Annotated in this window: 55 protein-coding genes; 29 read left to right on the top strand and 26 right to left on the bottom strand. The window is 54.4% G+C overall.

The window, feature by feature from the left end; translation table 11 throughout:
• Positions 1–63: 63 nt before the first annotated feature.
• Positions 64–345, bottom strand: coding sequence for a Cox family DNA-binding protein (locus H650_RS14590; protein WP_020455932.1), 282 nt, complete (start codon positions 343–345; stop codon positions 64–66).
• Positions 346–454: 109 nt separating this feature from the next.
• Here H650_RS14590 and H650_RS14585 point away from each other — a divergent pair, with 109 nt between their 5' ends.
• Positions 455–775, top strand: coding sequence for a helix-turn-helix domain-containing protein (locus tag H650_RS14585; protein ID WP_020455931.1), 321 nt, complete (start codon positions 455–457; stop codon positions 773–775).
• A 69-nt stretch (positions 776–844) separates the two neighbouring features.
• A complete protein-coding gene (locus H650_RS14580; protein WP_020455930.1) occupies positions 845–1825 on the top strand; it encodes a phage integrase in 981 nt (326 codons plus the stop codon).
• Positions 1826–2001: 176 nt separating this feature from the next.
• Here H650_RS14580 and cpxP read toward each other — a convergent pair whose 3' ends face one another.
• A complete protein-coding gene (gene cpxP, locus H650_RS14575; protein ID WP_020455929.1) occupies positions 2002–2505 on the bottom strand; it encodes a cell-envelope stress modulator CpxP in 504 nt (167 codons plus the stop codon).
• Between the two features lie 151 nt (positions 2506–2656).
• On the opposite strand from cpxP, the gene cpxR reads away from it, so the two are divergent.
• Together cpxR and cpxA are read left to right on the top strand one after the other, a co-directional pair.
• Positions 2657–3355, top strand: a complete 699-nt coding sequence (gene cpxR / locus H650_RS14570) for an envelope stress response regulator transcription factor CpxR (RefSeq protein WP_044489537.1) — start codon at positions 2657–2659, stop codon at positions 3353–3355.
• Positions 3352–4725, top strand: a complete 1374-nt coding sequence (gene cpxA / locus H650_RS14565; protein WP_020455927.1) for an envelope stress sensor histidine kinase CpxA — start codon at positions 3352–3354, stop codon at positions 4723–4725. The genes cpxR and cpxA overlap by 4 nt, the downstream gene beginning before the upstream one ends.
• A gap of 34 nt (positions 4726–4759) precedes the next feature.
• On the opposite strand, the gene yiiM is transcribed toward cpxA, so the two are convergent.
• Complete coding sequence (yiiM, locus tag H650_RS14560) at positions 4760–5434, bottom strand: 6-hydroxyaminopurine reductase (RefSeq protein WP_020455926.1); 675 nt, start codon at positions 5432–5434, stop codon at positions 4760–4762.
• Positions 5435–5595: 161 nt separating this feature from the next.
• On the opposite strand from yiiM, the gene H650_RS14555 reads away from it, so the two are divergent.
• Positions 5596–6489, top strand: coding sequence for a dihydrodipicolinate synthase family protein (locus tag H650_RS14555; RefSeq protein ID WP_020455925.1), 894 nt, complete (start codon positions 5596–5598; stop codon positions 6487–6489).
• Positions 6490–6525: 36 nt separating this feature from the next.
• Here H650_RS14555 and kdgT read toward each other — a convergent pair whose 3' ends face one another.
• On the bottom strand, positions 6526–7509 hold the full coding sequence (gene kdgT, locus H650_RS14550; protein WP_020455924.1) for a 2-keto-3-deoxygluconate transporter: 984 nt from the start codon (positions 7507–7509) through the stop codon (positions 6526–6528).
• A gap of 257 nt (positions 7510–7766) precedes the next feature.
• Complete coding sequence (sodA, locus tag H650_RS14545) at positions 7767–8387, bottom strand: superoxide dismutase [Mn] (RefSeq protein WP_020455923.1); 621 nt, start codon at positions 8385–8387, stop codon at positions 7767–7769.
• Positions 8388–8676: 289 nt separating this feature from the next.
• On the opposite strand from sodA, the gene rhaT reads away from it, so the two are divergent.
• Positions 8677–9711 carry an L-rhamnose/proton symporter RhaT gene (gene rhaT, locus H650_RS14540; protein WP_020455922.1) on the top strand — a complete coding sequence of 345 codons (1035 nt, stop codon included), beginning with the start codon at positions 8677–8679 and terminating at the stop codon, positions 9709–9711.
• Here rhaT and rhaR read toward each other — a convergent pair whose 3' ends face one another.
• Both rhaR and rhaS (H650_RS14530) read right to left on the bottom strand, forming a co-directional pair.
• Complete coding sequence (gene rhaR / locus H650_RS14535; protein ID WP_020455921.1) at positions 9712–10560, bottom strand: HTH-type transcriptional activator RhaR; 849 nt, start codon at positions 10558–10560, stop codon at positions 9712–9714.
• 73 nt (positions 10561–10633) lie between these two features.
• Positions 10634–11470 carry an HTH-type transcriptional activator RhaS gene (gene rhaS, locus H650_RS14530; RefSeq protein WP_020455920.1) on the bottom strand — a complete coding sequence of 279 codons (837 nt, stop codon included), beginning with the start codon at positions 11468–11470 and terminating at the stop codon, positions 10634–10636.
• A 299-nt stretch (positions 11471–11769) separates the two neighbouring features.
• Between rhaS (H650_RS14530) and rhaB the strand changes: the two genes are divergently transcribed.
• The 9 genes from rhaB (at position 11770) to rhaM (ending at position 21548) form a co-directional block, all read left to right on the top strand.
• A complete protein-coding gene (gene rhaB, locus H650_RS14525) occupies positions 11770–13239 on the top strand; it encodes a rhamnulokinase (RefSeq protein WP_020455919.1) in 1470 nt (489 codons plus the stop codon).
• On the top strand, positions 13236–14495 hold the full coding sequence (gene rhaA, locus H650_RS14520; RefSeq protein WP_020455918.1) for an L-rhamnose isomerase: 1260 nt from the start codon (positions 13236–13238) through the stop codon (positions 14493–14495). The genes rhaB and rhaA overlap by 4 nt, the downstream gene beginning before the upstream one ends.
• A 65-nt stretch (positions 14496–14560) precedes the next feature.
• The gene (gene rhaD, locus H650_RS14515) at positions 14561–15391 is read left to right on the top strand and encodes a rhamnulose-1-phosphate aldolase (protein WP_020455917.1); all 831 of its coding nucleotides are present in this window, start codon (positions 14561–14563) and stop codon (positions 15389–15391) included.
• Between the two features lie 82 nt (positions 15392–15473).
• Positions 15474–16460 (top strand): rhamnose ABC transporter substrate-binding protein, encoded by a 987-nt coding sequence (gene rhaS / locus H650_RS14510; protein ID WP_020455916.1) that lies wholly within the window; start codon positions 15474–15476, stop codon positions 16458–16460.
• A gap of 49 nt (positions 16461–16509) precedes the next feature.
• Positions 16510–18021, top strand: a complete 1512-nt coding sequence (locus H650_RS14505; protein ID WP_020455915.1) for a sugar ABC transporter ATP-binding protein — start codon at positions 16510–16512, stop codon at positions 18019–18021.
• Positions 18021–19025: an ABC transporter permease gene (locus H650_RS14500; RefSeq protein WP_020455914.1), complete on the top strand. Its 1005-nt coding sequence runs from the start codon at positions 18021–18023 to the stop codon at positions 19023–19025. The genes H650_RS14505 and H650_RS14500 overlap by 1 nt, the downstream gene beginning before the upstream one ends.
• The gene (locus H650_RS14495; RefSeq protein ID WP_020455913.1) at positions 19022–20026 is read left to right on the top strand and encodes an ABC transporter permease; all 1005 of its coding nucleotides are present in this window, start codon (positions 19022–19024) and stop codon (positions 20024–20026) included. The genes H650_RS14500 and H650_RS14495 overlap by 4 nt, the downstream gene beginning before the upstream one ends.
• 62 nt (positions 20027–20088) lie before the next feature.
• Complete coding sequence (gene fucO, locus H650_RS14490; RefSeq protein ID WP_020455912.1) at positions 20089–21237, top strand: lactaldehyde reductase; 1149 nt, start codon at positions 20089–20091, stop codon at positions 21235–21237.
• Entirely contained in the window at positions 21234–21548 is a 315-nt protein-coding gene (gene rhaM, locus H650_RS14485) for an L-rhamnose mutarotase (protein ID WP_020455911.1), read from the top strand. Before fucO ends, rhaM begins: the two co-directional genes overlap by 4 nt.
• 30 nt (positions 21549–21578) lie before the next feature.
• Here the strand turns inward: rhaM and H650_RS14480 are convergent, their stop codons facing one another.
• The 6 genes from H650_RS14480 to H650_RS14455 all read right to left on the bottom strand — a co-directional run bounded on the left by H650_RS14480 (position 21579) and on the right by H650_RS14455 (position 28488).
• Entirely contained in the window at positions 21579–22322 is a 744-nt protein-coding gene (locus H650_RS14480; RefSeq protein WP_020455910.1) for a fimbrial biogenesis chaperone, read from the bottom strand.
• A complete protein-coding gene (locus H650_RS14475; protein ID WP_020455909.1) occupies positions 22319–23635 on the bottom strand; it encodes a fimbrial protein in 1317 nt (438 codons plus the stop codon). The genes H650_RS14480 and H650_RS14475 overlap by 4 nt, the downstream gene beginning before the upstream one ends.
• A gap of 14 nt (positions 23636–23649) precedes the next feature.
• Positions 23650–26187, bottom strand: coding sequence for a fimbria/pilus outer membrane usher protein (locus tag H650_RS14470; protein ID WP_020455908.1), 2538 nt, complete (start codon positions 26185–26187; stop codon positions 23650–23652).
• A 47-nt stretch (positions 26188–26234) separates the two neighbouring features.
• Positions 26235–26966 carry a fimbrial biogenesis chaperone gene (locus H650_RS14465; RefSeq protein WP_020455907.1) on the bottom strand — a complete coding sequence of 244 codons (732 nt, stop codon included), beginning with the start codon at positions 26964–26966 and terminating at the stop codon, positions 26235–26237.
• A 21-nt stretch (positions 26967–26987) separates the two neighbouring features.
• Complete coding sequence (locus H650_RS14460) at positions 26988–27524, bottom strand: fimbrial protein (protein ID WP_020455906.1); 537 nt, start codon at positions 27522–27524, stop codon at positions 26988–26990.
• A 415-nt stretch (positions 27525–27939) separates the two neighbouring features.
• The gene (locus H650_RS14455; RefSeq protein ID WP_044489536.1) at positions 27940–28488 is read right to left on the bottom strand and encodes a helix-turn-helix domain-containing protein; all 549 of its coding nucleotides are present in this window, start codon (positions 28486–28488) and stop codon (positions 27940–27942) included.
• 101 nt (positions 28489–28589) lie between these two features.
• Between H650_RS14455 and H650_RS14450 the strand changes: the two genes are divergently transcribed.
• Both H650_RS14450 and H650_RS14445 read left to right on the top strand, forming a co-directional pair.
• On the top strand, positions 28590–29252 hold the full coding sequence (locus tag H650_RS14450) for an AzlC family ABC transporter permease (RefSeq protein WP_020455904.1): 663 nt from the start codon (positions 28590–28592) through the stop codon (positions 29250–29252).
• Complete coding sequence (locus H650_RS14445) at positions 29252–29575, top strand: AzlD domain-containing protein (protein ID WP_017459679.1); 324 nt, start codon at positions 29252–29254, stop codon at positions 29573–29575. Before H650_RS14450 ends, H650_RS14445 begins: the two co-directional genes overlap by 1 nt.
• 12 nt (positions 29576–29587) lie before the next feature.
• Here the strand turns inward: H650_RS14445 and H650_RS14440 are convergent, their stop codons facing one another.
• Genes H650_RS14440 through H650_RS14425 form a run of 4 tightly spaced genes read right to left on the bottom strand, consistent with a single transcriptional unit; the run spans position 29588 to position 34321 of the window.
• Complete coding sequence (locus H650_RS14440) at positions 29588–30889, bottom strand: efflux RND transporter periplasmic adaptor subunit (protein ID WP_020455903.1); 1302 nt, start codon at positions 30887–30889, stop codon at positions 29588–29590.
• Complete coding sequence (locus tag H650_RS14435; protein ID WP_020455902.1) at positions 30882–32348, bottom strand: TolC family protein; 1467 nt, start codon at positions 32346–32348, stop codon at positions 30882–30884. The genes H650_RS14440 and H650_RS14435 overlap by 8 nt, the downstream gene beginning before the upstream one ends.
• The gene (locus tag H650_RS14430; RefSeq protein WP_020455901.1) at positions 32341–33591 is read right to left on the bottom strand and encodes an ABC transporter permease; all 1251 of its coding nucleotides are present in this window, start codon (positions 33589–33591) and stop codon (positions 32341–32343) included. Before H650_RS14430 ends, H650_RS14435 begins: the two co-directional genes overlap by 8 nt.
• Positions 33584–34321: an ABC transporter ATP-binding protein gene (locus H650_RS14425; RefSeq protein ID WP_044489535.1), complete on the bottom strand. Its 738-nt coding sequence runs from the start codon at positions 34319–34321 to the stop codon at positions 33584–33586. Before H650_RS14425 ends, H650_RS14430 begins: the two co-directional genes overlap by 8 nt.
• A gap of 403 nt (positions 34322–34724) precedes the next feature.
• On the opposite strand from H650_RS14425, the gene H650_RS25335 reads away from it, so the two are divergent.
• On the top strand, positions 34725–35147 hold the full coding sequence (locus H650_RS25335) for a flagellar protein FlhE (protein WP_082071798.1): 423 nt from the start codon (positions 34725–34727) through the stop codon (positions 35145–35147).
• Positions 35148–35397: 250 nt separating this feature from the next.
• On the opposite strand, the gene H650_RS14410 is transcribed toward H650_RS25335, so the two are convergent.
• Together H650_RS14410 and fdhD are read right to left on the bottom strand one after the other, a co-directional pair.
• Entirely contained in the window at positions 35398–35610 is a 213-nt protein-coding gene (locus H650_RS14410) for a YdgH/BhsA/McbA-like domain containing protein (RefSeq protein ID WP_017460122.1), read from the bottom strand.
• A gap of 126 nt (positions 35611–35736) precedes the next feature.
• Positions 35737–36573, bottom strand: coding sequence for a formate dehydrogenase accessory sulfurtransferase FdhD (fdhD, locus tag H650_RS14405; protein WP_020455897.1), 837 nt, complete (start codon positions 36571–36573; stop codon positions 35737–35739).
• A gap of 242 nt (positions 36574–36815) precedes the next feature.
• Between fdhD and fdnG the strand changes: the two genes are divergently transcribed.
• From fdnG to H650_RS14370, 6 genes are all read left to right on the top strand, one after another.
• Entirely contained in the window at positions 36816–39866 is a 3051-nt protein-coding gene (fdnG, locus tag H650_RS14395; protein WP_110093629.1) for a formate dehydrogenase-N subunit alpha, read from the top strand.
• Positions 39867–39878: 12 nt separating this feature from the next.
• Positions 39879–40781 (top strand): formate dehydrogenase subunit beta, encoded by a 903-nt coding sequence (fdxH, locus tag H650_RS14390; RefSeq protein WP_017459689.1) that lies wholly within the window; start codon positions 39879–39881, stop codon positions 40779–40781.
• Positions 40778–41413, top strand: a complete 636-nt coding sequence (gene fdoI, locus H650_RS14385; RefSeq protein WP_017459690.1) for a formate dehydrogenase cytochrome b556 subunit — start codon at positions 40778–40780, stop codon at positions 41411–41413. Before fdxH ends, fdoI begins: the two co-directional genes overlap by 4 nt.
• Entirely contained in the window at positions 41410–42339 is a 930-nt protein-coding gene (fdhE, locus tag H650_RS14380; RefSeq protein WP_020455895.1) for a formate dehydrogenase accessory protein FdhE, read from the top strand. The genes fdoI and fdhE overlap by 4 nt, the downstream gene beginning before the upstream one ends.
• Before the next feature lie 155 nt (positions 42340–42494).
• The gene (locus H650_RS14375; protein ID WP_020455894.1) at positions 42495–43406 is read left to right on the top strand and encodes an alpha/beta hydrolase; all 912 of its coding nucleotides are present in this window, start codon (positions 42495–42497) and stop codon (positions 43404–43406) included.
• Between the two features lie 22 nt (positions 43407–43428).
• A complete protein-coding gene (locus H650_RS14370) occupies positions 43429–43767 on the top strand; it encodes a nuclear transport factor 2 family protein (RefSeq protein WP_020455893.1) in 339 nt (112 codons plus the stop codon).
• Between the two features lie 49 nt (positions 43768–43816).
• Here H650_RS14370 and fabY read toward each other — a convergent pair whose 3' ends face one another.
• The 5 genes from fabY to typA all read right to left on the bottom strand — a co-directional run bounded on the left by fabY (position 43817) and on the right by typA (position 48669).
• The gene (fabY, locus tag H650_RS14365; protein ID WP_020455892.1) at positions 43817–44758 is read right to left on the bottom strand and encodes a fatty acid biosynthesis protein FabY; all 942 of its coding nucleotides are present in this window, start codon (positions 44756–44758) and stop codon (positions 43817–43819) included.
• Between the two features lie 44 nt (positions 44759–44802).
• The gene (gene dtd, locus H650_RS14360) at positions 44803–45240 is read right to left on the bottom strand and encodes a D-aminoacyl-tRNA deacylase (protein ID WP_017459695.1); all 438 of its coding nucleotides are present in this window, start codon (positions 45238–45240) and stop codon (positions 44803–44805) included.
• Positions 45237–46109: a virulence factor BrkB family protein gene (locus H650_RS14355; protein ID WP_020455891.1), complete on the bottom strand. Its 873-nt coding sequence runs from the start codon at positions 46107–46109 to the stop codon at positions 45237–45239. Before H650_RS14355 ends, dtd begins: the two co-directional genes overlap by 4 nt.
• Complete coding sequence (yihX, locus tag H650_RS14350; RefSeq protein WP_020455890.1) at positions 46103–46702, bottom strand: glucose-1-phosphatase; 600 nt, start codon at positions 46700–46702, stop codon at positions 46103–46105. The genes H650_RS14355 and yihX overlap by 7 nt, the downstream gene beginning before the upstream one ends.
• Positions 46703–46845: 143 nt before the next feature.
• A complete protein-coding gene (gene typA / locus H650_RS14345; protein ID WP_017460103.1) occupies positions 46846–48669 on the bottom strand; it encodes a ribosome-dependent GTPase TypA in 1824 nt (607 codons plus the stop codon).
• A 380-nt stretch (positions 48670–49049) separates the two neighbouring features.
• Between typA and glnA the strand changes: the two genes are divergently transcribed.
• The 4 genes from glnA (at position 49050) to H650_RS25760 (ending at position 53425) form a co-directional block, all read left to right on the top strand.
• A complete protein-coding gene (gene glnA / locus H650_RS14340; protein WP_020455889.1) occupies positions 49050–50459 on the top strand; it encodes a glutamate--ammonia ligase in 1410 nt (469 codons plus the stop codon).
• Between the two features lie 265 nt (positions 50460–50724).
• Positions 50725–51774: a nitrogen regulation protein NR(II) gene (glnL, locus tag H650_RS14335; protein ID WP_017460101.1), complete on the top strand. Its 1050-nt coding sequence runs from the start codon at positions 50725–50727 to the stop codon at positions 51772–51774.
• Positions 51775–51782: 8 nt separating this feature from the next.
• A complete protein-coding gene (glnG, locus tag H650_RS14330; protein WP_020455888.1) occupies positions 51783–53192 on the top strand; it encodes a nitrogen regulation protein NR(I) in 1410 nt (469 codons plus the stop codon).
• Positions 53193–53302: 110 nt separating this feature from the next.
• On the top strand, positions 53303–53425 hold the full coding sequence (locus H650_RS25760; protein ID WP_020455887.1) for a YshB family small membrane protein: 123 nt from the start codon (positions 53303–53305) through the stop codon (positions 53423–53425).
• A gap of 66 nt (positions 53426–53491) precedes the next feature.
• Here the strand turns inward: H650_RS25760 and hemN are convergent, their stop codons facing one another.
• On the bottom strand, positions 53492–54865 hold the full coding sequence (hemN, locus tag H650_RS14325; protein WP_020455886.1) for an oxygen-independent coproporphyrinogen III oxidase: 1374 nt from the start codon (positions 54863–54865) through the stop codon (positions 53492–53494).
• A gap of 186 nt (positions 54866–55051) precedes the next feature.
• Positions 55052–55552 (bottom strand): Der GTPase-activating protein YihI, encoded by a 501-nt coding sequence (yihI, locus tag H650_RS14320; protein WP_017460097.1) that lies wholly within the window; start codon positions 55550–55552, stop codon positions 55052–55054.
• 575 nt (positions 55553–56127) lie between these two features.
• Here yihI and yihA point away from each other — a divergent pair.
• Positions 56128–56757 (top strand): ribosome biogenesis GTP-binding protein YihA/YsxC, encoded by a 630-nt coding sequence (yihA, locus tag H650_RS14315; protein ID WP_044489766.1) that lies wholly within the window; start codon positions 56128–56130, stop codon positions 56755–56757.
• Positions 56758–56791: the final 34 nt, after the last annotated feature.

The following is a 56791-nucleotide window of genomic DNA, read 5'->3' as shown; positions in this document are numbered from 1 at the left end:
GCGAAACGTGGCCCGCTGCCCGGTGGAAAGCTGAGGTGATAATAAAAGGCACATAGCTAACCCTCACAGACCAATCCAGAGCAGCCAGGCGTCGCGCTGTTCTTTGGGGCGGTTGTAGAAAGCGTCACGCATTGCGCGGTTGAACTCAGGCAGGTATACCCAGTTTTCTGCGCGTCCTGTTAGCGCGTCCGGGTTCTTCATTGGAATGACCGGCAACTTTCCTTCGCCAACCATATTGGTCACAGCCTTAGCCGTCTTGCCGATCATTTCTGCAAATTTTGCGGCGGGTACTGCATCAATCGGATGTTTAAGCTGAATGTAACTCTCCTGATGTTCCCTCTGCATGTGCAATAATCTCCTTTGGTGTTCGGCGGCTTACAACTCGTTCAGGGGTACTGTGCGCGCCGTTTGCTTGTTTCAATGGTATCAATTGAGACCCAACAAGGAGAAGCATATGGTATCAAATGAGACCCAGTCAACTGCTATTGGGCAAAAGATTCGTGCGATAAGGGATGCAGAAGGTTTATCGAGGACGCAATTCTTTGAATTGACAGGTATTCCTTCAGGCACGCAAAAACACTATGAAATGGGAAGGAGAGAGGGAGTCGGCAGCGAGATATTATTGAAAATCACCCAACATCCTCGCTTTGCAAAATATACGCTCTGGTTAATGACTGATACCACCATACCTGAAGCCGGACAGATTGAACCGGTTCTCTCCCCTGATGGGCAAAGCAGAGAAATTTCTCACCGCTCAGGCCGCAAGACTGGTTAACACTTCATTACGCATTCATCGAATGGATAGAAAGCCATTCGATCTGTAGCAGTACCGGAGGGCTTCGCTATGTCGATTAAGAAGCTCGAAGGTGGTCAATATCAGGTAGACATTTGGCCTCGCGGGCGCAACGGAAAGCGCATCCGCAGGCGGTTTGAGAAGAAACACGAGGCCGTGCTTTTTGCGCGTTACGTGATGGCTAACGCGGATAAAAAAGAGTGGCTGGGCGCGAACGTAGATCGCCGGACATTAGGCGAATTGCTTGATGCATGGTGGTTGCTGTACGGGCAGGCGCAGGAAAATGGCGAAATTGAAAAACGGCATTTGCTGAAAACGATAACCGCGCTCGGTGATCCTGCGGTTAACCGTCTCAGCAAGCGCACGCTGGCGCAGCATCGCGGCTTACGCCTGGCGGACGGCATTAGCGCGTCCACGATCAATCGCGACATGTACCGCCTTTCCGGCATGTTTAGCACGTTGATAAAGCTGGAAGAATTCAGACAAGAAAACCCCCTCAAAGGCCTTGAACCACTGAAAGAAACCCCGGCGGCCATGACCTATCTAACCAAACCTGAGATCGGCCAGTTGCTTGACACGCTCACCGGCGACGAGCGCCGCGTTGCGTTGCTTTGCCTGAGTACCGGCGCGCGCTGGGGTGAAGGCAGCACGCTACGCGCTGAACAGATTATTCACGGTCGCGTGACGTTCCTGAAAACCAAAAACGGAAAAAACCGCACGGTTCCCATATCGGCAGCGCTGGAAAATGAGATCAGGACCCGGGAAACCGGGCCATTGTTCAAAGTCGATTATGAAAACTTCTGTGAACGGCTGCGGCAGGTGAAACCAGACTTGCCGCGCGGGCAGGCAACGCATGTGCTACGGCACACGTTCGCCAGCTGGTTTATGATGAACGGTGGGAACATCATCGCGTTACAGCAGATTCTTGGCCATGCGAGCATTCAGCAAACGATGGTTTATGCTCATCTCGCGCCGGATTATCTGCAACATGCGGTGACGTTAAACCCGCTTGGCGGTGGGGTTGCGGTGTGACAATGTTGTCTACGTTTTGTCTACGCCGTTGAGGTCAGTAATCCGTTGTAGCCGCTTAATGCGGTTGCAGCGGGTACTGATTTAGAAGGGGTTTCCCGAAATACCTGACAAAAAAAACCCCCACATCATGTGGGGGAAGACAGGGATGGTGTCTATGGCAAGGAAAACAGGGTTTGTTACTGGTAATGCCGGGTACTACTGCTACTCATAACCATCGACGGAGAACTTTGCTGCATCTGCGCCACTTCGCGCAGTTGCGTCATCCGCTGCTGGTGCTTCTGGTTTAAAACCGCTTGCTGCTCCGGCGTCAGCAGGTTGTACATCTGGTTGCGGACTTTCGCCATTTCAACCTGACGAGCGACTTGCTCCTGCGCCATTTTTTCTGCCTGAGCGCGCACAGCGTTTTCATCAAAATTTTCTGCGGTGACAAGGCGATGCATTGTCTCCATTTCGCTAACATTAACAGGAGGCTGGTCGTGCCGCGCCTGTCTCATTAAATCCCGCATCTGCTGACGCTGATGTTCGGTTAAATTAATACCGTCGAACATATGGCTCTGAACACTACGCTGTGCAAACCCATCAATCGGGTGCCAGTTATCGCCTGTTACGACGTCAGCAGCCTGGCTAACGGTGCTAAACGCCAGCGTTGAGGCCATGACGGCAGCGGTAACGATGCGCATCATTTACTCCAGTAACCTTTTCGTCTCACGATTCAACGATAATCAGTCTACGATTCAGGCTGCAAACATGCGTCAGGGGGTGTAAAACAACGTAAAGTCATGGATTAGCAAGTCTCGATGACGTAATTTCTGCCTCGGAGGTATTTAAACAATGAATAAAATCCTTTTAGTAGATGATGACCGAGAGCTTACTTCCTTGTTAAAGGAGCTACTCGACATGGAAGGTTTCAATGTGCTCGTTGCCCATGACGGGGAGCAGGCGCTCGACCTCCTCGACGACAGCATCGACCTGCTTTTGCTTGATGTCATGATGCCGAAGAAAAACGGCATCGACACACTTAAAGAGCTACGCCAGACACACCAGACACCGGTCATTATGCTGACCGCACGCGGCAGCGAACTCGATCGCGTTCTTGGCCTTGAGCTGGGCGCGGATGACTATTTGCCAAAACCGTTTAACGATCGTGAATTAGTCGCGCGTATTCGCGCAATCTTGCGCCGCTCGCACTGGAGCGAACAGCAGCAAAGCACCGATAACGGCTCGCCTACTCTTGAAGTGGACGCGCTGAGTCTTAATCCGGGTCGTCAGGAAGCCAGCTTTGAAGGCCAGGCGCTGGAACTGACCGGCACCGAATTCACCCTGCTTTACTTGCTGGCTCAACATTTAGGTCAGGTAGTATCGCGTGAACATCTGAGCCAGGAAGTGCTGGGTAAACGTTTAACGCCGTTCGACCGCGCTATTGATATGCACATTTCCAATCTGCGCCGCAAACTGCCGGAGCGTAAAGATGGGCACCCGTGGTTTAAAACCCTGCGCGGCCGCGGTTATCTGATGGTGTCCGCTTCATGATAGGAAGTTTGACCGCCCGCATCTTTGCCATTTTCTGGTTAACGCTGGCGCTGGTATTGATGCTGGTGTTGATGGTGCCGAAGCTGGACTCCCGTCAGATGACGGAGTTGCTGGACAGCGAGCAGCGCCAGGGCGTGATGATTGAACAGCATGTTGAAGCGGAACTGTCGAACGACCCGCCGAACGACCTGATGTGGTGGCGCAGGCTTTTCCGCGCCATCGACAAATGGGCGCCGCCGGGTCAACGTCTGCTGCTGGTGACCAGCGAAGGGCGCGTCATTGGCGCCGAACGCAACGAGATGCAGATCATCCGTAACTTCATCGGCCAGGCGGACAACTCCGACCATCCGCAGAAGAAAAAATATGGCCGGGTCGAAATGGTAGGGCCCTTCTCCGTGCGTGACGGGGAAGACAATTACCAGCTCTATCTGATTCGTCCCGCCAGCAGTTCGCAATCTGACTTTATCAACCTGTTGTTTGACCGCCCGTTATTGTTGCTGATTGTCACCATGCTGATCAGCTCGCCGCTGCTGTTGTGGCTGGCGTGGAGCCTGGCGAAACCGGCGCGTAAGTTGAAAAATGCGGCGGATGAAGTGGCGCAAGGCAACTTGCGGCAGCATCCGGAACTGGAATCCGGGCCGCAGGAGTTTCTGGCCGCCGGCGCCAGTTTCAACCAGATGGTGACGGCGCTCGAACGCATGATGACCGCGCAGCAGCGCCTGCTTTCCGACATCTCGCACGAACTGCGTACACCGCTCACACGCTTACAGCTCGGCACCGCACTGCTGCGTCGCCGCAGCGGCGAAAGCAAAGAGCTGGAACGCATTGAAACTGAAGCGCAGCGGCTGGACAGCATGATCAACGATCTGCTGGTCATGTCGCGCAATCAGCAGAAAAACGCGCTGGTCAGCGAAACGGTGAAAGCCAATCAAATGTGGAATGAGGTGCTGGATAACGCAGCGTTTGAAGCGGAGCAGATGGGTAAATCCCTGACCGTCAACTTCCCGCCGGGCCCGTGGCCGCTGTACGGTAACCCGAGCGCGCTGGAAAGTGCGGTCGAAAACATCGTGCGCAATGCGCTGCGCTACTCACACAGCAAAATCGAAGTCAGTTTCGCGGTGGATAAAGACGGCATCACCATTAACGTGGACGATGACGGCCCCGGCGTCAGCCCGGAAGACAGGGAACAGATTTTCCGCCCGTTCTACCGTACCGACGAAGCGCGCGATCGCGAGTCCGGCGGCACGGGCCTTGGCCTGGCGATTGTCGAAACCGCTATTCAGCAGCATCGCGGCTGGGTAAAAGCAGACGACAGCCCGCTCGGCGGGTTACGCCTGACGATATGGCTGCCGTTATATAAACGCGTTTAATAACTCGCCCTCTCCGCTCACCGGAGGGGGCGTTTTATTTCCCCAACAACCTGCGTGAATTATCTTCAATCTTGCCGCTCAAACGCCGCTTTTGCATCGTACGTGTCCAGCTCGCCGACAACCCGGCGGCCGACAGCAAGCGATGATATTGCTCATCATCAAACGGCTGAAACCAGGCTATCGCCGCCGCGTCATAGACGCTGACATCGCTCACACGTGAAACCAGCTCCAGCGGCGCTTCCGCCGATACATTGCCGCCCGCAATCACCCGATAAAGCCAGCCAGTACGGCCGCTGGACTGCATCTGCGTTGACATGTCGCTGATGCCAAAGTGGAAATTGAGTTTGAAACAGGGCGAACGCGGTTGCGTCACCTGGATCAGCGCGTCGCCCCAGCGAAAAATATCGCCGATAAAGACGTTTTTTTCTGTCAGACCGCTGGTGGAAAGATTCTCGCCAAATGCGGGCGCGCAAAATAAGGCCGCCTGCTGCGGAAACATCTGCGCCCAGTGAGCATAGTGTTCTCGCGGGTAGTGGCACAACGCGCGATCTGTCCCGCCGTGGTAACTTTTCTCCGCCTGCTCGTCCCCGGCGATACCGGTTTCGGTTAGCGTGAGTTCGCCTTCAACCTGCAATTTTGCGATGGCGCTCGGTCGGCTGCCCTGATAATCCCTTATTTTTCCTACAAATACTTCAACCGGATGTTGCATATTCCCTCCAACAGGCTTCGTTCATCACGGTATTACACCACAATTGAGCTCAGACCAAACCTGCAAAAATGAGACATTCATGCACATGCGCGCCGCTGTGCCGTGCTATCACTTACCTTACGCTTTTGAAACATGATTTCATTAATCGAGGAGGCAGTGAAGTGACGCAAACAACCCCTTTTTCCGGCGTCTGGTGTCCTTCCATCACGCCGATGGACAGTGAAAGCAACATCGATCTCAATGGATTAAAACAGCATCTTACCCGCCTGACGGCGGCGAAAATCGACGTGGTATTGCTAATGGGCAGTATCGGCGAGTTCGCCTCTTTCACACTGGATGAACGAATAATGTTGATTCGTGAAGCGCGCGGAATGTCGCCCATTTCGATGGTGGCTAACGTCTCTTCCACCTGTTTTAACGACATCCTGTGGATGGCTGATGAAGCCTACCGCACCGGCTATGAAGCCGTGATGGTGCTGCCGCCTTATTACTATGGGCAAACCAGCAACCAGCTTTTAAGCTACTTTCGCGCGCTGGGCAAAGCGATCAGCGGCAAATGGTTTGCCTATAACTTCCCGGCGCGCACCGGCTGTGATTTAACACCCGAGCTGGTCGCGGCGCTGGCCGCCGAATTCCCCGATTTTGCCGGCATTAAAGACACCGTTGATTGCCAGTCGCACACCCGCAATATGATTCTGGCAACCAAAAACGTGCGCGATGATTTCGCAGTGTTGTGCGGTTACGACGAGTATTTCATTCCTACTTTGCTGGCGGGCGGCGCTGGCGTGATTTCAGGCTTAAACAACGTGATGCCGGAGCTGTTTGTTAAAGCGCGGGAGGCGTGGCGACAAAGTGATTTGGCAACGCTGCATCAGGTGCAGCAAGAGATCGGCAAATTTATGGCCATCTACAGCATCGGCGACGATTTTGTTACCACCATCAAAACCGTGGTAGCGCGCAAGTTTGGTTACTGCACCCCCGTCGCCCGTAACTTCGGCGGTGCCCTCACTGAAGATCAGTGCAACATTATCGACACCGTTTTTGCTATCCGCTAATGCAAAAGCCGACCTGTAAAGGTCGGCCTCATTTCGTTATTTCACGGTGTTGCGTAGCGACATGTCCGCTTCCGCCCCTTTCACTTTTCGTGACCAGACAGACGTCAAAATCGGCACCAGGATCGAGGTAACGATCACCGATGTCGCCACCAGCGCCGTCGCCGCTGGCGCCATCGCTTTGAAGTCCGGCACCATTTCAGCAATCAGCACCGGCGTTGCCACCGCAGCACCAGCCGAACTGGAAGCCGCCAGACCCGCTGTTCCGTCACCGCCGCCAATCAGTTTGTCGGCAATAATCAGCGGGATCCCGGTGATCACAATCACCGCGACGCCCAGCAAAATCCCCAGCAGCCCGGTTTGCGCAATCACGCTTAAATCGATGGTGTTGCCAAGCGCGAAAGCGAAGAACGGAATCAACGTCTGCACCGCCTTGCTGAAGAACTCGCGCAGTTCCGGGTCGAGATTACCCAGCGCAAACCCCACGAGGAATGGCAGCACCGCACCAACAAACACATGCGGTTCAAAAGAAGCGATACCGGCTGTGCCGAGAATAATCATCGTCATCAATGGGCCGGATTCCAGCGACATCAGCACAAATGCCCCGGCCTCCTCTTTGGTGCCGTACTGCTGCATGATGGAGGCGTACAACCCGCCGTTGGTCATATCCATCGATGCCACCAGCGCCAGCGTCGATAAGCCGGCAAAAAAACCCGCTTCCACGCCATGTTCCGGAATCAACCGCGACGCGATAGCCGCCACCACCCAGGCGATCACGATTTTCGTCACCACCAGCGTGCCGGATTTACGCAGCACCGTACCGGTCGCGCTCAGTTTGATCGACGCGCCCATGCAAAAAAACCACACCGCAAGGATCGGCACCGTGCCGGTAATCATGCCGTTAGTGAATGAACCGAAGTATTTCCCTGCGCCGGGCGCAAAAGTGTGGCACAGAGCACCGATGAACAATGGAACCAACATCATCCCGCCAGGGATTTTCTCTATTGCACGCTTGATTTGCATATCTTCACCTGTAAAAACCGTTCGATTTTTATGGCGCAGGCACTCCGGTTGAACGGAACAACAGCCGCGCGGATGAAGAGAGGGTAGACCCGGATTGATGCGAGAAAAGTGATCAAACAACCATAACAAAACATTATTTCATTATTTTAGGATCAGCGTTCCTTTTGATTTCTGGCAGCCAAAAAGGAATAAAAAAGCCCCACCGGCAACGCCTGGCGGGGCTTCGAATCACGCACTACGGCGTGGACGAAAGCGGCTTATTTTTTCGCAGCGAAACGCGCAGCAGCTTCGTCCCAGTTCACCACGTTCCAGAACTCTTTAATGTAGTCCGGGCGGCGGTTCTGGAATTTCAGGTAGTAAGCGTGTTCCCACACATCCAGGCCCAGAATCGGGAAACCGGACGCGCCAGAGATCGCTTCACCCATCAGCGGGGAATCCTGGTTAGCGGTAGAAACCACAGCCAGTTTGTCGCCTTTCAGCACCAGCCATGCCCAGCCGGAACCAAAGCGAGTCGCCGCTGCTTTTTCGAATTCCGCTTTGAAATTGTCCACGGAACCGAAATCACGCTCGATAGCGGCTTTCAGATCGCCCTGCAAGGTGGTGCCTTTTTTCAGGCCTTTCCAGAACAGGCTGTGGTTAGCGTGGCCGCCTGCGTTGTTACGCAGTACGGTTTTTTTGTCGGCTGGCAGCTGGTCCAGTTTGGTGATCAGCTCTTCAACCGGCAGGCTCGCGAACTCCGGCAGGCTTTCCAGCGCGGCGTTTGCGTTGTTCACGTAAGTCTGGTGATGTTTAGTGTGATGGATTTCCATCGTCTGCTTGTCGAAATGCGGTTCGAGGGCATCGTATGCATACGGCAGAGCGGGCAGTGTATAGCTCATATTCATCTCCATTAAGGGTAAGCGGCTATTGTGTTAACGCCGCGTAAGCAGTTGGTTCATTATAGTTAATTAAATGATATTGAAAATGTTTATCAATGCCGTAGTTTTAATAAGGTTATAACTTTTGGTTATGTTATTGAAATTGTGAAGCCGCTCACCCTCATCACGTGCTCATTGCCAGCCTGCAACGCAACGCGGCAAACGCCTCAAGGTTAATCTTCTGACCGATTTTTACACTCATCGGGTCGGCTGCTCGTATCCCGGCGATAAAAACAAAGAGGATTGTGAAATGAGTAACGCGATTACGATGGGTATTTTTTGGCATTTGATAGGTGCGGCCAGTGCAGCCTGTTTCTATGCCCCGTTTAAAAAGGTAAGAAAGTGGTCCTGGGAAACGATGTGGTCAATCGGCGGCATCGTCTCGTGGTTGATCCTTCCCTGGACTATCAGCGCGCTGTTATTGCCTGATTTTTGGGCTTATTTCAGTTCGTTTAGCACCTCAACGCTGCTGCCGGTGTTTCTTTTCGGCGCAATGTGGGGCATCGGTAACATCAACTATGGCCTGACTATGCGCTACTTAGGCATGTCGATGGGTATTGGCATCGCCATTGGTATTACGCTGATTGTCGGAACATTGATGACGCCAATCCTCAACGGCCACTTCGATGTGCTGATCAACACCGAAGGCGGGCGAATGACCTTGCTGGGTGTGCTGGTGGCGCTGATTGGTGTTGGCATTGTTACCCGCGCCGGTCAGTTGAAAGAGCGCAAAATGGGCATCAAAGCCGAAGAGTTCAACCTGAAAAAAGGGTTAGCGCTGGCAGTGATGTGCGGCGTGTTCTCTGCCGGGATGTCTTTTGCGATGAACGCCGCCAAACCGATGCACGACGCCGCTGCCGCGCTGGGTATCGATCCGCTCTATACCGCATTGCCAAGCTACGTGGTGATCATGGGCGGTGGTGCGCTGGTGAACCTGAGCTTCTGCTTTATCCGGCTGGCAAAAGTGAAAGATCTGTCGCTAAAAGCCGACTTCTCGCTGGCAAAAGGGCTGCTTATCAGCAATATCCTGCTTTCGGCACTGGGTGGCCTGATGTGGTATCTGCAATTCTTCTTCTACGCCTGGGGTCACGCCAGCATTCCGGGGCAGTATGACTACATTAGCTGGATGCTGCATATGAGCTTCTATGTGCTGTGCGGCGGGCTGGTCGGTCTGGTGCTGAAAGAGTGGAAGAATGCCGGACGGCAACCGGTGAGTGTGCTGAGTCTCGGCTGCGTGGTGATCATTGTCGCGGCCAATATCGTCGGCCTCGGCATGGCGAGCTAATCAGGCAGCAACCCGGCTACGATGACGCCACTGACCTGGCGTCATCCCTACCTCACGGCTAAATACCACCGAAAAGTAGTTACTGTCCTCAAAGCCACACTGCATGGCGATTTCACTGATCATCTGCTCGGAGTGCTGCAACAAAAATTGGGCGTGGCAAATGCGCAACTGGCGCAAATAGTGGTTGATGGTCATCCCGGTTTGAGTACGAAACTGCTGGCGCAGCGCCCGCTCGCTGCACTGTTCCTGTTCACAAAAATGCTCCAGTACAAAGCTGCGATTCAGGCTGCCGGAAAGCGCGGTGATGAGCTTATCCAGCAGCGTTTCGCTGTGGGTCGCGGCAAGGTTATCGGTGGCGAAACGGTGGCGTTTTAGGGTCATCACCAGTTGAGCAAACAGGGTTTCCGCCATCAGATTGGCCAGCGGATCGTCCTTCGCGCTCTCATGTTCCAGTTGCGTAATCACCTGCCGCGCCTGCGCCATGCCGCTGCTACCAATGCGCCAGTGCGGGTTGGACGGCGCGCCGTTAAGCCCCGGAATATGCGCCGCCCAGTCGAGATTCAGCGTCAGCCGGTCCGGGCAGTAGATAATGTTCTGCAACACCAGGTCATTAACCGAGGCGTAAGAGTGGCAATCTTCGGCGCGGATATAAAACAGATCGCCGCGCGTAATGCGGTAAGGCCGGTCATTAAGCACATGCAACCCATTGCCGCGCCACACCATCACCAGTTCGCAGAACTCATGCGTATGTTCAGCAAAGACATTTTGCGGGTAGCGATCGGCCACCACGACCGCCTGTCCGGCGCGCGGAAAAAAGTCTGCTTTACGAAGAATTAACTCACCAGCCACAACGCCACCTCTGCCGTGAACAACCTGACATTATTAACGGAAGCCCGGCTAAAAATCGGTGATAACCTTCTCGTTACTGAAGCAGCGTGTCGCGCCCCTGGCGGATATCGCGCGGTGACCAGTCAAACTCGCGGCGAAACAGCGTCGAAAAGTGGTTACTGTCGCCGAACCCGCAGCGAAAAGCGATATCCGTCACGCTCTCGTCGCTGTGGCGTAACATATGGCGCGCTTTAATCAACCGCAGGCGGTTTAAATAGCGCTGCGGCGTCATGCCGGTGGACTGTTTAAGCTGACGATGCAGCGTACGCAACGACAAGCTGAACTGTTCTGCCAGCGACTCCCAGCAAATGTCCTCCGCGAAGTGATCTTCCAGCCACAGCATAAGCTGGTTCAGCCGCGCATCGCTGTTGCCCGCATCTTCCTGCTGGCTGCTTTTACGCAATAACACCAGCAACTGCATAAACAGGATCTCGCGGTTGGCAATGTCATGCGTTGCCACTTCACTACCCATCTCTTCCATCTGGCTAATGATGCCGCGCACCTGCCCCAGCGTGTGCTGGCTTACCCGCCAGTGCGACGGGTAATGCCCATCCTGCTCCTGCGGCAGCAACTGGTTCAACCCGGCAAGGAACTGGAACGCATCCGGCGAGCGGTACAGCACATTGGTCAAGCAGAGATTATCGGTATGTTCATACAAATGGCGGTCATGATCGCGCACAAAACAGACCGTGCCGCCGCTGATGGTGTACGGCTGACCATTGAACACATGAATCCCCGTACCGTGTTCAACAATCACAATTTCATGAAAATCATGATGATGTTCCGGAAACGCGGCCTGGGGCAATCGCGGTTCAATGGCAACGGGTGATTTACCTGACGGAAAAAAATCCACGCTATGCAGTACGGTCATGATGGCCCCGGTCTTGAGAAATGTTCTCAAAATAGTAATTAAGGGTTTTCCACCTCACCTTAAATTTTCGACGCCGATTTACGCATAGCCTGCCGTTTTTTCAAGAAACGGCCGGAAAGATCGGGAAATGTGGTGAGGGTCACAATGGCTGAAAACCTCGCGATTACTGGAAACTGTGAACTCTCTCACGTTCATCTTTGCTTTCTTGCCAGCGCGAAATCGCCACTGTCAGTAGCAAGAAGGTACGACTGCCGCACCCTTTTTAGACTGTCCGCAATGACTCTAAGAAGGACCCGATCATGACTTTTCGCCATTGTGTTGCGGTTGATTTAGGCGCCTCCAGCGGACGCGTCATGCTGGCGCGCTACGACCGCCAGAACCGCACGCTTTCGCTTCGCGAAATGCACCGTTTTGTAAACTGTCTGCAAAAAGTGGACGGCTTTGATTGCTGGGATATCGACAGCCTGGAAGCCGAAATCCGCCTCGGTCTGAATAAGGTGTGCGCCGAAGGCATACAGCCAGACAGCATCGGCATTGATACCTGGGGCGTCGATTACATCCTGGTTAATCGTGAAGGCCAGCGCGTCGGGCTGCCGATTGCCTACCGCGATAATCGCACCGATGGCGTGATGCACCGCGCGCTGCAAAACCCCGGCAAAGCCGATATCTATCGCCGCAGCGGCATTCAGTTTTTACCCTTCAACACCCTGTACCAGTTGCGCGCACTGGCAGAACAGCAACCGCACCTGCTCGAACAGGCCGACCACGCACTGCTGATCCCGGATTACTTCAGCTACCGCCTGACCGGCAATCTCAACTGGGAATACACCAACGCCACCACCACCCAACTGGTCAATATCAACACCGATAACTGGGATGAATCACTGCTGAACTGGGCAGGCGTTCCGGCTCGCTGGTTTGGCACGCCAAGCCATCCTGGCAACGTTATCGGCAACTGGATCTGCCCGCAGGGGAATGCCATTCCGGTCGTCGCTGTCGCCAGCCACGATACCGCCAGCGCGGTTATCGCCGCACCGCTGGAAAATCCCGACGCGGCGTATCTCTCTTCCGGCACCTGGTCACTGATGGGTTTTGAGAGCAAAACCCCGCACACCAGCGATGAGGCGCTCGCCGCCAATATCACCAACGAAGGCGGTGCCGAAGGCCGTTACCGGGTGCTGAAAAACATCATGGGGTTGTGGCTGCTGCAACGCGTGCTGAAAGAGCAAAACATCACCGATTTGCCGGCGTTAATCGCCCTCACCGGGCAGCTCCCTACCTGCCGCTGCGTGATTAACCCGAACGACGATCGCTTTATCAACCCGGACAACATGAGTGCCGAAATCCAGGCCGCCTGCCGGGAAGCGGGCCAACCCGTACCGCAAAACGCCGCCGAACTGGCGCGCTGCATCTTCGATAGCCTCGCGCTGTTGTATGCCGATGTGCTGAGCGAACTGGCTTTCCTGCGTGGTAAGCCGTTTACCCGCCTGCATATCGTCGGTGGCGGCTGCCAGAACCAGTTACTGAACCAGCTCTGCGCCGATGCCTGCGGGCTACCGGTGGTCGCCGGGCCGGTGGAAGCCTCGACGCTGGGCAATATTGGCGTGCAACTGATGACGCTGGATGAGTTAAGCAACGTCGATGACTTTCGCCAGCTGGTCACAGCTAACCACTCACTGATTACGTTTACCCCTAATCCTGATAATGAAATCGCCCGCTATGTCGCGCGCTTTCAGCAAAAACGACAGACAAAGGAGCTTTGCGCATGACCACTCAACTTGAACAAGCCTGGGACATTGCTAAACAGCGTTTCGCCGCTGTGGGGATTGATGTCGAGGAGGCGCTGCGCCAGCTCGACAGGCTGCCGGTTTCCATGCACTGCTGGCAGGGCGATGACGTTGCCGGTTTCGAAAACCCGGAAGGCAGCCTGACCGGCGGCATTCAGGCTACCGGCAATTATCCGGGCAAAGCGCGCAACGCCACGGAATTACGCGCCGATCTGGAACAAGCGCTGAGCCTGATCCCAGGTCCGAAACGCCTGAACCTGCATGCGATTTATCACGAAGCCGAAACGCCGGTCACGCGAAATGAAATCAAACCCGAACACTTCCAAAACTGGGTGCAGTGGGCAAAAGCCAACAATCTGGGGCTGGACTTCAACCCGTCCTGCTTCTCGCACCCGCTGAGCGCCGATGGCTTCACGCTTTCCCACGCTAACGACGAGATCCGTCAGTTCTGGATCGACCACGTGAAAGCCAGCCGCCGCGTTTCCGCTTATTTTGGCGAACAACTGGGTACACCGTCGGTAATGAATATCTGGATCCCGGACGGCATGAAAGATGTCACCGTTGACCGTCTTGCGCCGCGCCAGCGCCTGCTCAATGCGCTGGATGAGGTGATCAGCGAAAAACTGAACCCGGCGCACCATATCGACGCCGTGGAAAGTAAGTTATTCGGCATCGGTGCTGAGAGCTACACCGTCGGCTCCAACGAGTTCTATATGGGTTACGCCACCAGCCGCCAGACCGCGCTGTGCCTCGATGCCGGACACTTCCACCCAACGGAGGTTATCTCCGACAAAATCTCCGCCGCCATGCTCTATGTGCCGCGTCTGCTGCTGCATGTCAGCCGCCCGGTACGCTGGGACAGCGACCATGTGGTGCTGCTGGATGACGAAACCCAGGCCATCGCCAGCGAAATTATCCGCCACAAACTGTTCGATCGCGTCCATATCGGGCTCGACTTCTTCGACGCCTCCATCAACCGCATCGCCGCGTGGGTGATTGGTACGCGCAACATGAAAAAAGCGCTGCTGCGGGCGCTGCTCGAGCCGGTTGAACAACTGCGCAAACTGGAAGCGGACGGTGATTACACCGCGCGCCTGGCGCTGCTCGAAGAGCAGAAATCCCTGCCGTGGCAGGCGGTGTGGGAAATGTACTGCCAGCGCCACGATACGCCAGCCGGTAGCCAGTGGCTGGAAAGCGTGCGGGCCTATGAGAAAGACGTATTAAGCAAACGTGGCTAATCGCTGCGCATTCATCAGCCCGGTAAGCGCAGCGCTACCGGGCAATAAACGGGAAACAGAAGACTATGCAGACCATTACCGATTCCTGGTTCGTCCAGGGGATGATCAAAGCCACCTCGGACGCCTGGCTGAAAGGCTGGGATGAACGCAACGGCGGCAACCTGACGCTGCGCCTGGATGAGGCAGACATCACATCGTTCGCCGCTGATTTTCACCAGAAACCACGCTATATCGCCCTCAGCCAGCCGATGCCGCTGCTGGCTAATACGCCGTTTATCGTCACCGGCTCCGGCAAATTTTTCCGTAACGTGCAGCTCGATCCGGCAGCAAATTTAGGCGTAGTGAAAGTCGACAGCGACGGCGCGGGTTACCACATTCTCTGGGGGCTGGAGCATGAAGCGGTTCCGACGTCAGAGCTACCGGCGCACTTTTTGTCGCACTGCGAACGCATCAAAGCCACCGGCGGGAAAGACCGCGTGATCATGCACTGTCATGCCACCAATCTGATTGCGCTGACCTACGTGCTGGAAAACTCCGCCGATTTGATTACCCGCAAACTGTGGGAAGGCAGTACCGAGTGTCTGGTGGTGTTCCCGGATGGCGTTGGCATTCTGCCGTGGATGGTGCCAGGCACGGATGAAATCGGCCAGGCGACCGCCAAAGATATGCAGAAACATTCGCTGGTGCTGTGGCCTTTCCACGGCGTGTTCGGTAGCGGCCCGACGCTGGATGAAGCGTTTGGTCTGATCGACACCGCCGAGAAATCCGCCGAGGTGCTGGTAAAAATCTATTCGATGGGCGGTATGAAACAGACCATCACGCAGCAAGAGTTGATTGCGCTGGGTAAACGCTTTGGCGTGACGCCGCTGCAATCGGCATTAGATCTGTACCCATAACAACATCGCGCCCCGCTCACTGAGACGGGGCGAATCCTCACCTGCAAGCCCTACAAACACTAACTCTCGTGGAGTAAAAGCAATGAAAACAAAAGCAAGCTTAATCCTCACCGTTGCCATGCTGGCGTTGTCCGGTTCCGCTTTAGCTGAAGTAAAAATCGCCCTCGTGGCGAAATCTTTAGGTAATGGCTTTTTTGAAGCAGCAAACACCGGCGCACAGGAGGCAGCCAAAGAGCTAGGAGATGTCAAAGTGATCTACACCGGCCCGACCACCACCACGGCCGAAGCGCAGATCGAAGTGCTTAACGGGTTGATCGCCCAGGGGGTGGATGCGATCGCCATCTCCGCCAACGATCCCGATGCCGTGGTGCCGGTGCTGAAAAAAGCGATGCAGCGCGGCATTAAAGTGGTGTCGTGGGATTCCGGCGTGGCGAAAGCCGGACGCCAGATCCACCTCAACCCCTCGAATAACGCGCTGATTGGCGAAACCAACGTCAAACTGGCCGCCGATGCGCTAAAAGCGCTGAATGTTGAAAAAGGCGATGTGGCGATTCTTAGCGCCACACCCACCTCCACCAACCAGAATATCTGGATTGCGGAGATGAAAAAGGTATTGCCGAAGTACCCGTCGATTAACCTGGTGACTGTCGCTTATGGCGACGATCTCTCCGATAAGAGCTACCGCGAAGCGGTCGGCCTGCTGAAATCGTATCCGGACCTGAAAGTGATTGTTTCGCCATCGTCGGTCGGCATTGTCGCGGCGGCGCAAGCGGTAAAAGACCAGGGCAAGATTGGCAAAGTGTATGTCACCGGTTTAGGGCTGCCGTCTGAAATGGCGGGCGCGATTAAGTCCGGCGCGAGCAAAAGTTTCGCCATCTGGAACCCGATCGACCTCGGTTATGCCGCCACCTATTTAGCGGATGATCTGGTGAAAGGCACGGCGACCAAAGACGAAGCCAGCATGGGCAAACTCGGCAAGGTGAAACTCGACGCCGACGGTAACGGCGCGATGGCTGAGCCGTTTGTCTACGATGCCAGCAACATTGATAAGTTCTCGAAGATTTTCTGATCCCTTCCTGCCCTCTTTTGCGGGAGAGGGCAAAAACTGGAGAACTATCATGACGGCATCCACCCCTCTGCTGTCGCTCAAGGGCATCACCAAAGTTTTTCCCGGTGTGCGCGCCCTTGAGAACGTACAGCTCGATCTCTGGCCCGGCAAAGTCACCGCGTTGATCGGTGAAAACGGCGCGGGCAAATCCACGCTGGTCAAAGTGATGACCGGTATTTACCAGCCTGAAGAGGGCGAAATACTCTACAAAGCGATCCCCATTTCGCTCCCCACGCCCGAGTCGGCGCATAAAGTGGGGATCACCGCTATTCACCAGGAAACAGTGCTGTTTGACGAGTTATCGGTCACCGAAAATATCTTCGTTGGGCAGTATCTGTATAAAGGGCTGTTGAAAAAACTCGACTGGCCCGCCATGCACCAGCAAGCACAGGCGATCCTCACCCGGCTGGAGGTGCAAATTGATCCGCGCGCGACGCTGAAAACATTGAGTATCGCCCAGCGCCACATGGTGGCGATTGCCCGTGCGCTCTCCTTTGACGCGCAGGTGGTGATTCTGGACGAACCGACCGCCGCGCTCTCGCAGCATGAGATCCTGGAGTTCTACCAAATCGTTGAACGCCTGAAGCAGGAAGGCAAAGCGATCCTGTTTATCTCGCACAAGTTTGATGAAATTTTTGAGCTGGCGGATCACTACACCATTTTGCGCGACGGAGTGTATGTCGATTCCGGCGCCATTAATGACATCACCGAAGAGCGGATGGTGGCGATGATGGTCGGGCGCGCCATTAACCAGAGCTGGCCGAAAGTGGCCTGCACACCCGGCGAAACCGTGCTGGAAGTGCGCGATTTATGCCATCCCACGGAATTTGCCCATATCAACTTTTCGCTGCGCAAAGGCGAAATCCTCGGCTTTTACGGCCTGGTAGGTGCCGGACGCACGGAACTGATGCAGGCACTTTCCGGCGTGTCGCGTCCCTCTTCTGGCGAGATCATCCTTAACGGGCGAACGGTGCATTTCCGCCAGCCTGCGGACGCTATCAACGCCGGGATTGTTTGCGTACCGGAAGAGCGGCAAAAACAGGGCGCGATCATTGAGCTGTCGATTGCCCAGAACATCAGCCTGCCGCAGCTCAGCAAACTCAATAGCAACGGCGTGCTTAACGAGGCCAAAGAGTGGGCGCTGGCGGATGAGTACGCCCGCCGTTTGCAGGTGAAAGCCTTTAGCTGGAAGCAGGCGGTGGAAACCCTCTCCGGCGGCAATCAGCAAAAAGTGGTGATCGGCAAATGGCTCGCCACCCATCCGGACGTAATCATCCTCGATGAACCAACGAAAGGCATCGATATCGGTTCGAAAGCCGCCGTACACCAGTTTATGTCGGAACTGGTAGCGCACGGGCTGGCGGTGATTATGGTCTCTTCTGAATTGCCGGAAGTGATGGGCATGGCCGATCGGGTGATCGTCATGCACGAAGGGCTGATGGTCGCCGAGTACCAGGCCGGTGAAGCGACGGCGGAAACCATCGTCAGCGCCGCCAGCGGTGCCGGGAAGGAGGCAGCATAATGTGGCAACAACTGCTTAAACATCGCGAAGCGCTGCTCGGCGGCGTTATTGTGCTGCTGGTGCTTATCATCGGCAGCCGTGTCCCCTCGTTTATCAGCCCTGGCAACCTGGTGGAGATGTTCAACGACACCGCCATTCTGATCATTCTCGCCCTCGGGCAAATGATGGTGCTGCTCACCAAAGGTATCGACCTGTCGATGGCCGCCAACCTGGCGCTGACCGGCATGATTGTCGCGCTGATTAATTTCCATCACCCGGATGTGCCTGTCTGGTCGTTGCTGCTACTGGCAACGGTACTCGGACTGGTGATGGGCATCATCAATGGCCTGCTGGTATGGAAACTCGGTATCCCGGCGATTGTCGTCACGCTTGGCACCATGAGCATTTATCGCGGGATTATCTTTTTGCTCTCCGGCGGCGGCTGGGTGAACTCGAACCAGATGGGCGCGGATTTTCTCGGCCTGCCGAGAACTTCAGTGCTGGGTTTGCCGGTACTGAGCTGGTGCGCCATCGCCATATTGCTGCTGGTGGGCTACTTCCTGCGTTACAGCCGCACCGGACGAGCGCTCTATACCGCGGGCGGCAACGCCACGGCGGCGTATTACACCGGTATCAACGCCGGGAAAATGCAGTTTGTCAGCTTCTGCCTTTCTGGCGCACTGGCGGGCTTTTGCGGCTACTTGTGGATCTCGCGTTTTGCCGTGGCTTATGTCGACGTGGCTAACGGGTTCGAACTGCAAGTGGTTGCCGCCTGTGTGATTGGCGGCATCAGCACCATGGGCGGCACCGGGCGCGTGCTCGGCTGTTTATTCGGCGCGCTATTCCTCGGCGTTATCAATAACGCACTGCCGGTAATTGGCATTTCGCCGTTCTGGCAGATGGCGATTTCCGGCACGGTGATTGTGATTGCGGTACTGCTCAACGAGCGCGGTAACAAACGCAAAGGCCGCCTGATCCTGCGTGACGCGGCGCTGGCACGACAAAAACAGGCGGTGAAACCATGAGCAAAATATTGACTTCTGAGCCCGTGAAAAATACCCCTGCCGCGACACCGTTCTTTAAGCGCTTGTTGTGCTGGGAAGGGTTTTTACTGGCGGTGACGCTGGCGGTGTTTGTGGTGAACGCCCTCGCATCGCCCTATTTTCTCAACATCTGGAATCTTTCCGACGCGACATTCAACTTCACCGAAAAAGCGATCATCGTGTTGCCGATGGCGATGCTGATCATTGCCCGCGAAATTGACCTCTCTGTCGCCGCCACCATCGCGCTCAGCTCAACGGCGATGGGCTTTTGCGCCCAGGCGGGTATGGATACGCCGCTGCTGGTGTGCGTCGGCTTGAGCGTTGGGCTGCTGTGCGGATTGTTCAACGGCATTCTGGTGACTCGCTTTAACCTCTCTTCAATTGTGATCACCATCGGCACCATGAGCCTGTATCGCGGCATTACCTACATTCTGCTCGGCGATCAGGCGCTTAACACCTGGCCTGCGAGTTTTGCGTGGTTTGGTCAGGGCTACGTGTGGGGCGCACTGTCGTTTGAGTTTGCCTTGTTCATCGTGCTGGCGCTGCTGTTCGCTTTTCTGCTGCACAAAACCAACTTTGGCCGCCGCACGTACGCCATCGGCAATAACCCGACCGGCGCGTGGTATTCCGGTATCAATGTGAAGCGCCACAACCTGATCCTCTTCGCGCTGGTAGGGCTGATGGCGGGTCTGGCCTCGGTGCTGCTGACATCGCGTTTGGGCAGCACGCGCCCGACGATTGCGCTGGGCTGGGAGCTGTCGGTGGTAACGATGGCGGTGCTCGGCGGCGTCAACATTCTTGGCGGTTCCGGCAGCATGGTCGGCGTGATTATCGCCGCCTTCCTGATGGGGCTGGTGACCTTTGGCCTGAGCCTGCTCAATGTGCCGGGCATTGTGATGTCGATTATCGTCGGCGCGATGCTGATTGTGGTGATTTCGCTGCCGATCATCACCCGCCGCATGATGCAGCGCAGGCGTTTATGAATCCCTCCGGCGACAGGGCGTTTCGTCGCCGGTAAAAATCAAAGAAAATAAAGGAGTTATGTATGAGCTTTATGTTAGCACTACCCAAAATCAGCCTGCATGGCGCGGGCGCTATCGGCGATATGGTCAAGATGGTGGCGAACAAACAGTGGGGAAAAGCGCTGATTGTCACCGACGGGCAACTGGTCAAACTGGGTCTGCTGGACAGCCTGTTTGCCGCGCTGAAAGCGCATCACATGCCGTATCACCTGTTTGATGACGTGTTCCCGAACCCAACGGAAGCGCTGGTACAACAAGGCTATGCGGCGTATCAAAACGCCGCCTGCGATTACATTATCGCCTTCGGCGGCGGCAGCCCGATCGATACCGCCAAAGGGGTGAAAATCCTCACCGCTAACCCTGGCCCATCGACCGCCTATTCCGGCGTCGGCAAAGTGAAAAACCCCGGTGTGCCGCTGGTCGCCATCAATACCACCGCCGGGACGGCGGCGGAGATGACCAGTAACGCGGTGATCATTGATTCCGCGCGGCAGGTGAAAGAAGTGATTATCGACCCGAACATTATTCCTGATATCGCCGTCGATGATGCCAGCGTGATGCTGGAGATCCCCGCTTCTGTTACCGCCGCAACCGGCATGGATGCGCTGACCCACGCCGTTGAAGCGTATGTCTCGGTGGGCGCGCACCCGTTGACCGACGCCAACGCGCTGGAAGCCATTCGCTTAATTAACCTGTGGCTGCCAAAGGCGGTTGATGACGGCCACAACCTCGAAGCGCGTGAGCAAATGGCGTACGGCCAGTATCTTGCCGGCATGGCCTTTAACAGCGCCGGGCTTGGTCTGGTTCATGCGTTAGCGCACCAGCCGGGTGCCACGCACAATTTGCCGCACGGCGTATGCAATGCCATCTTGTTGCCAGTCATCGAAAACTTTAACCGCCCGAACGCCGTCGCCCGTTTTGCCCGCGTGGCGCAGGCGATGGGTGTCGACACCAAAGGAATGAGCGATGAAACCGCCAGCATGGAAGCCATCAATGCGATCCGCGCCCTGAGTGCGCGCGTCGGTATTCCTTCTGGTTTCAGCAAACTCGGCGTTACCAAAGCGGATATCGAAGGCTGGCTGGATAAAGCGCTCGCCGATCCGTGCGCACCGTGCAACCCGCGAACCGCCAGCCGGGACGAAGTCCGCGAGCTTTATCTGGAGGCATTATGATCCGTAAAGCCTTTGTGATGCAGGTAAATCCCGATGCACACGAAGAGTATGAACGTCGCCACAACCCGATCTGGCCGGAGCTGGAAGCGGCGCTGAAAGCAGGCGGGGCGCACCATTACGCCATTTTTCTCGATAAACAGCGCAACCTGTTGTTCGCCACCGTTGAGATTGAATCGGAAGCGCGCTGGAACGCGGTCGCGAATACAGAAGTGTGCCAGCGCTGGTGGAAATATATGCGTGATGTAATGCCCGCTAATCCGGACAACAGCCCGGTCAGCGCGGAATTAAAAGAAGTGTTCTACCTGGAGTAAGCGGTTAGCCCCCTTCGCAACGGAGGGGGATTAACGAACGGGAAATGTCTGTTCGGCAACCAGGCCACTATCATCAATCAATTTGGCCTGGATACGCAGCGGTGAAACCGTGGGCTGCAGGTCTTTTGCAACCACGGTGTATCGCTTCTCGCCGTAGGGCGCCACCATCATGTCCGGCTGCTGCTCCACGGCGTAGGTTTTTTCGCCGTGGAGTAACGATAATCCGGCAAATGAGACATACCACGGCGAGGCGTTATGGCAGACAATCTCCATGCTTTTGCCGCTGTTCGCCACACTGAAACGGATTTTTTTCGCCATATCCACCGGCGCGCCAAGCCCTTTTGGCCGCCAGAAGATTTTCATTTGTGTGTTCATCGTCAGGATCACGCTGCGTGCGTCTGGCGCTGAGGTGGATGATTTTGGCGGCATCTCATAAAGGTTGAGCCAAAAAACCGACTCCCGATCTTTCGGCAGCATTTGCTGATTATACAACAGCCGCAACCCTTGCATCCCTTTGGGTTCGAGTGAAAACAGCGTCGGAACCGCCACAAACGGCGCTTTAAAGCGGGCGGGCGCATCGACATCCGCTTCGCCGTTATCGACCCAGGTTTGCACCATCACCGGCCAGCTGTTGGTGTTGACCAGCATCAGGCTTTGCTGGGTCTGTCCTTCGTTAAAAATCACCCGCGTCGAGGCGGCGATAAGCCCGGCGCGGGTGGAAAAGGCGGACATCAACAAAGCAGTAAGCAGCGCGATGGCAAGTCGGGTTCTCATTGGACTTTCACCAGCACTTCGGCACTGGCATCAACCTTACCCGCCGTGACCGTTTCGCCCGCGATGCGCGTCAGATAAGCATTGAAATTCACCACATATTCGTTGATCGCGGTTGAGCCGTTATTCGTCACTTGCGTCGCGCCATCACGCACCGGGTACCAGCCGCCATTGCCGCCGGGTTGGCAGGTTGCGGCCTGGCAGCGAGACCAGCCAATAAAATTACGCAGCACACCGTCATTGCTGTTGGCTATCTGAATTCCCACTCCGCTGGCGTAACCCGGTTGACCATATTTTTCGGAAAGCAGATGGCTCACCCCGCCTGACGCATTCACCAGATTAAGCTGCTGCGCAGTCAGATAACTTTCATAGGGCACTTGCAGTCCCATTGCCGTCATCCCCTGTGTTTCACCGCTTGTCGACTGACCTTCACAGAGAATGTGCACGTTAAAGTTGCTCTGAGCGGTTTGGCCGTTGTTCAGATCGCTCACGGAAATCGTGGGGAAAAACACCACCGGCGTGACGCTTTTCGCCACACAGGTGGGTATCGATACCAGGTTGGCGGGGTGACCCGTAGAAATGCCCATATTAATGGCCATCCAGTTATCTAAATACCAGCCATCAAAGGTGTAAGCAGAATCGCCAGAATCACAGTACGCATCTGGGCTGCCCGGCGAGCAAAAAGAGACATAACCGTTGGGCTGGTTGCAGCTATAACTGCCGGAGGTTAATTGCGACGCACGACCGCAATAATTAAAGGGTGCCCCTGTAGAGGTTGTCCCGCTCACCCGAATCAGATCCGCGCGGATAGGGCTAAAATCTTTAACCCGAATATAGATCTGCGTACCATCCGGTGAGACCAGGTAATTTTTCATCGGGATACGCTGATATTGGCGCGTAAACACCGTGCCTGAATTCAGATGCGTCAACCGTAACGCAACATGCGCAAACAGCGTGCCAAAATAGTTGGGAAAACCATCGTCTTTCCCTAAATCATAAAAACCGCTGTTACGATCGTCGCCGTTAGTGGCGATGATTTCGAAAATATTGTCTTTATCCGCAATATCGCACACCCACAACACGCTATCCGGGCCTTTGTAACGCGGGTTCTGCGAGAACGTCACGATATTGGAGCCCAGAGGGGAACCTATCGGTTGGATTTCAAGGCTGGAAACGTTAATAGTTCCCATCGCCAGGCCAAGGCCATAGTCATCTAATTCGGTACGGACAAAATCCGGGCCTTTTTTACACAGCGCGTTCGCGGACAAACTGGTTAATAAAAGAATATTCAGCAAAATGATGCGTATAAATGGCATAAAAACTCCGTTGCTTAACGACATGGCAAGCTCATCAGAAGCAGAGGTTTGCGTGGCGGCGTAATACGCCACGAGATATGGCAGATTTCCTGGGCGTTATTTCCCCACTGAACGCGCAACGTTCCGTTGTCGTCACTCGAACGCAGGTAAATTTGATTAGCCTGACCGACCATGCCGACGTAATTGCCGTAGCTGTCATAGACGGCGGAACCCATGGGGATCGGCGTATTGTTCTGCGGCTGCGCGGTGATAAGCATGGCCTGGCCGCTCAGCGTGTTAAAACGAACCCGCACCGTCGCGCCCGCATAAGGTGCAACACGCTGGAGTGACGTTTGCAGTTCCACATCTTCGCTCATATTGCGGGGATCGAGACCGATGTTATTGAACTGATAAGCCCCCAGCGACGGCGCAATCGCATAACCAAAGGAATCAATACGCGCACCCTGCCCACCAATCACTTCCGCACCTTTGGCGCCAGGTGCATCAACCAACACAAAGCTGTCGCCCACCCAGTGACCGAGCGTCACGCCACCTCTATGCGCCACCAGGGCGCCCTGAAGCGAGCCTGAAACTTGCCAGTAATTTTTCGAAGAGGACCATGAGAGACCCGTATTGGCATACGGGAAACTGCGCTGGAGTCCGCCCCCCCAAACAGATTGCTCACCTTTGCTATCGGTTGAGTAATTCAGGTTGTAGTTCAGTGGGTTCTTTTCGCCATACACCCCGCTCAGCGTCGATTGATAGCTACCATCGCGGCTATTACTACTGTTTGATCGGTTCGCGCTGGCCGACAAAATCGGGGCATAGCGTGTATTGCCAAGCGGCACGGAAACAGAGAGCGACCACATGGTCTGAATGCGATCACGCAGGAAAATCGTATGTTCGTTACCGTTGTTTTGCCATGGGGTACTGTTCATGCCAGGCACGACGTTATACGTCCTCGCAACCCCCAGATTCAGCGAGATGCCATGGTTGAAGGTTTTACTCCAGTTGAACTGAAGTTGTTTGTCGCGCTTTTTACCGTCACGGTAATCCTGGGATGATGCAGAGAGGGTGATATCCCCCAGCATGCCAATGCGCTGACCAGCGGAAATCTCAATGCGGCTGCGTTGTTTCCAGCTTAATGACTGCCATTTTTGCCCATGATTGCGCGCTTCACGCGAACCCAGGGCGTCATAAAGTTCAGAATAACCTTCCGTTGAATACCGATAACCCGCCAGCGTAAATGAGGTGCCGGTACGCGGAATAAATTTGCTGTAGTTCGCGCGCAGCGTCCAGCCGCTCTTGTTACCTTCGCTGCCCATATTCGCGCGTGAGAACATACTGTTCAGACCAAATGCCCCGACCACGCTGCTGTAAACCGCCCCCAATGAATAGCTCATATAACCCGCGGCAAGCTGATTGCCGAGGTTGAGGGTGAGGGCGTTCGTCAGCCCCTGACGCCAGACCGCTTCGCTAAAGACATTGTTATCGCCAACGTCGCGCGCTCGCCCCACGGTGAAAACGTAATCGGAAGCGCCTGAACGCATGGATTCAGCCAGCGCGGAGAAAGGCACGCTAAAGGTGTTTTCACTGCCGTCAGCCTCGCTGACAACGACGGTTAAATCCCCGGCAAAGTTGGTGGGATAGAGATCATTTATGGTGAACGGACCGGGGGCAACCGTGGTTTCGTATAGCGTGGTTTTGCCTTGCAGGATGGTCACTTTGGCATTGGTTTTGGCAATCCCACGCACGACGGGCGCATAGCCTCGCTGGGAATTCGGCAGCATTCGCGTATCCGATGAGATCTGGAAGCCGCGAAAACTCATGCCGGAGAAGAATTGCCCGTTGGTGTAGCCTTCGCCGATCAAGACTTCACTGCGTAACGGATAAATCGCACGCTGGATATAACGGCGGCTGGTGCTCCAGCGGCTGCCGCTATATTTGCTGTAGCTAAAATTGGATTGCTGGCGATAACGCCATAGCCCCAAATTAATACCGCCATTGAAACTCAGCCAGGTTGAATCCATGCCGTCGGTATTACCCTGGCGCGACTTAACATGATACTGGTTAGCCATGTAGTTGAGAAATAACATGCTTTCCCCGGCGCTGAGGCTTGCTTCGCTTACGCTGCCACGGGGAACCGATTTCAATAACGCCTGCGGCGCGGTGAAATCCATCCGCAATTGCGCCATGTCATCTTTACGGGTGATACCGTTCAATACCTTATCATCTGGCCAATAACAGGATGGCGCAGCGTCGTCCGACAACGCATTAAAACCCAACGTTGTTAATAAATCATGGGGTAGACACGGTTCGATTTTTTTACCGCGGCGGGAGAATTTAATCTCGCGGTGGGTAGTAAATTTCCCATTAAGATAAATATCGAGAGAATGTCGGCCCGGCGTAATTAATTCATCCTTATTTAAGCGCAGGAGATCTTCATTAGATAACCCACTTCCCCTTAACAAGGAAGCGTCAAAATAAAATTCATTATCTTTCGCCGATGCCGTCAACGATACAACAGAAATAAACCCTATGAGAATACGAAAGCATGAGGAGCGCAGATGCATCAGTACCATCCGAGTTGAATAATGTTTTATATTTCCGAGCGGAAGATTTATTTAACTAAAGAATACGATTTGCTAAATACTCCACCATAATCATTTAATGCATTAATCGTTAATTTATCCCCACCAGCAGTCGGGAGGGTCCACTGCGTAATGGAGCGTGGCGCTATCATTCCCTTGAAGTTTATTAGATGTTTCTTTTCCCGTTCTTCGGTAAAAGCGCTAATCACAGAAATATGGTAAGCACTCGTATTATTCACTTCGACAGTTTGACCATGTAATGTCACTTTTACATTGTCGAGAGAATGGTTAGCATCTCCTGTAACCCCGTCGGGGCGGTAAAAAATTTTCAGTCGGCTTTTTATCAGCATGGTTAAACTGTTCTGCCCACGTTCAGATGTTTTCTTTGCCGGATATTGCAGAAAATTCAACCAAAAAAGAGATTCTCGATCCTGAGGAAGTTGTGCTCCGGTAAATTTCAGCCGTAATGTGTGTTCAGTAGCTGGATTAATACGGAAAATCGACGGCATCACAAGAAACGGCGCATCAGCCGTTTCCGGTGTCGACTGAGGATTATTTTTATCCGCCCAGACTTGCACTAAAACAGGTTCATTACCTGTATTAGTAAAAGCTAATCCCTTTTCTTTTATGTCAGCAGGATAAATAATGCGCGTCCCGACCATCGTCACACTGGCGCAAGCATTTCCGATAATAAAAAATAATAATGCTGTCAGTGATATATATTTCGACATACAGATATAAGCCGCATAGAAGCGCTGCATAATGCAGCGCTTTAAGAAAGATTATTGATACGTCACAGCAAATTGCGCTTGTGCTTCAACAGCGCCAGGCGTTGCCTGCCCGGTCGCATAATAACGTGCTGCCAGGTCATAGGTTACGGTAGTATTGGCCCCGCCGACAGATTGCGTCGAGGTTTGGGCTTTATTTCCCGTAAAGTCCATCGCATTCGAACCGTCCATCAGCTGAATCGCAACATTCGTTGCTGCTGAAGTGGTCGCGGTATTTTTCAAATTCGTACCATCAATATCGTTGGCAACAAAAACAATTCCGGCATTAGATGCTTGCGTGCCGCCACAGCCAGAAAGCGTTACGGTGAACGGCGTATCACCTGTCGTTGAACCGGAAGACGCTAATTGACTGTCACTGACGGTAGGTAAAAGTACAATCGGAGATGTGCTGCTACCATTAATATTGATATCACAGGTCTGTTCGCTAACTTCACCCATAAAACGCACGGTGTTATTTGATGTCGCTGCAAACGCAGAACTGCTCAATGACAAAATAGCTGTTGCGGCAAAAATATTTACTAACTTGTGCATAAACTCGCCTCGCTCCTTATATTAACAACTCCAATGAATATGATTGATATATATCCAATCATTTTGATTTCGCGAGTAAATTACACTGGGATAATATTTATGTAAAGGTATTAAAAGAGAGCATTAAATGGAACCAGACTATAACATACAAGCAATTGATAACATTGCTTTTAATATTCACAAAAGCAATACACCAATAAAGAAAAAGCCATAAAAAACAGCATGCTACGTAATTAATTAACACCTTAAAAAGATCAATTAATTAATTAAAATAGGTATTTAATCAGAATATTCACCAGAAAAAATGAAGTGAAAAATCCCAAATAAAACACAAAACGCAAAGGGAACAATTAAATTGTCCCACTCTCTGTTATCTTTATCCGTTTTTATTATTGCCGGGTGGAATTAAAGCGGATTAATTTTGTTCAGCCACCAGAATAGCCTGTGTATCGGCTTCGAGTGCTTTAAAGATATGTTCTCTGTCCGCCGGATAACAAATGTAATCCCCTTCGCCTAACTCTTCTGGCGCTTCCGTCAGCCCGACCAACGCCCGCCCTTGTGTCACAATAATGTGCTCCACTGAACCTGTCGGGTGAGGATGCGAGATCCGATCGGCGCCTGGCTGAGTCAGCAACAAGTAGATATCGCGTCGTGCACCGGGCGGGCAGGCAGCAAGCAATATCGCCTGGTAATTTGCCTCTTCGGCAATCACTTTCGTGCCTTCGCCACGACGAATAACCTGCGTGGTGGGTTTTTGCGGTTCCAGCAGGCGCGCAAAGGGAATGTCGAGCGCGACACACAGCGCCCAGAGCGTTTCCAGACTAGGATTACCGTTACCCGCTTCCAGTTGTGAAAGCGTGGATTTGGCGATACCCGCCCGGCGGGCAATCTCCGCCAGCGAAAGCCCGGTTCGCAGTCGCTCACGCACCAGACTTTTGGCAATGATGCTAATTGGCTGTGTCATAAACACCCCATTGTTCATTTAATCGAACGAATCGTTCTTGTTGAAAAACGATTCTGGTGTGTTCATTATAATGGATAAACGTTCGATATGGGTAAAGAGAGATGTTCACCAGACACTTCGCCTCGCTGAAGGGCGACACTGTAAAAGCTATTTTTCTGGTCTGCCTGGCCGTGGGCGTTGTCGGCGTCTCGTATGGATCGCTGGCCATGGCTTACGGCTTTCCTTTATGGGTGCCGCTGGCGCTCTCCACCCTTGTGCTGGCTGGCGCATCCGAGTTTATGTTTATCGGTATTGTCGCCAGCGGCGGCAATCCGCTGGCTGCGGCTCTGGCGGGTCTGTTAGTTAACGCTCGCCATATCCCTTTTGGCGTCACGGTGCGTGAGCTGGTAGGTCAACGTGCGGCCAGTTTTCTCGGCTGCCACATCATGAATGATGAAAGCGTCGTGTTCGGCTTATCACAATCCACCGCCGAGCAGCGTAAAGCCGCTTACTGGCTGTGTGGTTTAGGTGTCGCGCTATTGTGGCCCGCTGGCGTACTGGTAGGGGCGGCGGTGGGTAAATTGCTGCCCGCACCGGAAACCATCGGTCTGGATGCGGTTTTCCCGGCGATTTTGCTGGCGCTGGTATTGCCGGCGCTGAAAAAGCGCACCACGCTGATTCGCGCCTCGAGCGGCGCGGTATTGTCGCTCGCCGCCGTTCCTTTTGCGCCGGTGGGATTACCGGTGCTGCTCTCTTTACTTGGCTTACTGACGAGGAAGAAATAATGGCCAGCGTCGCGCTCATTATTGGCGGTATCGCCATCCTTTCTATCGGCACCTATTTGATGCGCCTTGGCGGCGCAAAACTCGGCAGCCGGCTGGCGCTTTCCGAGCATTCGCAGGCACTGCTGTCGGATGCGGCTACCACCCTGCTTTTCGCGGTCGCGCTGGCATCAATGCTCTATGAAGGCGGGCATTTCGCTGGCATGGCGCGCGTACTGGGCGTGCTTTTCGCGCTGTTTCTCGCCTGGCGCAAAATGCCGCTGATTGTGGTGATCCTCTCCGCTGCGGTCGTCACCGCGCTGCTGCGCCTTGCCGGAATCGCATAAGAAACGGATGTGTTAATGGATACTCACGGGAACAGGGTTAGCCGAACTGCCCTGCGCGCCCATTTCAACGCGCACTTCCCCCGCGTCAATCCCGTGGATTTCCACCCCCTGCGCCACCGTCTGCCCGATGGTGACCACTACTTTGCGCGGTGTCTCACCGGACGAGGCTCGCCAGAGCACCCAGCGCGCCCCGGATTGCGGATCGATATGTAACGCCTGAGCGGGCACCGCAATACCGTGTTCGTTCTGCCAGGTGATCACCGCCAGCCGGGCGCTCATTCCCAGCCGAATATCTTGCTGTAAATCCGCCAGCGGCGTATCTACCGACACAATGACATCGTAATAAGCGCCCTGCGTCTCTGCCGCGCTGCTCTGAACGCCAATTTCGCGGATCTGCCCGCTGAGCGTTTTTCCGGCAAACCCTTCTCCGGTGATATTGACCGGCATCCCCTCTTTTAACTGGTGGAGATCCGCTTCCTCGACGCGGGTCACTACCTGCATCGTGTCCAGCCCCGTCACCGTCAACAACGCCGCGCCCTGGCTCACCGACAAACCCGGCTGGAGGGTAACCGGTTTACCGCTATCCGTTGCGACCGGGCGCATGATAAAACCGGCATAGGGCGCACGTAACGTTTGCCGTTCCACCTGCGCCTTCAGCGCAGCGTAGCGGACCTGCGCATTTGTCAGCTCCATATCGGCAATTTTGCTGTCCTCGCCTTTACCCCGCGCTTCCATCGTTTGTAACTCTTCCTGCGCGGCAGCCAGATCCTGCTGCTGCGCTTGTGCCTCCTGCGCCAGCGCATCGACTTCCATACGGGCGACAATCCCGCGCTTAAAAAGCGCAGTGGTATCGCGAAGATTGGCCTGCGTATTGGAAAGCGTCGCGCGTGCGGTCTGCACCACGCGTCTGGCGCGCGAAACATCCGGGCTGCTGCTCCAGTTGCGAAATAGCGCCACCTCTTTTTGCGCTTTCAAAAGCTCCGCCTGCGCCTGACGAAGTTGGATTTCAATCTGTCCGGGATCGAGCACTATCAGCACTTGCCCCTTTTCAACGCGTTGCCCTTCGTGAACCGCGATTTCGCGGATCACTCCGTCAAACGGCGCGGCAAGGGTTTGCTGGCGGGCCGCCTGAATACGCCCCACCAGCCCCAGTTGGTTTTCAAGCCGCTGCGGCTGAACCGGCAGCCAGATCTCCTGCGCAGCGCCACTCTCCGGTTCGCGTGCGACAATCCACCATAAGAGCGAGCCGCCAGCCACTACCGCAAGTGTCAGCAGTAAAAGCAGGCGTTGCTTTTGCATAAGAAACTTAATCATTGAGCGAAATATCCCAACTTTGCAGCGTGGTTCCCAGCGTTTGATCGAGCCCGGCCTGCGCATTCAAATAGCTGATAAGCGCATTTAGCCTGGCGTTTTCCGCGTTGCGAAGATCGTTTTCAAAGCTCAGCACCTGGAAGTTGCTGGAGCGGCCAGCGGTCAGTTTTTCCCGTTCAATTTCCAGTTTTCGGCGTGACAAATCCCGCGCGCGTTGGGCTATCTCAAACTGCCGCCAGCGGGTGCCCATATCGCGCACGGCGTTGGTCACGTCACGGTCAAGCTGCTGGTGCGCTTCCGCCAGCTGGATTTGTTGGTTCTTCACATTAACCTGCGCTTGCACTTCCGCCTGCCGGGCGGTCATGTCGCCGATAGGGATCTCCACCTGAACCCCAACATAGTTATCCCAGTTGCGCGCGCCATCGCCTCGCGCCGCACGGTTACGCTGCTGCGTCGCGCCGCCAACCAGCGAAACATCCCACAGCCGGTCATTACGGGCGACGGCGAGGTTAATCGCAGCCTGTTCGCCAACAAGCAGCTGCGCCAGATAAGCGGGCTGCGACGCCTCCGCCTGTTTCAGTGCGCGATCGGCCTGCACCTCGACAGGCTTTGCCTGTAGCGCTTCGGTCGCGACGATTGGCGCATGCAGATCCAACGCCAGCAGTTGCAACAGTGCCAGCCGCGCCATATCCACCCGGTTTCGCGCCTCTTCATGCGACAGCTCTTGTGAGGCCACTTCGGCTTCGGTTTGCACAATTTCAAACTCCGCCATGCGCCCGGCGCTGATCATCGCCTGGTTCACTTCCACCAACTGGCGCGCCCGCGCCAGCGAATCCTGAGCAATCTTTAACTGCTCCTGCGCCAGCAACAGATCGCGGTAAGCGGTGATAATTTGGGTGATCGTCTGCGAAACGGTGGACTTCAAATTCAGGCGGTTGATTTGCTCGGTCATCTGCGCAAGGCGAACCGGCGCGGTGGCAATATCTTTACCCGCGCCGCGCAGCAACGGCTGAATAACAGAAAAGTTCGCCCCGTCGTTGTGGGATAACCCCGCCACGTTGGCGTCAGTGTGCTGATATGTCCAGCCGAGGCTAACGCGCGTGCCGTACGGGGTGAGCAGCGTGGAACCCGGCGTCAGGTTTCCCTGCCGGTAGCGGTCGTCCTGATTACGCGTGGAGAGATAATTGCCGGAGAGCACCAGTTTTGGCGTGAAGCGATCTTCGGCCACGCGCAGGTCAAATTTCTGCGCAACCCTGTCGAGATAAGCGCTACGAATAGCGCGGTTATCACGCAGCCCGAGATAGATGGCATCGCTCAGGGTAAGATCGATACTGTCGCCTTTCAGGGCAATACGCGCCGTCCCGCCGTCTCGCGTGGCATGGGAAGGGTTCACCGGCATTTCAGCACGCACCGGGCAAACAATCAGGCTTGCCAGTAACCACAGCCAGGCATGTCTACGCATCGCGCAGCGCCTCCACCGGCTCCAGCCGGGACGCCGCCAGTGCGGGAGATAAGCCAAAAAACAGCCCGATAACAATGGCGCTGCCAATGCCCAGCGGCAACGCAGCGGCGGATAAGGCAAAATCAGACCAGCCGGAAAACCAGACAAACAGCCACGCCGCCGCCAACCCCGCCGCCGCGCCAAGCAGCGCGCCAACGGTGGCTAAGACAATCGCTTCCAGCAAAAAGAGCATCGCGATATCGCGCGGACGCGCGCCCAGCGCCATGCGCACACCAATCTCCCGGCGACGCTCCGACACATTCATCACCATCACATTCATCACGCCCACCCCGCCGACCAACAGCGAGATGCCGCCAAGTCCGGCGAGCAACCAGGAAAACAGGCGCGACTGCTGCTCAATGCCTTCCAGCAACTGCTGAGGAACCTGCACATTGACCTCGAAGCCGGGCATCTTTTCGCTGAGCCACGCTTGTAGCCGGGGCGCGATGCGATCAAGTTCTTCACCACTGCGGCTGCGCACCGCTACGCCCGTTATTTGCGGAAAACTGATTACCCGGCGCATACCGGTAATCGGCAGCAAAATGGCATCATCCACGGAGACCGGAATGATCGGGTTTGGCCCTTGCGGGCGCAGAATACCGACTATCTCAAAGAGATAACCGCCAATCTGGATGCGGTCGCCGAGTAGTACAGGGCGGTCGGGCTGGGCCCATTGTGCGGCGACATTCGCTCCGAGAACGGCGTAGGTGCTCTGCGCATCAAAGCGGCTCAAAAAGCGGCCCTGTTCCAGTTGCAACCGCAGAACAGAAGGCAGTTCAGCGCCGCTTCCGACCAGCGTTGCCGCCGCCGTTCGGCCATTAAGACGTGCTTGCGTGTTACTGGGGACGAGCGCAGAGGCGGCGTCAATTTCCGGGATGCGTTGATGCAAGGTATCGATATCCAGATCGGCCGGCGCAACCAGTGGTTTTCGGCCGGAACCGACAGGCTGCTGAATGTTAGCCACCAGCAGCTCACTACCCATACCGCGAAAGATGCTCATCGCTTCACGTTCGGCGTTGTAGCCAATGTTGAGCAACGCCACCACCGCCGCGCAGCCCACCGCGATACCTAATAGCGCCAGCACCGCGCGGCGACCCAGCAGCCGCAGGTTATCCAGCGACTCCAGCAAAAGTTGCAGCCACGGCATTCCGTAGCGTGAAGGCTGAGACACGCGGACTGCAGTGGGCAGACGAAGATCAGACATGCATTGCCTCGCTGATCCGCCCGTCAGCCACCTGAATGCAGCGCGACATGCGGCGGGCAATGGAATTGTCATGCGTTACCAGCACCAGCGTGGTGCCGCTGTCGCGATTCAATGCCAGCAACAAGTCAATAATGTCAGCAGCGTTTTGGCTATCAAGATTACCGGTAGGTTCGTCGGCAAGCAGCAAAGCCGGTTCACCAACCAGCGCTCGGGCAATGGCCACACGCTGGCGCTGCCCGCCGGATAAATCCGCAGGACGGTGATGCGCGCGATCGCTTAAACCAACGCGCTGAAGCTGTTTGCGGGCAGCGTCCTGGGCCTCATGGCGCAGCACGCCGCGGTAGAGCAGCGGCAAAGCAACATTGTCCAGCGCGGTAAGCCGGGGCAGTAAATTGAAGCTCTGAAAGACAAAACCAATGATGTGATTACGCGCCGTCGCGCGGGCGTCTGCGCCACAGCGGGACATATCTTCGCCATGAAACATCACGCGCCCGGAAGTGGGCGTATCAAGCAATCCCAGCAGATTGAGCAGTGTGCTTTTCCCCGAGCCAGACGCGCCAACAATGGCGCAACTTTGCCCGGCGGGGATAGATAACGAAATGTTGTGCAGGATAGTCTGCCGCGCTGTACCGGCGGCGTAGGAATAGGTCACCGAATCCAGGCGTATCAAGTCAGCGCCAGATGTCGTGTGGTGAGTTTCGCTTATCCCTGAGTCGTGCAACCGTTCCATGTTTGCCAATAATTCATCCTGAAGAACACGGATATGGTGTGAACTACATATCAATATTAACGGCCAGAAAAACGAAAGCTTTAGCTTTTTTGCCATGGATTCATTTCAACCAAACCTACCAAAATTGACACCTAAAGAATTAACCACATCCGCCGATAGGTATTCCGTATACTTTACCCCGGATATTTAAATATTAAACAGCAATTAAGCCTCGCTTAATTTAAATAATAAACGTTGACAAAAATAAATATATTATCTAGTTTTCCACGGGCAAAAGGAAATTATGGCTGACAAATAAGAATTATTGAGTTGCCTTGTATTCACGCAGGGCAACTCAATAATTCCCATGATTTAAGTTAAATATCATGGATATTAGTTAGCTTACTCTTTAATGAGGCTTTAAATGAAACGGAAATCGATCCTGCTGGCTTTATCAGGTTTAATGTTTATCTCTTCAAGCGCATTTGCAACGGGCGGCACGTCCATCGGCTCAATGCTTGCACCATCAATCTCAGTAAAAAACCAATGGTATAACAAGACGTTCCCGATTACAGCCGGAACACCTTCAACTGGTAAAGTTGGCATGGTTTATTACACCTGGGCTTACAGTTCCTACCCGGCTGGAATGCAGGTTTATTTATGCTATAACAACGGTAACAACTGTAGGGATATTTCTGATGCACGTTCAGGTAATATTGACTTCACACCTTATAATCTCGCACCGAACCAACCGTTCAGTTTATATGCCCGCGTAAATGGCACCGGTAGAATGGTGACAGTCAATGGCCAGTCAAGCCAGATTATTGTTAACTACACATATAATTAATAATTCGCTTACCGCGTAATATTATTATTGATAACGCACTGTAATAATAAGAATGTGAATTTAACTCACCCATAATAATAATGCCCGACGACATTTCTTATATGCCATCGGGCATTTCAATAATATAGGGATATTTTTAAAACACTTTGGGTAATTACTGAACACAACTACATCCCCGATAATACGCTATCATCCCATCGCAGAAATAAAAAAAGCGCCCGCAGGCGCTCTTTCGACAGGGAAGCGTGACTTATTTGTTCAGTTCGGCGGTCATGTGAACCTGGTTGCCGGTATACGCTTCAGTGATCTGGTAAGAAGATGCGCCAGCCTGTTGAGCCTGTGCCGCAATTTTTGCTTCAGCACCGCTCAGCGTTAAATCAGTTGCGGTCACGGACTGGGCAGCGAAAGAACCAAAAGAAGTAGCCAGGGCGATAACTGCGACAAAAGTTTTGATGCTTTTCATGATATAAACCCTTACGTTAATTTGTTGGAGTGAGGCACCGTGCCTCGATGAAATAAAGAGTAGTCCTGTTTGCTCACAACAAAAAGCGGAAGGATTTGTTCTCAACATTCAATTTTTTTGACTAATCTATACACCCATTAATCGCTGCGGATGGGTATAGATTGTTGCCCTGCCTGGCTTGCAAAAACCCACCAGCGTCAGGTTACAGCGCTGCGCCACTTCCACTGCCAGCGTTGTGGCGGCGGAGACGGCAAACAGGATTTCGACACCGCACATGGCCGACTTTTGCACCATCTCATAGCTGGCGCGGCTGGAAACCAGCACCGCACCGCTCGCCCAGGCTTGCGCTTCACGGGCGCGATGACCAAGCAGCTTATCCAGCGCCACATGACGCCCGACATCTTCATGCCCCCCCGCTAACTCACCGGATGGCAGCATCCAGGCGGCGGCGTGCGTGCAGCCGGTGAGCTGCCCGACAGGCTGAAAATCGGTTAAGTGCGCCAGACCGACATCCAGCGCCTGTAAATCAAAGGTTTGGGTAAAAGGCAGCGGCGCGATGGGCTTGCCAATGTCATTAAGCTGCTCGACACCACATACGCCGCAACCGGTGCGCCCGGCCAGCGCGCGTCGCCGCTCTTTTAAGCCCATAAAACGGCGGCTGGAGAGCTCAATTTGCACTTCAAGGCCGTTGCAGGAGGGGACCACATCCATCCCATAAATGTCTGATGCGTTTTCGATAATCCCTTCGGATAAGGAGAAGCCGATCGCGAAGAGTTCAAGATCCTTGGGTGACGCCATCATTACCACATGCGAAATGCCGTTGTACACCAGCGCGACAGGCACTTCCTCCGCCAGCGTATCCGGCACGGCATGTTGCAAATCAATGCGTTTCCACAGGCTAACCTCGCGGGCTCCTGTGACTGATGTTGCATTTTTGTGCTTTTTTGTCTGCAAATCGTTCACTTTGTCTTAACCGTTATCGAACAAGCGTATCGACATTATGGTATTCTCCGCGCATATCCCTTGGGGAAAAGAGGGAATAGCAGCAGTTCTGAATCCTTCACGTCAGAATAAGCATACCTACATTGTGGTATTCTTCGTTGCTAATCCCCCAGGATATGAGGGATTAGCAGCAATTCTGAACCTTTGCGAAAAGCACCGCAAAGAAAAAAACGATAAGAGTAATGTCGAACCAGGAGCAAACCATGCAGGTCAGCAGAAGGCAGTTCTTTAAGATCTGCGCTGGCGGTATGGCAGGAACCACGGCAGCGGCGCTGGGCTTTGCCCCGAGTGTTGCGCTCGCGGAAACACGGCAGTATAAGCTGCTGCGCACCCGCGAAACCCGGAATACCTGCACATATTGTTCCGTCGGCTGTGGGCTGTTGATGTACAGCCTCGGCGATGGAGCAAAAAACGCCAAAGCGTCAATCTTCCATATTGAGGGTGACCCCGATCATCCGGTAAACCGTGGGGCGCTGTGCCCGAAAGGCGCGGGTCTGGTGGATTTCATCCACTCTGAAAGCCGCCTGAAATACCCGGAATACCGCGCACCAGGCTCGGATAAGTGGCAACAAATTTCGTGGGATGAAGCCTTTACCCGCATCGCCAAATTAATGAAAGCGGATCGTGACGCCAACTATATTGCGCAAAACGCAGAAGGGACGACCGTCAACCGCTGGCTGAGCACCGGGATGCTGTGCGCATCCGCATCCAGTAATGAAACCGGCTATTTAACGCAAAAATTCACCCGCGCACTCGGCATGTTAGCCGTCGACAACCAGGCGCGTGTCTGACACGGACCAACGGTAGCAAGTCTTGCTCCATCTTTTGGTCGCGGTGCGATGACCAACCACTGGGTCGACATGAAAAACGCCAACCTTATCGTTGTGATGGGGGGGAACGCGGCAGAAGCGCATCCGGTGGGATTCCGCTGGGCGATGGAAGCCAAGATCCACAATGGCGCGAAGCTGATTGTTATCGATCCGCGCTTTACGCGTACCGCCTCTGTTGCGGATTTCTATGCGCCGATTCGTTCCGGTACTGACATCGCCTTCCTGTCAGGCGTGTTGCTGTACCTGATGACCAACGAAAAATATCAGCGCGAATACACCGAGGCCTATACCAACGCCACGCTTATCGTGCGTGAAGATTTTGGCTTCGAAGATGGCCTGTTCACCGGCTATGACGCGGAAAAACGTAAATACGACAAAACCAGCTGGAACTACGAACTGGATGAGAAAGGTTTCGCCAAACGCGATACCACGCTCACCCATCCGCGTTGCGTATGGAACCTGCTGAAAGCGCACGTCTCCCGCTATACGCCGGACGTGGTGGAAGACATCTGCGGGACGCCAAAAGCGGATTTCCTGAAGGTGTGTGAATACATCGCCGAAACCAGCGCCCGTGATAAAACCGCGTCGTTCCTGTATGCACTTGGCTGGACGCAGCACTCCGTTGGCGCGCAGAACATCCGCACCATGGCGATGATTCAGCTGCTGCTGGGCAATATGGGGATGGCAGGCGGCGGCGTGAACGCCCTGCGCGGCCACTCCAACATTCAGGGGCTGACGGATCTTGGCCTGCTGTCACAAAGCCTGCCGGGCTATATGACGCTGCCAAATGAAAAACAGACCGATCTCCAGACCTATCTGACCGCCAATACGCCAAAACCGTTGCTGGAAGGCCAGGTGAACTACTGGGGCAACTACCCGAAATTCTTCGTTTCGATGATGAAATCCTTCTTTGGCGACAAAGCGACAGCGGAAAATAGCTGGGGCTTTGACTGGCTGCCGAAGTGGGACAAGGGTTACGACGTCCTGCAGTACTTCGACATGATGAACCAGGGCAAGGTCAACGGCTATATCTGCCAGGGCTTTAACCCGGTAGCGTCGTTCCCGAACAAAAATAAAGTTGTCGCCTCACTGTCGAAACTGAAGTTCCTGGTGACCATTGACCCGCTCAATACCGAAACCTCGAATTTCTGGCAGAACCACGGCGAATTTAACGACGTCGATCCGTCGAAAATTCAGACCGAGGTGTTCCGTCTACCATCGACCTGCTTCGCGGAAGAGAACGGTTCTATCGTTAACTCGGGTCGCTGGTTGCAGTGGCACTGGAAAGGCGCGGACGCCCCGGGCGATGCGCTGAACGACGGCGAGATCCTGGCGGGCATCTTCCTGCGCATGCGTAAAATGTACGCGGCAGAAGGCGGCGCCAACCCGGAACAGGTGCTGAACATGACCTGGAACTACTCGACGCCGGAAAACCCGTCGCCGGAAGAAGTGGCCATGGAAAGCAACGGTAAAGCGCTGGCGGATATTATCGATCCGGCAACCGGCACCGTGCTGGCGAAGAAAGGCGAGCAACTGAGCACCTTCGCTCACCTGCGCGATGACGGCACCACCGCAAGCGGTTGCTGGATTTTCGCCGGGAGCTGGACGCCGAAAGGCAACCAGATGGCGAACCGCGATAACGCCGACCCATCGCGCCTCGGCAATACGCTGGGCTGGGCATGGGCATGGCCGCTTAACCGCCGCATTCTCTATAACCGCGCCTCCGCTGATCCGCAGGGCAACCCGTGGGATCCGAAGCGTCAGTTGCTGAAATGGGACGGTGCGAAATGGGGCGGGGTGGATATTCCGGACTACAGCGCTGCCGCACCTGGCAGCAATGTTGGGCCGTTTATCATGCAGCAGGAAGGCATGGGCCGCCTGTTTGCGCTCGATAAGATGGCAGAAGGGCCGTTCCCGGAACATTACGAGCCGTTTGAAACGCCGCTGGGCACCAACCCGCTGCACCCGAAAGTGGTTTCCAACCCCGCCGCCCGCGTGTTTAAAGGCGATCTGGAAGCGATGGGTAAAGCGGATAAGTTCCCGTATGTCGGTACCACTTACCGTTTAACCGAGCACTTCCACTACTGGACCAAGCACGCGCTGCTTAACGCAATCGCGCAGCCGGAGCAGTTTGTGGAAATTGGCGAGAAACTGGCGAACAAGCTGGGCATCACGCAGGGCGATACGGTGCGCGTCTCCTCCAACCGTGGCTATATCAAAGCCAAGGCGGTGGTGACCAAACGTATTCGCACGCTCAACGTGCACGGTAAGGAAGTCGATACCATCGGTATTCCTATCCACTGGGGTTATGAAGGTGTGGCGAAGAAAGGCTTTATCGCCAATACGTTAACGCCGTTTGTCGGCGATGCGAACACCCAAACGCCGGAGTTTAAGGCGTTCCTGGTGAATGTGGAAAAGGTGTAACGGAGACGACTTATGGCTTATCAATCGCAAGACATCATCCGTCGTTCCGCGACTAATGGCTTCACTCCCGCGCCGCAGGCGCGGGATCACCAGCAGGAAGTGGCGAAGCTTATCGACGTCACCACCTGTATTGGCTGTAAAGCCTGTCAGGTGGCCTGTTCCGAGTGGAACGACATTCGTGATGAGGTGGGGCATAACGTCGGGGTGTACGACAACCCGGCGGATTTGACCGCCAAATCGTGGACGGTCATGCGCTTCTCGGAAGTGGAACAGAACGACAAACTGGAGTGGCTGATCCGTAAAGATGGCTGCATGCACTGCGCCGATCCTGGCTGTCTGAAAGCATGCCCGTCAGAAGGGGCTATCATTCAGTATGCCAACGGCATTGTCGACTTCCAGTCCGAACAGTGCATCGGCTGCGGTTACTGCATCGCCGGCTGTCCGTTCGACGTGCCGCGCATGAACCCGGAAGACAACCGCGTCTACAAATGTACGCTGTGTGTTGACCGCGTGACCGTGGGCCAGGAACCGGCGTGTGTGAAAACCTGCCCGACCGGCGCTATCCACTTTGGCTCTAAAGAGGATATGAAAACGCTGGCCGGCGAGCGCGTGGCGGAACTGAAAACCCGTGGTTACGACAACGCGGGCCTGTACGATCCGGCAGGCGTTGGCGGTACGCACGTGATGTATGTGCTGCATCATGCCGACAAGCCGAATCTGTATCACGGTCTGCCGGAGAACCCGGAAATCAGCTCTACCGTGAAGTTCTGGAAAGGTATCTGGAAACCTCTTGCGGCGGTCGGCTTTGCCGCGACCTTCGCTGCCAGCATCTTCCACTATGTCGGTGTCGGTCCGAACCGCGCAGAAGAGGAAGACGATAATCTGCATGAAGAGAAAGACGAGGTGCGCAAATGAAAAAACGTGACACCATCGTGCGCTACACGGCGCCAGAGCGCATCAACCACTGGGTCACCGCCTTCTGCTTCGTGCTGGCGGCGGTGAGCGGGCTGGGGTTTTTCTTCCCCTCCTTCAACTGGTTGATGGGGATTCTGGGTACGCCGCAGCTGGCGCGCATTCTCCATCCGTTTGTCGGCGTGGTGATGTTCGCGTCGTTTATAATCATGTTTTTCCGCTACTGGCACCATAACCTCATCAATAGGGATGATATCTTTTGGGCGAAGAATATTCGTAAGATCGTCGTCAATGAGGAAGTGGGTGACACCGGGCGCTATAATTTCGGTCAGAAATGTGTTTTCTGGGCGGCGATTATTTTCCTGGTGTTGCTACTGGTAAGCGGCGTGGTTATCTGGCGCCCTTACTTCGCGCCAGCGTTTCCCATTCCGGTGATCCGATTAGCGTTGATGGTGCATTCATTTGCCGCGGTCGCGTTAATTGTGGTTATTATGGTGCACATTTACGCCGCCCTGTGGGTAAAAGGCACGATAACCGCAATGGTGGAAGGCTGGGTTACCAGTTCGTGGGCGAAGAAACATCACCCGCGCTGGTACCGGGAAGTTCGCAAGACAACGGAAAAATCGACTGAATGAGTATTCGCATAATCCCGCAAGATGAGCTGGAGAAGAGCGATAAACGCACGGCGGAAGTTATTCCGCCGTTATTATTCCCCAGACTTAAAAATCTCTATAACCGCCGCGCAGAGCGTTTGCGTGAGCTGGCAGAGAGTAACCCGCTGGGTGATTATCTGCGTTTTGCTGCGCTTATCGCCCATGCCCAGGAAGTGGTGCTTTACGACCACCCCCTGCACATCGACCTGACTGCGCGCATTAAAGAGGCCGCTGAACAGGGCAAACCGCCGCTGGACATTCATGTGCTGCCGCGCGATGCGCACTGGCACAAACTGCTGCATTCGCTGATCGCCGAGCTGAAGCCGGAGATGAGCGGCCCGGCGCTGGCGGTCATTGAGAATCTGGAAAAGGCATCCGCGCAGGAACTGGAAGCGATGGCCAGCGCGCTGTTTGCCGCTGATTTCGCCTCCGTTAGCAGCGATAAAGCGCCTTTTATCTGGGCTGCGCTGTCGCTCTACTGGGCGCAAATGGCCAGCCTGATCCCCGGCAAAGCACGCGCGGAATATGGTGAACAGCGCCAGTTCTGCCCGGTGTGCGGATCAATGCCGGTCTCCAGCATGGTGCATATTGGCACGACGCAAGGGTTGCGCTATCTGCACTGCAACCTGTGTGAAACCGAGTGGCATGTGGTGCGCGTCAAATGCAGCAACTGCGAGCAGACCCGCGATTTACACTACTGGTCGCTGGATAACGAGCAGGCAGCAATCAAAGCGGAAAGCTGCGGCGACTGCGGCACTTACCTGAAGATCCTGTATCAGGAAAAAGACCCAAACGTCGAGCCGGTCGCGGACGATTTGGCCTCGCTGGTGTTAGATGCCCGCATGGAGCAGGAAGGCTTCGCCCGCAGCTCCATCAACCCGTTTTTATTCCCCGGCGAAGGGGAATAATCTCCTCCAGCCCTTGCCTTCCGGGCAAGGGTTGTCAGCCTTTTTTACTTTCCCCTGCCCTCTTCTCACGCCTTCTGGCGTTAAAAATCACCGTTCCCATTTAGGTTAAACCAGGCTATAAAAGCTGGATATTTATACAGATAAAGGTTAGCGGAATGGCACTGGAAAAAGGTATTGCCGGGCTGGTGAGCGACTTTATTGCCGCCGGTCGCCCGTCAGCTCGGGCGAAGAGTATTGATGACCGGCGCAGTGGATATGTCGCCAGCACCGTGCTGGCAGGGGAAACGGAAACGCGCGTTCAGGTTGAAGATATAACGCTTGAAGGCATGACGTTTCGTCTGTTTTCGCCGCAGAACGCCAGCGGTGATCTTCCCGCGTTGATTTACTACCACGGCGGCTGTTTTATTAGCGGCGGCTTCGACACGCACGATAAGCAGTTGCGTCAGCTGGCCTTTTATAGTGGCTGCAAGGTTGTCGCTGTGCAATATCGGTTAGCGCCAGAACATCGCTGGCCTGCCGCACATGATGATGCGCAATCTGGTGCCGATATCGTGTGGAAAAACGCCGAAAAACTCGGTATCGACAGCAAACGTATCACGCTTGCGGGGGATAGCGCAGGCGGTCACCTGGCGCTGGTGACGGCGCTACGGCTGAAAGCTGCGGCGACATGGCAACCGGCGCAACTGGTGTTGATTTACCCGATGCTCGACGCCACCGCCTATTTTGATAGCTATACCTTTAACGGTTCCGATTATGTGATTACCCGCGAGGCGCTGCTTTCAGGCTATGAAATGTATCTTGGCGATACCGATCGCCTGTTGCCGGATGTCAGCCCGCTGTGGCGCGATGATTTTTCCGGTCTGCCGCCGGTGCACATCATTACCGCAGAGTTCGACCCATTATGTGATGAGGGCGAAGCCCTGTTTCAGCACATGACCGAGCAGGGCGTAACCTGCACTTGTTCACAATATCAGGGCGTGATCCATGGCTTCTTCCAGCTTGCCGGGATCAGCCAAAGTGCAAAAGATGCGATAAGAGACGTGGCCGCACGGGTGGCCAGGATATAACCGCGTGAAAAAAGGAGAGCCGATGTCTGTCGTAAGTCCTGTGGAAAAGCAGTTTGCTGCTTACAATGCCCATGATATTGAGGCGTTTACCGCCTGTTTTAGCGACGATTTTATCGCGTATCGCTTGCCATCCACTGAGCCGGCGCTGCAAGGGCTTGAAGCATTACGTGCCTTTTATGCTGCGCATCGCTTTAACAAACCGGCATTACGCGCCGAGTTGCTCTCGCGCACAGTGATGGGCAATAAGGTGTTCGATCACGAAAAAATCTACGGCATCGGCGAGTCGGTGATTGAAAATATGGCCGTCTATGAAGTGCAGGATGGGTTGATCAAAATCGCGTGGTTTTTCTTCGCGCAGTAGGGGTGGTTCGCAGGACGTTGCGCGCCTGTATTGTCAGGCGCGCAGCGGCTTACTCTTCCTCGTTACCGCCCTCTTCGAACGAGCCGAAGGGTTTGGCGGGCAAGACGATATAAATGCCTTCGAAGATCGCACCCTGCTTATCTTCACCAAACAGCTCAACCTGTAGCTGAACGCGCGCTTTGCGCCCGCGCGCCAGACGGTCCAAATCACCGCTTAGCGAGCCAAGATCGGCAATCGCGCTCGGTTTACCGGTGATCGGCGTGCTATAGCGAATGTGCGCATCGGCAAGGATGATGGTGCCGCCGAGATGACGCTCACGCAGCATCAGCCAGATCAGCCCCCAACCGGTGAGCGTCGCCAGGGAAAACAGGCTACCGGCGAACAGCGTGTGGTGCGGATTCTGGTTGCCGGTTTCCGGCATGGTGGTGATAAATTTCTGCCCGGTGTACTGCTGAATACGCACACCCATCTTTTCACTCAGCGGGATATGCTGATACCAGGCCTGCTGCAACTGCCCGCACCAGTCGCCGCGATGCAGAATATCATCGAGCGTGGCGATCGGTTTGATCATCAAAAAGTGGCGTACCGGCGTGGTTTGCGGCGCGGTGATTTCCCCTTCATTGACGAACCCGAGTTTCGCGAAGAACGCCACCGCATCCTCACGGGCGCTACAGGTCACGCGCTTCACCCCTTCCTGGCGGGCCACGGACTCCAGCGTCATCGCCATCAATGTGCCGAGGCCTTTTTCCTGCACGTCCGGATGGACCGCCATAAAGCGAATCGACCCTTCGTTATCTGCGTTGATATACAACCGACCGATAGCGACAATGTTGCCCTCTTCGTCGACAACCATCTGATGATGTGCCATCGCATCCCAGCCATCACGCTCGGAACCTTTCGGTTGATGCAGCGGTTTACGCAGCATTTCCCAGCGGAACTGGTAATAGAGCTCTAACTCTTCTTCCGTTTGCGGTACGCGAAGGTGGTACATAGCAGCACTCTCTCTTGTAACCAGGGGCCACGCCGCAAGCTGGCTCATACTTGCAACCAGAACGTGACGGGGCCGTCGTTGACCAGCGAAACCTGCATATCGGCAGCGAATCGCCCGGTTTGCGTTTCCATTTGCTGGCTGCGGCAACGTTCAACAAAATAGTGGTACAGCGCCTCGGCTTTTTCCGGCGCAGCGCCACGGGAAAACCCCGGACGCATGCCACGTTCTGTATCCGCCGCCAGCGTAAATTGCGATACCACCAGCACACTCCCACCAGCCTGCTGGACGTTAAGATTCATCTTCCCTTCCGCGTCGCCAAAAATACGATACCCCAGCACGCGCTCGCACAGGCGGTTCGCTTTTTGTTCATCGTCTTCCCTTTCGACGCCCAACAACACCAAAAGTCCAGGGCCGATTTCGCCCGTCACCTCACCCGCCACGCTAACGCTCGCGCGGGAAACACGTTGAATTAATGCAATCATGGTTGGTCTGCTTCTTCTTGCTGTGCGGCTATTTTGAGTTTTCGGTATTCACCGAGAGTGACAGTTATTTCTGCGCCAAGCAAGACGATACACCAGGTCCAGTAGACCCAGAGGAACAAAATGGGGATGACAGCCAGCACACCATAAATGAGCTGGTAAGACGGAAACATGGTGATGTAGAGACCAAAAATCTTTTTACCGAACTCAAACAGCAGTGCGGCGACAAACGCGCCGACAATCGCATCGCGGTTCGGCACGCGGGTTGTCGGCACAATGCTGTACAGCAACCAAAAAGAGAGCCACGACAGGATCAGCGGAAATATGCGCAGCACATCATCAATCACGCTATCCAGCTCGCTGGCCCAGCGCAGCGACAGCAAGTAGGAGCTTATCGCCAGGCTGGCACCCGCCAGCAGCGGGCCGAGCGTCAGGATCATCCAGTAGACGGCAAATGAATAAACATGCGGGCGTACACGCGTACTGCGCCAGATGGTGTTTAGCGCCGAATCGATGGAGTACATCAGCAGCAGCGATGTCACCACCAGCCCGCATGCGCCAACCGCCGTCATTTTGGTGGAGTTCGCCACAAACTGCTCAATGTAGTTCTGAATCACATCGCCGGTGGTGGGAATGAAATTGGCAAACACGAAGTGGCGCAACTGGACGCTAATTTCAGAAAACATAGGAAAAACAGCGAATAATGCAAACACCACGGCGATCAGCGGCACCAGCGAAAGCAAAGAGACGTAGGCGAGATTCCCCGCCAGCGTCGTCATATGGTCTTCATCAATGCGCCGCCATAGCAACCGCAACCAGGCAACAAGCGGGCGCGTGCGATGTTTTGCATGATGCCGCAGATTTTTTAGCATAGCTGTTTCGCGAAATAGTCCGGGATGGTCGTTTTATCCGTCACCAGAATACTGGTTATGCCCAGATGTTCCGCGCCGGCGATATTATCCGCATTGTCGTCGAAAAAGACGCTATCTTCGGCAGAGAAACCTTCGAGCGCCAGCACTTGCTGATAAATTCGCGCTTCCGGCTTACGCATCCCCATTTCCTGGGAAAGATAAATATGGTCAGCCGCCGCCTGAATTTCCGGATATTGCTCCGGCCAGTACGTGGTGTGCAGACGGTTAGTATTCGATAACACGACGACCCGATGCCCCTGCTCACGCAGTTTGTGCATGATGTCGACGACCTCTTTGCGCAGCGCGACAAACACGGCCTGCCAGCCGGTAGAAAACTGCTCGTAGCTGAGCGGTAGTTCCATTTCATGACACAGCGCTTTAGCGAAATCTTCGTCGCTGATTTCCCCTCGTTCGTGCTGATGAAACGGCTCGCCCATGGTGAAATTCTGCTTTAAGGTCGCCAGCGGCACACGGCTAAAATCGCTCCAGACACCCAGCACCCGATTGAAGTCGATGTCGACAATCACGTTACCTAAATCAAAGATATAGAGCATTTCTCTCTCCTTGCCAGCCGTGGAGAGTTAACTGTAGCGGGAAAGTTCTGACTTGAATAGTTCGCGGCTTCACGCGAAGAAGATACAGACATAAAAAAAGCCGCTGAAAATCAGCGGCTTTTTCACAAGCAAATAAAGAGCGATTACTCTTCTTTCGCTCCGCGCATTGCGCGTTTACGGTCGTTTTCCGTCAGGTGACGTTTACGAATACGGATAGAGAGCGGGGTCACTTCTACCAGTTCGTCGTCATCGATGAATTCCAGAGCTTGCTCCAGGGTCATCTTGATCGGCGGAACCAGAACCGTAGCTTCGTCTGTACCAGACGCACGCATGTTGGTCAGTTTCTTACCGGTCAGGCAGTTTACCGTCAGGTCGTTAGAACGGCTGTGAATACCGATGATCTGGCCTTCGTAAACTTCCGCGCCGTGACCGAGGAACAACTTACCGCGATCCTGCAGGCCGAACAGTGCGAACGCAACCGCTTTACCCTGACCGTTGGAGATCAGCACACCGTTGTTACGCTGGCCCACTTCACCCGGACGAACATCGTCGTAGTGGCTGAAGGTGGAGTACAGCAGACCGGTACCGGAAGTCATGGTCATGAACTCTGAACGGAAGCCGATCAGACCACGGCTTGGGATCACGTAGTCGAGACGTACGCGGCCTTTGCCGTCCGGATTCATGTTTTTCAGATCGCCTTTACGCTCGCCCAGCGCCTGCATCACAGAACCCTGGTGCTGCTCTTCAACGTCCAGCGTGACGTTTTCGAACGGCTCTTGTTTGCGGCCATCGATTTCGCGGAAGATAACTTTCGGACGGGAAACCGCCATTTCGAAACCTTCACGACGCATGTTCTCAATAAGCACGGACAAGTGCAGCTCACCACGGCCGGAAACGCGGAATGCGTCAGCGTCTTCGGTCTCTTCAACGCGCAGCGCAACGTTGTGCACCAGCTCTTTGTTCAGGCGGTCGAGGATCTGACGTGAAGTCACGTACTTACCTTCTTTACCACAGAACGGAGAGGTGTTGACGTTGAAGAACATGGTTACGGTCGGTTCATCAACAGACAGTGCCGGCAGCGCTTCGACGTTCTGCGGATCGCAGATGGTGTCGGAGATGTTCAGCTCGCCCAGACCGGTGATCGCAATGATGTCGCCGGCTTCGGCGATCTCACTATCGATACGCTCCAGCCCCAGGTGGGTCAGCACTTTGCCGACTTTACCGTTGCGGGTTTTGCCTTCGCTATCAATGATAGTGACTTGCTGGTTCGGTTTTACTTTACCGCGCTTGATACGACCGATGCCGATTACACCAACATAGTTGTTGTAGTCGAGCTGGGAGATCTGCATCTGGAAAGTGCCGTCGAGATCGACGTTCGGAGCAGGTACATGGTCAACAATCGCCTGGTACAGCGGGGTCATGTCTTCAGCCATGTCTTCGTGGTCCATACCCGCGATGCCGTTCAGCGCAGAAGCGTAAACGATCGGGAAGTCCAGCTGCTCGTCGGTCGCGTCCAGGTTAACGAACAGGTCGAATACCTGATCGACAACCCAGTCCGGACGCGCGCCAGGACGGTCAACTTTGTTGATTACCACAATCGGTTTCAGGCCATGGGCAAATGCTTTTTTGGTCACGAAACGCGTTTGCGGCATAGGGCCGTCAAATGCGTCAACCACCAGCAGCACGGAATCGACCATGGACATCACACGCTCAACTTCACCACCGAAGTCGGCGTGCCCTGGGGTATCAACGATGTTGATACGGTAATCATTCCATTTGATAGCGGTGTTTTTAGCGAGGATGGTAATCCCACGCTCTTTCTCCAAATCGTTGGAGTCCATCACACGCTCTTGAGTTTCAGCACGTTCGTCGAACGTACCGGATTGCTGCAGCAGCTTGTCAACCAGGGTCGTTTTACCATGGTCAACGTGAGCAATGATGGCGATGTTACGCAGATTTTCGATCACAACTTTGCCTCAGGCATTAGAAATAGCGCGTTATTGTACACGTATTAATCGAAGGACTAAACAGGATCACAAACATCCTCCGCAAACAAGTATTGCAGAGTTGCTTTGTGATCGCTTTCACGGAGCGTTAAAAGGGGCATTTAACGAAAATTGCACCAATATAGTGCCCAATGTTCACATAAAGGCACTATATTGGTGCAACATAACCATCATGGTGCAGCCCTTTTGCACTATACCGTGCATGATAACGCCTTTTTAGGGGCATTTAAAAGTTGGCATAGATTTCGCTTTAACGATTGTACGATAACTACGCCAGCTTACGTAGTAATTAGAAGACCTCGTTACCACGACGACAATGACAAATCCGGGAGAGTTTAAGTATGTCCGCTGAACACGTTTTGACGATGCTGAATGAGCACGAAGTGAAGTTTGTCGATCTGCGCTTCACCGATACCAAAGGTAAAGAACAGCACGTCACTATCCCAGCCCATCAGGTAAACGCCGACTTCTTTGAAGAAGGTAAAATGTTTGATGGTTCTTCGATTGGTGGCTGGAAAGGCATCAACGAATCAGACATGGTGCTGATGCCGGACGCGACTACCGCTGTCATTGACCCGTTCTACGAAGAGTCTACGCTGATCATTCGTTGCGATATCCTCGAACCAGGCACCATGCAGGGCTACGATCGTGACCCGCGCTCCATCGCTAAACGCGCTGAAGAGTACCTGCGCTCCACAGGTCTGGCAGACACCGTTCTGTTTGGGCCAGAGCCGGAATTCTTCCTGTTCGACGACGTACGTTTCGGCAGCTCCATCTCCGGTTCCAGCGTCGCTATCGACGATATCGAAGGCGCATGGAACACCTCCACCAAATACGAAGGTGGTAACAAAGGTCACCGTCCGGCAGTGAAAGGCGGTTACTTCCCGGTTCCGCCGGTTGATTCATCACAGGATCTGCGTTCCACCATGTGTCTGGTGATGGAAGAGATGGGCCTGGTTGTTGAAGCTCACCACCACGAAGTGGCAACGGCTGGTCAGAACGAAGTGGCTACCCGCTTCAACACCATGACCAAAAAAGCGGACGAAATTCAGATTTACAAATATGTGGTGCACAACGTTGCCCACCGCTTCGGCAAAACCGCGACCTTTATGCCGAAACCGATGTTCGGTGATAACGGTTCCGGTATGCACTGCCACATGTCTCTGTCCAAGAACGGCACGAACCTGTTCTCTGGCGACAAATACGCTGGCCTGTCTGAAATGGCGCTGTACTACATTGGCGGCGTAATCAAACACGCAAAAGCTATCAACGCCCTGTCTAACCCGACCACCAACTCTTACAAGCGTCTGGTCCCGGGTTATGAAGCGCCGGTAATGCTGGCTTACTCTGCACGTAACCGTTCTGCTTCTATCCGTATTCCGGTGGTGGCTTCTCCGAAAGCGCGTCGTATCGAAGTTCGCTTCCCGGATCCGGCTGCTAACCCGTACCTGTGCTTCGCAGCGCTGCTGATGGCCGGTCTGGATGGCATTAAAAACAAAATCCACCCGGGCGAAGCGATGGACAAAAACCTGTATGACCTGCCGGCTGAAGAAGCGAAAGAGATCCCGCAGGTTGCAGGCTCTCTGGAAGAAGCGCTCAACGCGCTGGATGCTGACCGCGAGTTCCTGACTGCTGGTGGCGTGTTCACCGACGACGCTATCGATGCTTACATCGCGCTGCGTATGGAAGAGAACGACCGCGTTCGCATGACGCCGCACCCGGTAGAGTTCGAACTGTACTACAGCGTTTAATAATTAAGACTCGGCAGAAGTCTTGTCGCAGCAAGGTGGCAACCGAATGAGTCCCGATGAGCTTAGTCTATAAGTGATTCGGGCTAATGAGGGCAGCCAACGCTGCTACGGTGAGAAAGATGCCAGAGGATTTTTAGTTGCCGTGGAACTTTTAGCCCATCCCTGGATGGGCTTTTTTCTCCACCAACAACCTGATCTAACGCGCTTTTTATCAATAAAACGCTATACTGCACTAAATTGGTGCACACCTCCGGGAGACTGCTAAATGGCAAGCGGCGTGCTGCCCGATGCTGGGCAGATCCTCAATTCTTTGATCAACAGCATCTTGCTGGTTGATGACGACCTGGCGGTACATTACGCCAACCCTGCGGCACAGCAACTGCTGGCGCAAAGCTCTCGTAAGTTATTCGGCACACCGCTCCCCGAACTGCTGAGTTACTTTTCACTGAACATCGATTTGATGCGGGAAAGTTTGCATGCCGGACAGGGGTTTACCGATAACGAAGTGACCCTCGTGATTGACGGGCGCTCACACATTCTTTCGCTGACGGCGCAGCGTCTGCCGGATGGTTTGATTCTTCTTGAAATGGCGCCGATGGATAACCAGCGCCGTCTCAGCCAGGAGCAGCTCCAGCATGCGCAACAAGTTGCGGCGCGTGATCTGGTACGCGGTCTGGCGCATGAAATTAAAAACCCGCTTGGCGGTTTACGCGGTGCGGCGCAGTTGCTGAGCAAAGCCCTGCCCGATCCAGCGTTACTGGAATACACCAAAGTGATTATCGAGCAGGCTGACCGCTTGCGTAACCTGGTTGATCGCCTGTTAGGGCCGCAACAACCGGGGATGCACGTTACCGAAAGTATTCACAAAGTGGCTGAGCGTGTAGTGAAACTGGTATCGATGGAGCTACCGGAGAATGTCACCTTAACCCGTGATTACGATCCAAGTTTGCCGGAGCTCGCGCACGATCCCGACCAAATCGAACAGGTTTTACTGAATATTGTGCGTAACGCTTTGCAGGCGCTGGGGCCGGAAGGGGGCGAAATTATTCTGCGTACCCGTACGGCCTTCCAGCTAACGCTGCACGGTGTGCGTTATCGCCTCGCGGCGAGAATAGATGTGGAAGATAACGGCCCGGGTATCCCGTCGCACCTGCAGGATACGTTGTTCTATCCGATGGTGAGCGGACGCGAAGGCGGTACCGGGCTGGGGTTATCTATCGCACGCAGTTTGATTGATCAACATTCTGGCAAAATTGAATTTACCAGTTGGCCAGGCCATACCGAATTCTCGGTATTTCTGCCTATTCGGAAGTAGAGGTGTTTATGCAACGAGGGATAGTCTGGATCGTTGATGACGATAGCTCCATCCGTTGGGTGCTGGAACGCGCGCTCACCGGAGCTGGCTTGAGTTGTACAACGTTTGAAAGTGCCAATGAAGTGCTAGACGCACTCACCACCAAAACCCCGGATGTACTGCTTTCGGATATTCGTATGCCAGGGATGGATGGTCTTGCGTTACTGAAACAGATCAAACAGCGCCATCCGATGCTCCCGGTCATCATTATGACCGCGCATTCCGATCTTGATGCGGCGGTAAGCGCGTATCAGCAAGGGGCATTCGATTATCTGCCTAAACCGTTTGATATCGACGAAGCCGTTGCGCTGGTTGAGCGCGCTATCAGCCATTATCAGGAACAGCAGCAGCCGCGCAATGTGCAGGCCAGCGGCCCGACAACTGACATCATCGGTGAAGCACCGGCGATGCAGGATGTGTTTCGCATAATCGGTCGCCTGTCGCGCTCGTCGATTAGCGTATTGATTAATGGTGAATCGGGGACCGGTAAAGAACTGGTGGCTCATGCGCTGCATCGCCACAGTCCGCGTGTGAAAGCGCCGTTTATCGCCCTCAATATGGCCGCCATTCCGAAGGATTTGATTGAATCGGAACTGTTTGGTCACGAAAAAGGGGCGTTTACCGGTGCGAATACGATTCGTCAGGGACGTTTTGAGCAAGCCGATGGCGGGACACTGTTTCTGGACGAAATAGGCGACATGCCGCTGGATGTGCAGACTCGGTTGCTGCGCGTGCTGGCCGATGGCCAGTTTTATCGCGTTGGCGGCTATGCGCCAGTGAAGGTCGATGTCCGTATTATCGCAGCCACACACCAGAACCTGGAACAGCGCGTGCAGGAGGGCAAATTCCGTGAGGATCTGTTTCACCGCCTGAATGTGATCCGCGTTCATTTGCCGCCGCTGCGTGAACGCCGGGAAGATATTCCGCGTTTAGCACGCCACTTTTTGCAAGTCGCCGCCCGTGAACTGGGCGTGGAAACGAAACAACTGCACCCGGAAACCGAAACCGCGTTAACGCGTCTGGCATGGCCGGGTAACGTCCGCCAGCTGGAAAACACCTGCCGCTGGTTAACGGTTATGGCCGCAGGCCAGGAAGTGTTGATTCAGGATTTGCCAGGCGAGTTGTTCGAAACCAGCGTGCCGGACAGCCCTTCGCAGAGCCTGCCGGACAGTTGGGCAACGCTGCTGGCGCAATGGGCGGATCGCGCATTACGTTCCGGTCATCAAAACCTGCTTTCAGAAGCGCAACCGGAAATGGAGCGTACCTTGCTGACCACGGCGCTACGTCACACGCAGGGCCACAAACAGGAAGCGGCGCGGCTGCTCGGATGGGGTCGTAATACCCTGACGCGTAAGTTGAAAGAACTGGGAATGGAGTAGCGTGCGGGTGAAGTGTAAAGAATGAACCGCGATCGCAAATTGCCGTTATTTTGCGCTTTACTGTTACCGGCAGTGACGTATGATCTTGCCCGTTCATGGGAGAGGTCATCATGCTGGAATCATTAATCAATGTGGTCACTGTAGGCGTAGAAGCTGGCGCGTCGGCAAGCCACACACCGCAAACAGCCATCGCGGCTGTTCTGTGTGCCGCGCTGGTTGGGCTGTTTAGCTAATCTTCGCGTTATGCTGCGCTTATCAGGCCTACAGAACGTGTTTTGTAGGCTTGATGCGCCATCTCGTTAAATCACGCGTGAAAACTGCTGCAAACGCGCCTTGCGCCGCAGATAAACATCGAAACACATGCAAATATTGCGGATCAGCAAACGCCCTTTCGCTGTGACTTGCAATCCCTTCTCGTTCATTGCCACCAGCCCGTCCACCACCAGCGGCGCCAGCAGGCGCAAATCCTCGGCAAAATAGTCACGGAAGTTGAGATCCCAGGCACGTTCCACCGCATCGAACTCAAGGCGGAAGTTGCAAATCAACCCTTTGATCACATCACGGCGAATACAGTCGTCACGGGTTAACGCGATACCGCGCCATAGCGCATTTCCGCGCTCGTCCACTTGCTGATAATAGTGTTTCAGCTCTTTTTGGTTTTGCGCGTAGCTATCGCCGATCATGCTAATGGCAGAAACGCCCAATCCCAGCAGATCGCTGTCGCCCTGCGTGGTGTAGCCCTGGAAATTACGATGCAATACACCTTCTCGCTGAGCAATAGCCAGTTCGTCGTCCGGGCGGGCAAAGTGATCCATACCAATAAACTGATAACCGGAGCCGGTCAGCGAAGCGATGGTCTGCTGCAAAATATCGAGCTTCTGCTGCGCCGTCGGCAAATCAGCGTCTTTGATTTTGCGCTGTGCGGCGAATAATGTCGGCAAATGGGCGTAGTTAAAGACGCTCAGGCGATCCGGGCTAAGCGCCGCCACGCGTTGTAACGTAAAAGCGAAGCTTTCCGGCGTCTGTTTTGGCAGGCCGTAAATCAGGTCAATATTGGTCGAGGTAAAACCAATATCGCGGGCATGATTGAGCAGCGCGAAGATAAAGGCTTCATCCTGCTCGCGGTTAACCAGACGCTGAACCTCTTTGTTGAAATCCTGCACGCCCATGCTCAGGCGATTAAAGCCCTCGCTGCGCAGATGATCGAGCACATCCAGTTCGATTTCGCGCGGATCAACTTCGATCGAGATTTCCGCATCAGCATTAAACGCAAAATGACCACGCAGCAGGCTCATCAGGCGGCTGATTTGCGCTTTGTTCAGGTAAGTGGGTGTTCCCCCGCCCCAGTGCAACTGGCTGACGTGGCGACCTGAAAATAGCGGCGCGCGGTGAATAATTTCCTGCTCGAGCGCGTCCAGATACTGATCGGCTTTATGCTGCTGGCGGGTGACAATCTTATTGCAACCGCAGAAGTAGCACAGCTTGTGACAAAACGGGATATGCACATATAGCGACAGCGGTCGCTCAGGATAACGCACTACAGCCTGGCGAAAATCGTCTTCGCCGTAAGCGTCGGAAAACTCCAGCGCGGTAGGATATGAGGTGTAACGCGGCCCGGAATAGTTATATTTCTGGATCAGGGCCAGGTCCCAGTCGATGACTTGCTCAGACATTGTTTACTCCTTCCGATGACGCCGCTGGCGGTTCCGGCGGCCCGGCCTGACCTCGTTTCGGGTCATAAGCCGGTTGCGCAGCCACAGCTTGCGCCGCGACAACCGCTGTAGTTTAACGAATAACCACACCAGATAACATATAACCGGAAGGGTTATAAGCAGGACAGAAAGCCCCATAGAAAAGGATTAGTTGCCGCCTTTCAGCAGACGCATCATATCTTCTTTGCCTTCTTCTTCCTCTTCTTCGTCATCATCGTAAGAGAGGCCGAGCTTCTGCATCAGCTCATCAATGCGGTCCAGTTTGGCATCGACCCACGCTTGATCGTCAGCGCTCAGGGTTTCACCCTCTTCCAGACGTTCCAGTAGCGCGTCCAGGCGCTCATCCGTTTCCAGCATTTCCAGCTCAGCCTGCGGTGAAAGCATAGGTTTCTCGCTCTTAGGTTTGTGCTGCTTGTTGACCGGCGTGTCGGTGACACCCAGCGGGATCGGTTTTTTACTGCCAATACGCGGATCTTTTTGCTGTTTACCCCTTCCGGAGCCAGAAGCGCCGTCGCCACCGTTCGCACGGCTGCCTGAAGCATTACCGCGGTGCTTTTTCTCACGCTTACGATCGCGGCCTTCCTGATTTAACTCTTCACGGGTTTTACGGCGTACTTTACCGCGCGGATTGGTGGACGGTTTTTTCATATTAGTGGTCTTAAGTCGTTTTTCATCAGTATAGAATTGCGGCGGAATCTAGCAGAAAGCAAGCAAAGAAAAAAGGCGACAGTGCAAACTGTCGCCTTTTTTCTTGACCCTTCACCCGTAATGGGTTTTACATTCCGTGTTCGCTATCAACTTGCCCTGTTTATCCGTTAGCGTAGAACGTTCCCTGTTACGGTTCCTTTTCCTTGTTCAACGTCTTCTGACGTTAGTCTCCGGTCTTCGCCTCCTGGCGCTCCTGACCCCTCATTCCGTGAGTTATCCTTCCACAAGCAGCATCCGGCCTTGGTGGGTTACTTTACCCTTCTGAGCTAAACTGACAAGCAGGAAAAGCCCCGGAACCCGCAGTTTAAGAAAATTCTATATACATAACCCTTTGATTAAATAACTTTTAGCCATTTTTTAATCTGCAACTTCTCCGAAAGTTCGTATAACGAAAAGGGCAAATATCTTACATAGCGCGCGGTAATGGCTCACAGCAGAGTTTCTGGCGAGAAAAACAGCCTTTTGCGTGGGTTCAGGTATAATCGCCGCATGCTTTGACGATGGAGACGACCATTTTGACTAACTGGAATTACCAACAGACGCACTTTGTCACCAGTGCGCCTGATATTCGCCACTTACCCGCTGATACCGGCATTGAAGTGGCTTTTGCTGGCCGCTCCAACGCAGGTAAATCGAGCGCACTTAATACCCTGACTAACCAGAAAAACCTGGCGCGAACCTCGAAAACGCCCGGCCGTACGCAGCTGATCAACTTGTTTGAAGTCGCTGAAGGCAAACGTCTTGTCGACTTGCCGGGTTACGGTTACGCGGAAGTGCCGGAAGAGATGAAACTCAAATGGCAGCGCGCACTGGGCGAATACCTCGAAAAACGCCAGTGCCTGCAAGGCCTGGTGGTGCTGATGGATATTCGCCATCCCCTGAAAGATCTTGATCAGCAGATGATCCTGTGGGCAGTCGAGAGCAATCTGCAAGTGCTGGTGCTGCTGACCAAGGCGGATAAACTGGCCAGCGGTGCGCGGAAAGCGCAGCTGAATATGGTACGTGAAGCTGTGCTTGCTTTTAACGGCGAAGTACAGGTTGAAACCTTCTCGTCGCTGAAAAAACAGGGCGTGGATAAACTACGTGAGAAACTGGATGGCTGGTTCAATAACCTGCCGCCAGTGGAAGAAGAAACGGGCGAGTAACCTTCCTATCAAGCGTGGCATTCGCCACGCTTTT

This window comes from Enterobacter sp. R4-368, assembly GCF_000410515.1.
Lineage (GTDB): Bacteria > Pseudomonadota > Gammaproteobacteria > Enterobacterales > Enterobacteriaceae > Kosakonia.
Note: the sequence above shows the minus strand (reverse complement) of the source record. Positions and strands in the feature narration are given on the sequence as shown.

What these genes read in the sequence shown, in the direction of transcription:
- H650_RS14590 (WP_020455932.1), bottom strand. Translation starts at nt 345, where the DNA reads ATGCAGAGGGAACATCAGGAGAGTTACATTCAGCTTAAACATCCGATT.
- H650_RS14585 (WP_020455931.1), top strand. Translation starts at nt 455, where the DNA reads ATGGTATCAAATGAGACCCAGTCAACTGCTATTGGGCAAAAGATTCGT.
- H650_RS14580 (WP_020455930.1), top strand. Translation starts at nt 845, where the DNA reads ATGTCGATTAAGAAGCTCGAAGGTGGTCAATATCAGGTAGACATTTGG.
- cpxP (WP_020455929.1), bottom strand. Translation starts at nt 2,505, where the DNA reads ATGCGCATCGTTACCGCTGCCGTCATGGCCTCAACGCTGGCGTTTAGC.
- cpxR (WP_044489537.1), top strand. Translation starts at nt 2,657, where the DNA reads ATGAATAAAATCCTTTTAGTAGATGATGACCGAGAGCTTACTTCCTTG.
- cpxA (WP_020455927.1), top strand. Translation starts at nt 3,352, where the DNA reads ATGATAGGAAGTTTGACCGCCCGCATCTTTGCCATTTTCTGGTTAACG.
- yiiM (WP_020455926.1), bottom strand. Translation starts at nt 5,434, where the DNA reads ATGCAACATCCGGTTGAAGTATTTGTAGGAAAAATAAGGGATTATCAG.
- kdgT (WP_020455924.1), bottom strand. Translation starts at nt 7,509, where the DNA reads ATGCAAATCAAGCGTGCAATAGAGAAAATCCCTGGCGGGATGATGTTG.
- sodA (WP_020455923.1), bottom strand. Translation starts at nt 8,387, where the DNA reads ATGAGCTATACACTGCCCGCTCTGCCGTATGCATACGATGCCCTCGAA.
- rhaT (WP_020455922.1), top strand. Translation starts at nt 8,677, where the DNA reads ATGAGTAACGCGATTACGATGGGTATTTTTTGGCATTTGATAGGTGCG.
- rhaS (WP_020455920.1), bottom strand. Translation starts at nt 11,470, where the DNA reads ATGACCGTACTGCATAGCGTGGATTTTTTTCCGTCAGGTAAATCACCC.
- rhaB (WP_020455919.1), top strand. Translation starts at nt 11,770, where the DNA reads ATGACTTTTCGCCATTGTGTTGCGGTTGATTTAGGCGCCTCCAGCGGA.
- rhaA (WP_020455918.1), top strand. Translation starts at nt 13,236, where the DNA reads ATGACCACTCAACTTGAACAAGCCTGGGACATTGCTAAACAGCGTTTC.
- rhaD (WP_020455917.1), top strand. Translation starts at nt 14,561, where the DNA reads ATGCAGACCATTACCGATTCCTGGTTCGTCCAGGGGATGATCAAAGCC.
- rhaS (WP_020455916.1), top strand. Translation starts at nt 15,474, where the DNA reads ATGAAAACAAAAGCAAGCTTAATCCTCACCGTTGCCATGCTGGCGTTG.
- H650_RS14505 (WP_020455915.1), top strand. Translation starts at nt 16,510, where the DNA reads ATGACGGCATCCACCCCTCTGCTGTCGCTCAAGGGCATCACCAAAGTT.
- H650_RS14500 (WP_020455914.1), top strand. Translation starts at nt 18,021, where the DNA reads ATGTGGCAACAACTGCTTAAACATCGCGAAGCGCTGCTCGGCGGCGTT.
- H650_RS14495 (WP_020455913.1), top strand. Translation starts at nt 19,022, where the DNA reads ATGAGCAAAATATTGACTTCTGAGCCCGTGAAAAATACCCCTGCCGCG.
- fucO (WP_020455912.1), top strand. Translation starts at nt 20,089, where the DNA reads ATGAGCTTTATGTTAGCACTACCCAAAATCAGCCTGCATGGCGCGGGC.
- rhaM (WP_020455911.1), top strand. Translation starts at nt 21,234, where the DNA reads ATGATCCGTAAAGCCTTTGTGATGCAGGTAAATCCCGATGCACACGAA.
- H650_RS14480 (WP_020455910.1), bottom strand. Translation starts at nt 22,322, where the DNA reads ATGAGAACCCGACTTGCCATCGCGCTGCTTACTGCTTTGTTGATGTCC.
- H650_RS14475 (WP_020455909.1), bottom strand. Translation starts at nt 23,635, where the DNA reads ATGCCATTTATACGCATCATTTTGCTGAATATTCTTTTATTAACCAGT.
- H650_RS14470 (WP_020455908.1), bottom strand. Translation starts at nt 26,187, where the DNA reads ATGCATCTGCGCTCCTCATGCTTTCGTATTCTCATAGGGTTTATTTCT.
- H650_RS14465 (WP_020455907.1), bottom strand. Translation starts at nt 26,966, where the DNA reads ATGCAGCGCTTCTATGCGGCTTATATCTGTATGTCGAAATATATATCA.
- H650_RS14460 (WP_020455906.1), bottom strand. Translation starts at nt 27,524, where the DNA reads ATGCACAAGTTAGTAAATATTTTTGCCGCAACAGCTATTTTGTCATTG.
- H650_RS14455 (WP_044489536.1), bottom strand. Translation starts at nt 28,488, where the DNA reads ATGACACAGCCAATTAGCATCATTGCCAAAAGTCTGGTGCGTGAGCGA.
- H650_RS14450 (WP_020455904.1), top strand. Translation starts at nt 28,590, where the DNA reads ATGTTCACCAGACACTTCGCCTCGCTGAAGGGCGACACTGTAAAAGCT.
- H650_RS14445 (WP_017459679.1), top strand. Translation starts at nt 29,252, where the DNA reads ATGGCCAGCGTCGCGCTCATTATTGGCGGTATCGCCATCCTTTCTATC.
- H650_RS14440 (WP_020455903.1), bottom strand. Translation starts at nt 30,889, where the DNA reads ATGATTAAGTTTCTTATGCAAAAGCAACGCCTGCTTTTACTGCTGACA.
- H650_RS14435 (WP_020455902.1), bottom strand. Translation starts at nt 32,348, where the DNA reads ATGCGTAGACATGCCTGGCTGTGGTTACTGGCAAGCCTGATTGTTTGC.
- H650_RS14430 (WP_020455901.1), bottom strand. Translation starts at nt 33,591, where the DNA reads ATGTCTGATCTTCGTCTGCCCACTGCAGTCCGCGTGTCTCAGCCTTCA.
- H650_RS14425 (WP_044489535.1), bottom strand. Translation starts at nt 34,321, where the DNA reads ATGGAACGGTTGCACGACTCAGGGATAAGCGAAACTCACCACACGACA.
- H650_RS25335 (WP_082071798.1), top strand. Translation starts at nt 34,725, where the DNA reads ATGAAACGGAAATCGATCCTGCTGGCTTTATCAGGTTTAATGTTTATC.
- H650_RS14410 (WP_017460122.1), bottom strand. Translation starts at nt 35,610, where the DNA reads ATGAAAAGCATCAAAACTTTTGTCGCAGTTATCGCCCTGGCTACTTCT.
- fdxH (WP_017459689.1), top strand. Translation starts at nt 39,879, where the DNA reads ATGGCTTATCAATCGCAAGACATCATCCGTCGTTCCGCGACTAATGGC.
- fdoI (WP_017459690.1), top strand. Translation starts at nt 40,778, where the DNA reads ATGAAAAAACGTGACACCATCGTGCGCTACACGGCGCCAGAGCGCATC.
- fdhE (WP_020455895.1), top strand. Translation starts at nt 41,410, where the DNA reads ATGAGTATTCGCATAATCCCGCAAGATGAGCTGGAGAAGAGCGATAAA.
- H650_RS14375 (WP_020455894.1), top strand. Translation starts at nt 42,495, where the DNA reads ATGGCACTGGAAAAAGGTATTGCCGGGCTGGTGAGCGACTTTATTGCC.
- H650_RS14370 (WP_020455893.1), top strand. Translation starts at nt 43,429, where the DNA reads ATGTCTGTCGTAAGTCCTGTGGAAAAGCAGTTTGCTGCTTACAATGCC.
- fabY (WP_020455892.1), bottom strand. Translation starts at nt 44,758, where the DNA reads ATGTACCACCTTCGCGTACCGCAAACGGAAGAAGAGTTAGAGCTCTAT.
- dtd (WP_017459695.1), bottom strand. Translation starts at nt 45,240, where the DNA reads ATGATTGCATTAATTCAACGTGTTTCCCGCGCGAGCGTTAGCGTGGCG.
- H650_RS14355 (WP_020455891.1), bottom strand. Translation starts at nt 46,109, where the DNA reads ATGCTAAAAAATCTGCGGCATCATGCAAAACATCGCACGCGCCCGCTT.
- yihX (WP_020455890.1), bottom strand. Translation starts at nt 46,702, where the DNA reads ATGCTCTATATCTTTGATTTAGGTAACGTGATTGTCGACATCGACTTC.
- glnA (WP_020455889.1), top strand. Translation starts at nt 49,050, where the DNA reads ATGTCCGCTGAACACGTTTTGACGATGCTGAATGAGCACGAAGTGAAG.
- glnL (WP_017460101.1), top strand. Translation starts at nt 50,725, where the DNA reads ATGGCAAGCGGCGTGCTGCCCGATGCTGGGCAGATCCTCAATTCTTTG.
- glnG (WP_020455888.1), top strand. Translation starts at nt 51,783, where the DNA reads ATGCAACGAGGGATAGTCTGGATCGTTGATGACGATAGCTCCATCCGT.
- H650_RS25760 (WP_020455887.1), top strand. Translation starts at nt 53,303, where the DNA reads ATGCTGGAATCATTAATCAATGTGGTCACTGTAGGCGTAGAAGCTGGC.
- hemN (WP_020455886.1), bottom strand. Translation starts at nt 54,865, where the DNA reads ATGTCTGAGCAAGTCATCGACTGGGACCTGGCCCTGATCCAGAAATAT.
- yihI (WP_017460097.1), bottom strand. Translation starts at nt 55,552, where the DNA reads ATGAAAAAACCGTCCACCAATCCGCGCGGTAAAGTACGCCGTAAAACC.